Origin of the sequence: Streptomyces sp. NPDC048514 (assembly GCF_043199955.1) — a bacterium.
Taxonomy (GTDB): domain Bacteria; phylum Actinomycetota; class Actinomycetes; order Streptomycetales; family Streptomycetaceae; genus Streptomyces.
This window is the reverse complement of sequence record NZ_JBICWT010000002.1, coordinates 624003-680203: the sequence shown is the minus strand read 5'-3', so window position 1 is coordinate 680203 and position 56201 is coordinate 624003. Positions and strand designations below refer to the sequence as shown.

The 56201-nt window shown below is 73.3% G+C and carries 52 protein-coding genes and 3 pseudogenes (2 of these 55 cut by a window edge); 40 read left to right on the top strand and 15 right to left on the bottom strand.

The genetic code is table 11. The features are described 5' to 3' along the window. Positions 1 to 254, bottom strand: the beginning of a protein-coding gene (locus ACGFT2_RS05875) for an Rv2578c family radical SAM protein (protein WP_393273839.1). The gene continues 799 nt to the left of window position 1, outside the view; the window shows 254 of its 1053 coding nt (coding positions 1-254); it begins with the start codon at positions 252 to 254; its stop codon lies beyond the left edge, outside the window. A gap of 135 nt (positions 255 to 389) precedes the next feature. On the opposite strand from ACGFT2_RS05875, the gene ACGFT2_RS05870 reads away from it, so the two are divergent. The 11 genes from ACGFT2_RS05870 to ACGFT2_RS05820 all read left to right on the top strand — a co-directional run bounded on the left by ACGFT2_RS05870 (position 390) and on the right by ACGFT2_RS05820 (position 16285). Next, entirely contained in the window at positions 390 to 833 is a 444-nt protein-coding gene (locus tag ACGFT2_RS05870) for an SRPBCC family protein (protein WP_393273837.1), read from the top strand. 152 nt (positions 834 to 985) lie between these two features. After that, a complete protein-coding gene (locus tag ACGFT2_RS05865) occupies positions 986 to 3442 on the top strand; it encodes an MFS transporter (RefSeq protein ID WP_393273836.1) in 2457 nt (818 codons plus the stop codon). Positions 3443 to 3608: 166 nt separating this feature from the next. Further along, the gene (locus ACGFT2_RS05860) at positions 3609 to 6059 is read left to right on the top strand and encodes a SpoIIE family protein phosphatase (RefSeq protein WP_393273834.1); all 2451 of its coding nucleotides are present in this window, start codon (positions 3609 to 3611) and stop codon (positions 6057 to 6059) included. A gap of 141 nt (positions 6060 to 6200) precedes the next feature. Next, on the top strand, positions 6201 to 6920 hold the full coding sequence (locus ACGFT2_RS05855) for a class I SAM-dependent methyltransferase (RefSeq protein ID WP_393273832.1): 720 nt from the start codon (positions 6201 to 6203) through the stop codon (positions 6918 to 6920). 248 nt (positions 6921 to 7168) lie between these two features. Then, positions 7169 to 8002: a M55 family metallopeptidase gene (locus tag ACGFT2_RS05850; RefSeq protein WP_393273830.1), complete on the top strand. Its 834-nt coding sequence runs from the start codon at positions 7169 to 7171 to the stop codon at positions 8000 to 8002. Further along, the gene (locus ACGFT2_RS05845; RefSeq protein ID WP_393273828.1) at positions 7995 to 9299 is read left to right on the top strand and encodes a M20/M25/M40 family metallo-hydrolase; all 1305 of its coding nucleotides are present in this window, start codon (positions 7995 to 7997) and stop codon (positions 9297 to 9299) included. Before ACGFT2_RS05850 ends, ACGFT2_RS05845 begins: the two co-directional genes overlap by 8 nt. A gap of 17 nt (positions 9300 to 9316) precedes the next feature. Further along, a complete protein-coding gene (locus tag ACGFT2_RS05840; RefSeq protein ID WP_393273826.1) occupies positions 9317 to 11272 on the top strand; it encodes a prolyl oligopeptidase family serine peptidase in 1956 nt (651 codons plus the stop codon). Continuing rightward, entirely contained in the window at positions 11269 to 12192 is a 924-nt protein-coding gene (locus ACGFT2_RS05835) for an LD-carboxypeptidase (protein ID WP_393273825.1), read from the top strand. The genes ACGFT2_RS05840 and ACGFT2_RS05835 overlap by 4 nt, the downstream gene beginning before the upstream one ends. Before the next feature lie 324 nt (positions 12193 to 12516). After that, positions 12517 to 13341 (top strand): S1 family serine peptidase, encoded by an 825-nt coding sequence (locus ACGFT2_RS05830; protein ID WP_393273823.1) that lies wholly within the window; start codon positions 12517 to 12519, stop codon positions 13339 to 13341. Between the two features lie 160 nt (positions 13342 to 13501). Next, a complete protein-coding gene (locus ACGFT2_RS05825) occupies positions 13502 to 14053 on the top strand; it encodes a GNAT family N-acetyltransferase (RefSeq protein WP_393273821.1) in 552 nt (183 codons plus the stop codon). Positions 14054 to 14215: 162 nt separating this feature from the next. Beyond that, positions 14216 to 16285, top strand: a complete 2070-nt coding sequence (locus tag ACGFT2_RS05820; RefSeq protein WP_393273819.1) for a DUF5107 domain-containing protein — start codon at positions 14216 to 14218, stop codon at positions 16283 to 16285. 188 nt (positions 16286 to 16473) lie between these two features. Here the strand turns inward: ACGFT2_RS05820 and ACGFT2_RS05815 are convergent, their stop codons facing one another. Beyond that, complete coding sequence (locus ACGFT2_RS05815) at positions 16474 to 16821, bottom strand: VOC family protein (protein WP_393273817.1); 348 nt, start codon at positions 16819 to 16821, stop codon at positions 16474 to 16476. A gap of 81 nt (positions 16822 to 16902) precedes the next feature. Between ACGFT2_RS05815 and ACGFT2_RS05810 the strand changes: the two genes are divergently transcribed. After that, the gene (locus ACGFT2_RS05810; protein WP_393273816.1) at positions 16903 to 17349 is read left to right on the top strand and encodes a phage holin family protein; all 447 of its coding nucleotides are present in this window, start codon (positions 16903 to 16905) and stop codon (positions 17347 to 17349) included. A 394-nt stretch (positions 17350 to 17743) separates the two neighbouring features. On the opposite strand, the gene ACGFT2_RS05805 is transcribed toward ACGFT2_RS05810, so the two are convergent. Continuing rightward, a complete protein-coding gene (locus tag ACGFT2_RS05805; protein ID WP_393273814.1) occupies positions 17744 to 18700 on the bottom strand; it encodes an LLM class F420-dependent oxidoreductase in 957 nt (318 codons plus the stop codon). 297 nt (positions 18701 to 18997) lie between these two features. Between ACGFT2_RS05805 and ACGFT2_RS05800 the strand changes: the two genes are divergently transcribed. From ACGFT2_RS05800 to ACGFT2_RS05740, 13 genes are all read left to right on the top strand, one after another. Beyond that, entirely contained in the window at positions 18998 to 20401 is a 1404-nt protein-coding gene (locus ACGFT2_RS05800) for an NAD(P)/FAD-dependent oxidoreductase (RefSeq protein ID WP_393273812.1), read from the top strand. Positions 20402 to 20816: 415 nt separating this feature from the next. Beyond that, complete coding sequence (locus tag ACGFT2_RS05795) at positions 20817 to 22664, top strand: transketolase (protein WP_393273810.1); 1848 nt, start codon at positions 20817 to 20819, stop codon at positions 22662 to 22664. Next, positions 22661 to 23596 carry a non-homologous end-joining DNA ligase gene (gene ligD, locus ACGFT2_RS05790; protein ID WP_393273809.1) on the top strand — a complete coding sequence of 312 codons (936 nt, stop codon included), beginning with the start codon at positions 22661 to 22663 and terminating at the stop codon, positions 23594 to 23596. Before ACGFT2_RS05795 ends, ligD begins: the two co-directional genes overlap by 4 nt. Positions 23597 to 23696: 100 nt before the next feature. Continuing rightward, on the top strand, positions 23697 to 24101 hold the full coding sequence (locus ACGFT2_RS05785; protein ID WP_393273807.1) for a gas vesicle protein: 405 nt from the start codon (positions 23697 to 23699) through the stop codon (positions 24099 to 24101). Between the two features lie 65 nt (positions 24102 to 24166). Next, positions 24167 to 24589: a gas vesicle structural protein GvpA gene (locus tag ACGFT2_RS05780; RefSeq protein WP_393273805.1), complete on the top strand. Its 423-nt coding sequence runs from the start codon at positions 24167 to 24169 to the stop codon at positions 24587 to 24589. Next, positions 24586 to 25356 carry a GvpL/GvpF family gas vesicle protein gene (locus tag ACGFT2_RS05775; protein ID WP_393273803.1) on the top strand — a complete coding sequence of 257 codons (771 nt, stop codon included), beginning with the start codon at positions 24586 to 24588 and terminating at the stop codon, positions 25354 to 25356. The genes ACGFT2_RS05780 and ACGFT2_RS05775 overlap by 4 nt, the downstream gene beginning before the upstream one ends. 30 nt (positions 25357 to 25386) lie before the next feature. Further along, a complete protein-coding gene (locus tag ACGFT2_RS05770; RefSeq protein ID WP_393273801.1) occupies positions 25387 to 25650 on the top strand; it encodes a gas vesicle protein GvpG in 264 nt (87 codons plus the stop codon). Beyond that, positions 25647 to 26324 carry a DNA primase gene (locus ACGFT2_RS05765; protein WP_393273799.1) on the top strand — a complete coding sequence of 226 codons (678 nt, stop codon included), beginning with the start codon at positions 25647 to 25649 and terminating at the stop codon, positions 26322 to 26324. The genes ACGFT2_RS05770 and ACGFT2_RS05765 overlap by 4 nt, the downstream gene beginning before the upstream one ends. Then, positions 26321 to 27520 (top strand): SRPBCC family protein, encoded by a 1200-nt coding sequence (locus ACGFT2_RS05760; RefSeq protein WP_393273798.1) that lies wholly within the window; start codon positions 26321 to 26323, stop codon positions 27518 to 27520. The genes ACGFT2_RS05765 and ACGFT2_RS05760 overlap by 4 nt, the downstream gene beginning before the upstream one ends. Further along, positions 27517 to 27864, top strand: a complete 348-nt coding sequence (locus ACGFT2_RS05755; RefSeq protein WP_393273797.1) for a gas vesicle protein — start codon at positions 27517 to 27519, stop codon at positions 27862 to 27864. Before ACGFT2_RS05760 ends, ACGFT2_RS05755 begins: the two co-directional genes overlap by 4 nt. Continuing rightward, positions 27861 to 28634 carry a GvpL/GvpF family gas vesicle protein gene (locus tag ACGFT2_RS05750; protein WP_393273795.1) on the top strand — a complete coding sequence of 258 codons (774 nt, stop codon included), beginning with the start codon at positions 27861 to 27863 and terminating at the stop codon, positions 28632 to 28634. The genes ACGFT2_RS05755 and ACGFT2_RS05750 overlap by 4 nt, the downstream gene beginning before the upstream one ends. Further along, complete coding sequence (locus ACGFT2_RS05745) at positions 28631 to 28819, top strand: gas vesicle protein (RefSeq protein ID WP_393273794.1); 189 nt, start codon at positions 28631 to 28633, stop codon at positions 28817 to 28819. The genes ACGFT2_RS05750 and ACGFT2_RS05745 overlap by 4 nt, the downstream gene beginning before the upstream one ends. Further along, entirely contained in the window at positions 28816 to 29106 is a 291-nt protein-coding gene (locus tag ACGFT2_RS05740; protein WP_393273792.1) for a gas vesicle protein K, read from the top strand. The genes ACGFT2_RS05745 and ACGFT2_RS05740 overlap by 4 nt, the downstream gene beginning before the upstream one ends. A gap of 16 nt (positions 29107 to 29122) precedes the next feature. Here ACGFT2_RS05740 and ACGFT2_RS05735 read toward each other — a convergent pair whose 3' ends face one another. Continuing rightward, positions 29123 to 29944, bottom strand: coding sequence for a class I SAM-dependent methyltransferase (locus tag ACGFT2_RS05735; protein WP_393273790.1), 822 nt, complete (start codon positions 29942 to 29944; stop codon positions 29123 to 29125). Between the two features lie 164 nt (positions 29945 to 30108). Then, positions 30109 to 31602 carry a bifunctional phosphatase PAP2/diacylglycerol kinase family protein gene (locus ACGFT2_RS05730; protein ID WP_393273789.1) on the bottom strand — a complete coding sequence of 498 codons (1494 nt, stop codon included), beginning with the start codon at positions 31600 to 31602 and terminating at the stop codon, positions 30109 to 30111. Positions 31603 to 31691: 89 nt separating this feature from the next. Between ACGFT2_RS05730 and ACGFT2_RS05725 the strand changes: the two genes are divergently transcribed. The 3 genes from ACGFT2_RS05725 (at position 31692) to ACGFT2_RS05715 (ending at position 34557) form a co-directional block, all read left to right on the top strand. After that, positions 31692 to 32348 (top strand): histidine phosphatase family protein, encoded by a 657-nt coding sequence (locus ACGFT2_RS05725; RefSeq protein ID WP_393273787.1) that lies wholly within the window; start codon positions 31692 to 31694, stop codon positions 32346 to 32348. Positions 32349 to 32487: 139 nt separating this feature from the next. Further along, positions 32488 to 34107 (top strand): ABC-F family ATP-binding cassette domain-containing protein, encoded by a 1620-nt coding sequence (locus ACGFT2_RS05720; RefSeq protein ID WP_393273785.1) that lies wholly within the window; start codon positions 32488 to 32490, stop codon positions 34105 to 34107. 192 nt (positions 34108 to 34299) lie between these two features. Then, on the top strand, positions 34300 to 34557 hold the full coding sequence (locus ACGFT2_RS05715; protein ID WP_393273783.1) for a DUF6158 family protein: 258 nt from the start codon (positions 34300 to 34302) through the stop codon (positions 34555 to 34557). Between the two features lie 276 nt (positions 34558 to 34833). Here the strand turns inward: ACGFT2_RS05715 and ACGFT2_RS05710 are convergent, their stop codons facing one another. From ACGFT2_RS05710 to ACGFT2_RS05700, 3 genes are all read right to left on the bottom strand, one after another. Beyond that, positions 34834 to 35376 carry a type 1 glutamine amidotransferase domain-containing protein gene (locus ACGFT2_RS05710; protein WP_393273781.1) on the bottom strand — a complete coding sequence of 181 codons (543 nt, stop codon included), beginning with the start codon at positions 35374 to 35376 and terminating at the stop codon, positions 34834 to 34836. 397 nt (positions 35377 to 35773) lie between these two features. Further along, on the bottom strand, positions 35774 to 36151 hold the full coding sequence (locus ACGFT2_RS05705) for a DUF2795 domain-containing protein (RefSeq protein WP_393273780.1): 378 nt from the start codon (positions 36149 to 36151) through the stop codon (positions 35774 to 35776). Between the two features lie 86 nt (positions 36152 to 36237). Beyond that, positions 36238 to 38034 carry a thiamine pyrophosphate-requiring protein gene (locus ACGFT2_RS05700; protein ID WP_393273778.1) on the bottom strand — a complete coding sequence of 599 codons (1797 nt, stop codon included), beginning with the start codon at positions 38032 to 38034 and terminating at the stop codon, positions 36238 to 36240. Between the two features lie 463 nt (positions 38035 to 38497). Between ACGFT2_RS05700 and ACGFT2_RS05695 the strand changes: the two genes are divergently transcribed. The 3 genes from ACGFT2_RS05695 to ACGFT2_RS05685 all read left to right on the top strand — a co-directional run bounded on the left by ACGFT2_RS05695 (position 38498) and on the right by ACGFT2_RS05685 (position 42338). After that, a complete protein-coding gene (locus tag ACGFT2_RS05695; protein WP_393273776.1) occupies positions 38498 to 39310 on the top strand; it encodes a hypothetical protein in 813 nt (270 codons plus the stop codon). 473 nt (positions 39311 to 39783) lie between these two features. Next, on the top strand, positions 39784 to 41040 hold the full coding sequence (locus tag ACGFT2_RS05690; RefSeq protein WP_393273907.1) for an aminotransferase class I/II-fold pyridoxal phosphate-dependent enzyme: 1257 nt from the start codon (positions 39784 to 39786) through the stop codon (positions 41038 to 41040). Then, the gene (locus ACGFT2_RS05685; RefSeq protein ID WP_393273774.1) at positions 41037 to 42338 is read left to right on the top strand and encodes an MBL fold metallo-hydrolase; all 1302 of its coding nucleotides are present in this window, start codon (positions 41037 to 41039) and stop codon (positions 42336 to 42338) included. The genes ACGFT2_RS05690 and ACGFT2_RS05685 overlap by 4 nt, the downstream gene beginning before the upstream one ends. 207 nt (positions 42339 to 42545) lie before the next feature. Here the strand turns inward: ACGFT2_RS05685 and ACGFT2_RS05680 are convergent, their stop codons facing one another. Both ACGFT2_RS05680 and ACGFT2_RS05675 read right to left on the bottom strand, forming a co-directional pair. Then, complete coding sequence (locus tag ACGFT2_RS05680; RefSeq protein ID WP_393273772.1) at positions 42546 to 43178, bottom strand: DedA family protein; 633 nt, start codon at positions 43176 to 43178, stop codon at positions 42546 to 42548. Then, positions 43175 to 43948 (bottom strand): MBL fold metallo-hydrolase, encoded by a 774-nt coding sequence (locus ACGFT2_RS05675; RefSeq protein ID WP_393273906.1) that lies wholly within the window; start codon positions 43946 to 43948, stop codon positions 43175 to 43177. Before ACGFT2_RS05675 ends, ACGFT2_RS05680 begins: the two co-directional genes overlap by 4 nt. Before the next feature lie 114 nt (positions 43949 to 44062). Here ACGFT2_RS05675 and ACGFT2_RS05670 point away from each other — a divergent pair, with 114 nt between their 5' ends. From ACGFT2_RS05670 to ACGFT2_RS05655, 4 genes and pseudogenes are all read left to right on the top strand, one after another. Next, positions 44063 to 44464 carry a hypothetical protein gene (locus ACGFT2_RS05670; protein WP_393273904.1) on the top strand — a complete coding sequence of 134 codons (402 nt, stop codon included), beginning with the start codon at positions 44063 to 44065 and terminating at the stop codon, positions 44462 to 44464. Positions 44465 to 44710: 246 nt separating this feature from the next. Beyond that, positions 44711 to 46780, top strand: coding sequence for a phage holin family protein (locus ACGFT2_RS05665; RefSeq protein ID WP_393273770.1), 2070 nt, complete (start codon positions 44711 to 44713; stop codon positions 46778 to 46780). Positions 46781 to 46831: 51 nt separating this feature from the next. Then, positions 46832 to 47092, top strand: a pseudogene (locus ACGFT2_RS05660) (hypothetical protein); the annotation flags it as partial. Positions 47093 to 47156: 64 nt separating this feature from the next. Continuing rightward, positions 47157 to 47582, top strand: a complete 426-nt coding sequence (locus ACGFT2_RS05655; RefSeq protein ID WP_393273768.1) for an OsmC family protein — start codon at positions 47157 to 47159, stop codon at positions 47580 to 47582. A gap of 75 nt (positions 47583 to 47657) precedes the next feature. Here ACGFT2_RS05655 and ACGFT2_RS05650 read toward each other — a convergent pair. From ACGFT2_RS05650 to ACGFT2_RS05630, 5 genes and pseudogenes are all read right to left on the bottom strand, one after another. Beyond that, positions 47658 to 47759: pseudogene (locus ACGFT2_RS05650) on the bottom strand (respiratory nitrate reductase subunit gamma); the annotation flags it as partial. Then, positions 47756 to 48250 carry a nitrate reductase molybdenum cofactor assembly chaperone gene (gene narJ / locus ACGFT2_RS05645; RefSeq protein WP_393273766.1) on the bottom strand — a complete coding sequence of 165 codons (495 nt, stop codon included), beginning with the start codon at positions 48248 to 48250 and terminating at the stop codon, positions 47756 to 47758. The pseudogene ACGFT2_RS05650 and the gene narJ, both read right to left, overlap by 4 nt. After that, positions 48250 to 48504: pseudogene (gene narY, locus ACGFT2_RS05640) on the bottom strand (nitrate reductase subunit beta); the annotation flags it as partial. The gene narJ and the pseudogene narY, both read right to left, overlap by 1 nt. A 393-nt stretch (positions 48505 to 48897) precedes the next feature. After that, a complete protein-coding gene (locus tag ACGFT2_RS05635; protein WP_393273764.1) occupies positions 48898 to 49761 on the bottom strand; it encodes a helix-turn-helix domain-containing protein in 864 nt (287 codons plus the stop codon). Between the two features lie 99 nt (positions 49762 to 49860). Continuing rightward, positions 49861 to 50688, bottom strand: a complete 828-nt coding sequence (locus ACGFT2_RS05630; protein ID WP_393273762.1) for a helix-turn-helix domain-containing protein — start codon at positions 50686 to 50688, stop codon at positions 49861 to 49863. Between the two features lie 180 nt (positions 50689 to 50868). On the opposite strand from ACGFT2_RS05630, the gene ACGFT2_RS05625 reads away from it, so the two are divergent. The 5 genes from ACGFT2_RS05625 to ACGFT2_RS05605 form a co-directional block, all read left to right on the top strand. Then, complete coding sequence (locus ACGFT2_RS05625) at positions 50869 to 51174, top strand: 4a-hydroxytetrahydrobiopterin dehydratase (RefSeq protein WP_393273760.1); 306 nt, start codon at positions 50869 to 50871, stop codon at positions 51172 to 51174. Positions 51175 to 51179: 5 nt separating this feature from the next. Beyond that, positions 51180 to 51929 (top strand): class I SAM-dependent methyltransferase, encoded by a 750-nt coding sequence (locus ACGFT2_RS05620; RefSeq protein ID WP_393273758.1) that lies wholly within the window; start codon positions 51180 to 51182, stop codon positions 51927 to 51929. Positions 51930 to 52309: 380 nt separating this feature from the next. Beyond that, entirely contained in the window at positions 52310 to 53785 is a 1476-nt protein-coding gene (locus tag ACGFT2_RS05615) for a cellulose binding domain-containing protein (protein WP_393273756.1), read from the top strand. Between the two features lie 30 nt (positions 53786 to 53815). Further along, positions 53816 to 55627, top strand: coding sequence for a glycoside hydrolase family 6 protein (locus ACGFT2_RS05610; protein ID WP_393273754.1), 1812 nt, complete (start codon positions 53816 to 53818; stop codon positions 55625 to 55627). Positions 55628 to 55905: 278 nt separating this feature from the next. After that, positions 55906 to 56201 carry the start of a class I SAM-dependent methyltransferase gene (locus tag ACGFT2_RS05605; protein WP_393273752.1) on the top strand. The gene runs 667 nt beyond the window's last position, so only the first 296 of its 963 coding nucleotides appear in the window; it begins with the start codon at positions 55906 to 55908; its stop codon lies beyond the right edge, outside the window.

Genomic DNA, 56201 nt, shown 5'->3' with positions numbered 1-56201 from the left:
CTGGCGAAGCAGTACACGCAGGCGTGCGAGCAGCCCCGGTAGGGGTTGACCGTCCACTCGAACGGCATGCGTGAGGCGCCCGGCACCCGGTTCAGCACCGAGCGCGCCCGGACCTCGTGGAAGGTGATACCGCGGAACTCGGGCGTGTCGAAGGTACGGGTGGTGACGGCGTCCGCGCCGAACAGCGCGGGTTCGGCGGCCCGGCCGTGCTCGGCGGGCTCCCCGGACTCCACGGTGAGGTTCTCCCAGCGCATGACGCCTCCTCGGTAGGACTCCGCCCCACAATAGAACATCTGTTCCCATGATCGTGCGGGTACCGATTTGGGCGGCCGGGCACCGGGGTGATTGGCTTGCCCCTGCCCCGAGCACACAGGTCCTGGAGGAACGCAATGGCGCAGGTCGAGGCCACTACCGAGCGGGTCGTCGCGGCGGACGCGGAGAAGGTGTTCGACGCCCTCGCCGACTACCGCGGGACGCGGCAGAAGCTGCTGCCCGAGCACTTCAGCGAGTACGAGGTGCGGGAGGGCGGCGACGGCGAGGGCACCCTCGTCCACTGGAAGCTCCAGGCCACCAGCAAGCGGGTGCGCGACTGCCTGCTGGACGTCGGCGAGCCCACCGAGGGCGAGCTGGTCGAGAAGGACCGCAACTCCTCCATGGTCACCACCTGGCGCGTCACCCCGGCCGGCGAGGGCGGCTCCCGGGTCGTCGTCACCACCACCTGGACGGGCGCGGGCGGCATCGGAGGCTTCTTCGAGAGGACCTTCGCGCCCAAGGGCCTCGGCCGGATCTACGACGCCCTGCTCGCCAACCTCGCCGCCGAGGTCGAGAAGTAGGCCCAAGCTCCCACCGGTGAAGGGGTGTTGTGCTCCTTCACCGGTTCGAGTGGATCCCCGCCCCATCCCCGGCGATGCCGTAACTCGCCGCAGTTGTCAGCAGTTGTCGCCTTACGCGGGAATTGTGACAGCTGTGACGAGGGGAGCGGAACGTGGGCGGGACGACTCTGGTGAAGCACGACCCGGTCGTGGCACCGGCCGCGGCATCGGCTGCGGCATCCACCGTGGCATCGGCCGTGGCATCGGCTCCGGAGGAGCAATCCACCGGGGCCGCCACCGCCGCACCCCCGTCCGCGGACGCCCTCGAACTCGGGCCGCGCCGCGTGCGGTTGGTCTTCCTCGGGCTGATGCTCGCCCTGCTCCTCGCGGCGCTCGACCAGATGATCGTCGCCACCGCACTGCCGAAGATCGTCGGTGAACTACACGGCCTGGACAGGATGTCCTGGGCGATCACCGCCTATCTGCTCACCTCCACCATCGGCCTGCCCCTGTACGGCAAGCTCGGCGACCTGGTCGGCCGCAAGAGCGTCTTCCTGTTCGCCATCGCCGTCTTCGTCGTCGGCTCCGCGCTCGCCGGCCGGGCCGGGACGATGGACCAGCTGATCGCCTTCCGCGCGATCCAGGGAATCGGCGCGGGCGGCCTCATGATCGGGGTGCAGGCGATCATCGCCGACATCGTGCCGCCCCGCGAACGCGGCCGCTACATGGGCCTGATCGGCGCCGCCTTCGGCCTCGCCTCCGTCGCCGGCCCGCTGCTCGGCGGCTACTTCACCGACCACCTCTCCTGGCGCTGGTGCTTCTACGTCAACGTCCCCTTCGGGCTGGTCACCTTCGCCGTCGTCACCGTCGTGCTGAAACTGCCGAAGCCGCGCACCCGGGGGCGTCTCGACGTGCCCGGAGCGCTGCTGCTCGCCGCCGCCTCCACCTGCCTGGTCCTGCTGACCAGTTGGGGCGGCACCGAGTACGCGTGGGGCTCGAAGCAGATTCTCGGGCTCGGCGCCGGAGCGGTCGCCTCCGTCGTCCTCTTCCTGATCGCCGAGCGCTTCGCCGCCGAACCCCTCATCCCGCTCAGGCTGTTCCGCGACTCCGTCTTCAACGTCAGCGGCCTGGTGGGCCTCGTGATCGGTGTCGCCCTGTTCGGCGCCGCCAGCTATCTGCCGACCTTCCTGCAGATGGTCGACGGGGCCAGCGCCACGGAGTCCGGGCTGCTGATGCTGCCCATGATGGCCGGGATCGTCGGCGCCTCGGTCGTCGGCGGCCAGCTGATCAGCCACACCGGCCGCTACCGGATCTTCCCCGTGCTCGGCGGCGCCGTCTCCACCCTCGGCATGTGGCTGCTGTCCCGGCTCGAGACCGACACGCCCCGGCTGCACTACAGCATCTGGATGGCCGTCCTCGGCGCGGGCATCGGCCTGGTCATGCCCGTGCTCGTCCTCGCCGTGCAGAACTCCGTGCGCCCCGCCGACCTCGGCACCGCCACCAGCGCCAACAACTACTTCCGGCAGATCGGCGGCAGCGTCGGCGCCGCGATCTTCGGCACGCTGTTCGCCGACCGGCTCGCCGACTCGCTGCGCAGGGAGCTGCCCCCGAGCGCGGGCACCCGGCTGCCCGACCCCGACTCCATCACCCCGCAGCTCGTCCACGCGCTGCCGCCGGCCCTGCGCGACGCCTACATCCGCGCCTACGCGGACGCGATGCCCCGGATCTTCCTCTACCTCGTCCCGGTGCTCGCCGCCGGCCTGCTCATCGCCTTCTTCCTCAAGGAGAAACCACTGGTGTCCCACAACACCGCCGAAACCGAGCCCGAGACCGTGCACGCGACCGTCCCGCAGTCCCGTTCGCCGTACGCCGCCGGCATCCCCGTCTGCGGCACCGTGCAGCACCCGGACGGCACGGTGGTGCCCCGGGCGGCGCTCACCCTCATCGACGTCGCCGGCCGGCAGATCGGCCGGGGCGCGAGCGGCGAGGACGGCCGGTACGCGCTCAGCACCCACGGCTCCGGCGCGTACGTGCTCATCGCCGCCGCCGGCGGCCACCAGCCGCAGGCCGTCTCCGTCACCGTCGGCGAACGGCCGGTCGAGCTGGATGTCGTGCTCGGCGGCGCCGGACGCCTCGCCGGCAGCGTGCTCACCGCCGACGGCAGCCCCGTCCGGGATGCCACCGTCACCCTCACCAACGTGCACGGCGAGGTCGTCTCCACCACCCGCAGCGGCCGCGAGGGCGGCTACGTCATCACCGAGCTGGTGGCCGGCGAATACACCCTGGCCGCCAGTGCCCCCGCCTTCCGGCCCGCCGCGCTGCCGGTCACCGTGCAGGCCTCCAGGGAGACCCGGCAGGACGTCGAACTCGCGGGCGGCGCGGTGCTCAGGGGCACCGTCCGGGCGAGCGGCGGGCGCCCGGTGGAGGACGCCCGCGTCACCCTCCTGGACGCCGCGGGCAACGTCGTCGACACCCTCACCACCGGAGCCGACGGAACGTTCCGGTTCGTCGATCTCTCCTCCGGCGAGTACACCGTCATCGCCGCAGGTTACCCGCCGGTCGCCACCGTGCTGCAGGTCGCGGGCGGTGGACGCACCGAGCGCGACCTGCAGTTGGGCCACGAGGACTGAGGAGTGCGCCGGGCGGGGGCGCCCGCACGGCGGTGGGCCGCGCGCCGGTGCGACCGGGCGAAACCAATTCCGGGATTGCCGCACATCGCCACCGGCCACCGCCGTACCGTAGGGCGAGCGGGACAGATCGTTTACGAACAGCCGTGGGGGAGAGAGGGCCTGGGCCATGGACCGTGGCAGCGAGCGGGACACGCCTCCCGGGTGCGACGGCGGCGACACCGCGGCGGGCCGGATTCCGCTGGCGGTGGTCGTCGTAGACCGCGACGGGCTGGTGTCCCACTGGAGCAGCGGCGCACGGCGGCTGTTCGGCGTCGGCAGGGAGGACGCCGTCGGGCATCCCGCGGCGGACCTGCTGCCGGTCTCCGGCGCCCTCCCCGAGGAACCGAACGGCACACCGATGCCGGACGCCTACGAGGAGTACGACGGGTTCGGCCCCGATCTGGAGGTCTCGCTCGACGGCCACACCGGCTACGCCACGGCCGGCCGGGCCCGACTCCAACCGCACCGCCGGGCAGCGGACGGCGACCGGCTCGACGTGCTCTGGTGGGCCTACCCGCTCGTCGGCCCCGGCCCCTTCCGGCTGCTCGTGCTGGCCGCCGACGCCGCCCGGCTGCGCGACGAGCGCGGTTACGACGACGAGACCGCCGAACGCATCTCGCCCGGCTTCGCCCGCCACACCGAGCTGCCCGCCTCCGAGGAACTGGAGCGGCGCCTGCCGGAGATCCTGCCCAACATGGGCCCGGGCCTCAGCGGCCGTATCGTCGCGCAGATCCTCGAACTGGGCTATCCGGTACTGGAGTTCAGCCAGTTCGACCGGGTGCCCGTGACCCCGTACTGGGGCGTGCCCCGCCGTCCGGGACGCCTGCGGACAGGGGCCGTCGTGCCGCAGCAGCGGGCGGTGGCGCCGGTGCTGCCGGCCGGTGCCGAACAGGACCTGGAGTACGCCGCGGTACGCGAGCGGCTGGAGTTCCTCAACGAGGTCAGCTCCCGCATCGGTTCCTCCCTCGACCTCGGCGAGACCATCCGCGAGGTCACCAGCGCCGCCGTCCCCCGGTTCACGGACTTCGCCGGCACCCACCTGCGGGCCGCCGTCCTCGCGGGCGAGGGCTTCCCGGACGGCCCGCCGGACGCCAGCACCGTGATGTTCCGGGTGTGGGTCGAGCACAACGACGAACCGGGCCGCTGGGACGACACCACGCCGGTGGGCGAGGCCTTCGCCTTCCCCGAGCACACCCCGTTCTACCAGTGCATGGTCACCGGCGAGCCGGTCCTCGTCCCGAGGGTCACCGAGGAACTGTCCGAGCGCATCTCCGGCGAGTTCGAGAAGCGCGACCTGCGGCCGCTGATCGCCGGCCGGTCCCTGCTGATCGTGCCGCTCAAGGCGCGCAACGTCGTCCTCGGCTTCATGGTGCTGATGCGCCGCCCCGACCGCCCGGCGTTCGACGACATGGACCGCACCACGGGCGCCGAACTCGCCTCCCGCGCAGGGCTCGTGCTGGACAACGCCCGGATGTACACCTACCAGGAGAACGTCGCCGACACCCTGCAGGACAGCATGCTGCCGCAGGTGAACCCGCGGATGCCGGGGTGTGACGTCGCCACCCGCTATCTGCCGGGCACCCGGCTCGGCCGTATCGGCGGCGACTGGTTCGACACCATCAAACTGCCCGGCTCGCGTACCGCCCTGGTGGTCGGTGACGTCATGGGGCACGGCCTCAACTCGGCCGCGATGATGGGCCAGTTGCGCACCGCCGTGCAGACGATGGCCACCATGGAGACCCCGCCCGCCCAGCTGTTGCGCAATCTCGACGACCTGGCCCGCCGGCTCGGCGACAACTACCTCGCCACCTGCCTGTACGCGGTCTACGACCCGATCCGCGGCGACCTGACCCTCGCCAACGCCGGGCACATCCCGCCCGTCCTGGTCCGGGCCGAGGACGGCAGCAGCGAACTCCTCGAACTGCCCACCGGTGCCCCCATAGGGGTCGGGGGAGTCCCCTTCGAGGCCATCCGGGTCGAGGTCGCACCCGGTGACCGGCTCGTGCTGTGCACCGACGGCCTGGTCGAGGTGCGCGGTTCCGACATCGGCGAGGGCCTCGCCGCGCTCTGCGAGTTCGCCGCGCACCCCGCCGCCTCGATGGACGACGCCTGCGACACCATCATCCGCGCCCTGAACACCCGCGGCGGCCGCAAGGACGACGTCGCCCTGCTCATGGCCCGCCTCAACGGCATTCCCGACGACCACGTCGCCGAGTGGCAGCTCGACAGCGATCCTCGCGAGGCGTCCCGGGCCCGCCGGCTGGTCCGCGAACGGCTGCTGAACTGGGGCCTGCCGCAGGCGGTGGAGACGGCCGAACTGCTGGTCAGCGAGGTCGTCACCAACGCCCTGCGGCATGCGCGGAGCGAACGGATCGGGCTGCGGGTGGTCCGCACCGGCGCGCTGCTGTTCGAGGTCACCGACGACGAGCCCGCCCTGCCCGCGATGGTCGCCGCCGAGCCGTACGACGAGTCGGGCCGCGGACTGCGCGTGGTCAGCCGGCTGGCCCGGGAATGGGGCGCCAGCGCCGCCGGCCACCGCAAGACCGTCTGGATCGAGCAGGCCGTCACCCAGGGTTGAAACAGAGGGGGCGCGCATCCGTCTGCGGGCGCCCCCTGCGCGGCCGTAGCCCGCATTTCTCAGGAACGCGGTCGCCCGCCCCTTGCCCCACTCCAGGCCGACGCGATATCCCGATCAGGCAACCGACCTTGGGGAGATCGCATGAACGTCTCGGACGACTACCGCAAGAATTGGGAAGGTTACTGGAGCGAGACCTCCGACGCCCGGGGCGAGGCGATCTGGGACTCCGACCCCGCCCTCTCCGCCGAACCGCACAGCGAACTGCTCCTGTCGCACGCGGACGCCGCCCGCACCATAGTCGACCTCGGCTGCGGCAACGGCACCCAGACCCGCCACCTCGCCACCCGGTTCGCCCGTGCCGTCGGTGTCGACCTCTCGCACGCCGCCGTCGAGCGCGCCCGCCGCGCCGGCGGCGACGGCGCCGTCGAGTTCCAGCAGCTCGACCTCACCGACACCGACGCCGTGCGCACGCTGCACGACCGGCTCGGCGACAGCAACGTCTACATGCGGGCCGTCATCCACCAGAGCGAACCGGCCGCGCGTCCGGCCGTGGCCGCCGCCGTCGCCGAGATCATCGGTACCGAGGGGCGCGCGTTCCTCGTCGAACTCACCTCCGGCTCCCGGGACGTCCTGGTGCGCGCGGCGGCCGAGCCGGCCGGTCCGCCGCCCAAGCTCCAGCGCGTCTTCCACCACGGGCTCAAGCCGGCCGACGCCGACGACGAGGAGATCCCCAGCCTGCTGGCGGAGGCCGGCCTGGAGATCCTCGCGACCGGCGAGACGGTGGTGCCCCAGACCGAGCACCTGGCCGACGGCACCCGCATCGACCTGCCGGCCCGCTGGTTCGTGGTGGCCGGAAAATGATCGCGGCCTGAAGCTCCGGACCGGACTCGGGGAGCATCGGCACGGCCGCTCCGGACCGGTGCGGAGGTACGGACCCGGCACGGGAGGCTCGGCGCCGGTGCAAGGACGCGGGAGCGGCGGCGGTCCGGCGGAGCGGCGTGGGAGGCCGGCGCGCCCCCGGCCGGTACCGTCCCCACCTCCGGCCGACGGCCGTTTCGCGAGGCCGGGGTCGTAGCCTGTCCGCTTCTCGGCGCGTAACGTGACGCAGCATGAAGATCCTCATCAGTGCCGACATGGAGGGGGCCACGGGCGTCACCTGGCCGGCCGACGTGCTGCCGGGGACGCCGCAGTGGGAGCGGTGCCGTTCGATGTTCACCTCCGACGTGAACGCGGCGGCGGAGGGCTTCTTCGACGGGGGTGCCGACCAGGTGCTCGTCAACGAGGCCCACTGGAGCATGCGCAATCTGCTGCTGGAGCGGCTCGACGACCGGGTCGAGATGCTCACCGGGCGGCACAAGACGCTGTCCATGGTGGAGGGCGTGCAGCACGGCGACGTCGACGGCATCGCGTTCGTCGGCTACCACGGCGGCGCCGGCATGGAGGGCGTCCTCGCCCACACCTACCTGGCCAACCAGATCACCGGGGTGTGGCTGGACGACGTCCGCGCCAGCGAGGGTCTGCTCAACGCACACGTCGTCGCCGAGTACGGCGTCCCCGTCGTGCTCGTCACCGGTGACGACGTGGCCTGTGAGGACGCCCTCGGTTACGCACCCGAGGCGCTGAAGGTCGCCGTCAAGGACCATGTGTCGAGGTACGCGGCGGTGTGCCGCACCCCGGCCCGCACCGCGGCCGACATCCGCTCCGCGGCCAAGGAGGCCGCTCAGCTGGCGGTTCGTCACGAACCGGCGCAGGCCGGGCCGTTCACGGTCGCCGTGGAGTTCGACGCCGAGCATCTGGCGATGGCCGCGACCGTCGTCCCGGGGGTCGCGCGGATCGGGGAGCGGAAGGTGGCGTACACGAGCGCCACCATGTTCGAGGGGATCCGGACGTTCAAGGCGGTCACCACGATCGTCTCTGCCGCCGTGGAGGAGCAGTATGGCTGACCAGCAGGCCCTGGACGAGGTCGTCGAGTTCACCTCCGGCCTGATCCGTATCGACACCACCAACCGGGGCGGCGGGGACTGCCGGGAGCGGCCTGCCGCCGAGTACGCGGCCGAGCGGCTGTCCGGGGCGGGCCTGGACCCCCTGCTGCTGGAGCGCACACCGGGCCGGACCAACGTGGTCGCCCGGATCGAGGGCACCGACCCGTCGGCGGACGCGCTGCTCGTGCACGGGCACCTCGACGTGGTGCCCGCGGAGGCCGCCGACTGGAGCGTGGACCCGTTCTCCGGCGAGATCCGGGACGGCGTCGTGTGGGGCCGGGGCGCCGTCGACATGAAGAACATGGACGCGATGATCCTGGCGGTCGCCCGGTCCTGGGCCCGGCAGGGCGTGCGTCCCCGCCGGGACCTCGTCATCGCGTTCACCGCGGACGAGGAGGCCAGCGCCGAGGACGGCTCCGGCTTCCTCGCCGACCGGCACCCCGAACTCTTCGAGGGCTGCACCGAGGGCGTCAGCGAGTCCGGCGCCTTCACCTTCCAAGACGGCGCCGGCCGGCAGCTCTATCCGATCGCCGCGGGGGAGCGGGGCACCGGCTGGCTCAAGCTCACCGCGCGCGGCCGGGCCGGGCACGGCTCCAAGGTGAACAAGGAGAACGCGGTGACCCGGCTCGCCGCCGCCGTCACCCGGATCGGCGAGCACGAGTGGCCGCTGCGGCTCACCCCGACCGTGCGGGCCGCGCTCACCGAACTCGCCACGCTGTACGGCATCGAGCCCGACTTCGCGGACGTGGACCAGCTCCTGGAGAAGCTCGGTCCGGCCGCCAAGCTGGTCGAGTCGACCGTCCGCAACAGCGCCAACCCGACCATGCTGTCGGCCGGTTACAAGCTGAACGTCATCCCCGGGGAGGCGGTGGCCTTCGTCGACGGACGCTGTCTGGTGGGCACCGAGGAGGAGTTCGGCGCCACTCTCGACCGGCTGACCGGACCGGACGTGACCTGGGAGTTCGAGCATCGCGAGGTGGCGCTCCAGGCCCCGCTCGACTCGCCCACGTACGCGAGGATGCGGGCCGCCGTCGAGGAGTTCGCACCCGACGGGCACGTGGTGCCGTACTGCATGTCGGGCGGCACGGACGCCAAGCAGTTCTCCCGGCTCGGCATCACCGGCTACGGTTTCACCCCGCTGAAGCTGCCCGAGGGATACGACTACCAGGCGCTGTTCCACGGCGTGGACGAGCGCGTGCCGGTGGAGGCGCTCCACTTCGGTGTGCGGGTCCTCGACCGCTTCCTGCGGACGGCCTAGAGACAAGGGGGGACGAGGTGCGGAAGACGGCGTACGGCTGCTGGCCCTCGCCCATCGGCGCGGCGCTGGCCGCCGCGCACGACGGGCATCCGGAGTGGGTGGGCTTCGTCGGGGACGAGGTGTGGTGGACCGAGCCGCGGCCGGCCGAGGGCGGCCGGCGGGCGCTGGTACGGCGGACCGCGGACGGCACCGAGGAGTCGGTGCTGCCGCCGCCGTGGAACGTGCGCAACCGGGTCATCGAGTACGGCGGCCGGCCGTGGACCGGCGTGGTGGCGGACGGCAGCCCCCTGGTGGTGTTCACGCACTTCGCCGACCAGCGGCTGTACCGGTACGAGCCCGGCGGCGAGCCGCGACCGCTGACCCCTGTGTCACCGGTGGGCGGTGGACTGCGCTGGGCGGAGCCGCGGGTGGACCTCACCCGTGGTGAGGTGTGGTGCGTGCTGGAGGAGTTCACCGGGGACGGCCCGGGGGACGTGCGGCGCGTCCTGGCCGCCGTACCGCTGGACGGCTCGGCCGCCGAGGACCGGGCCGCGATACGCGAACTCGACCAGGAACGGCACCGGTTCGTCACCGGCCCCCGGCTCTCGCCCGACGGCCGCCGGGCCGCCTGGCTCGGCTGGGACCATCCCCGGATGCCGTGGGACGGCACCGAGCTGCTCGTCGGCGAGGTCGGTGCCGACGGCGCCCTGCACTCGGTCCGCACCGTGGCGGGCGGCCCGGAGGAGGCCGTCGCCCAGGCGGAATGGTCCCCGGACGGCCGGCTGCTGTACGCGAGCGACCGCGACGGCTGGTGGAACCTGTACCGGGACGGCGTCCCGCTGTGCACGCGCGAGGAGGAGTTCGCCGGCCCGCTGTGGAAGCTGGGCCTGCGCTGGTTCGCGCCGCTGGACAACGGCCTGATCGCGGTCGTGCACGGCCGGGGATCGACCCTGCTCGGCATACTGGACCCGGAATCCGGCGAGGTCGTCGACGCCGCCGGACCGTGGACCGAGTTCGCCTCCACGCTCGCGGCACACGGGGAACGGATCGTCGCGGTCGGCGCCAGCCCGCGCACCGCCCACGAGGTCGTCGAGCTGGACACCCGCACCGGCCGCGCCCGGGCGATCGGCGCCCGGCACCGGGACCCCGTCGACCCGGCCTACTACCCCGAGCCGCAGATCCGCGTCTTCGCCGGCCCCGACGGCCGCGAGGTGCACGCCCACGTCTACCCTCCGCACCACCCGGAGCGGACGCCCGACGACGGTGAGTTGCCGCCGTACGTCATCTGGGCGCACGGCGGCCCCACCAGCCGCGTGCCGCTCGTGCTGGACCTGGAGATCGCCTACTTCACCTCCCGGGGCATCGGCGTCGCCGAGGTGAACTACGGCGGCTCCACCGGCTACGGCCGGGCCTACCGGGAGCGGCTGCGCGAGCAGTGGGGCGTGGTCGACGTCGAGGACTGCGCGGCCGTCGCCCGCGCGCTCGCCGACGAGGGCACCGCGGACCCCGACCGGCTCGCGATCCGGGGCGGCAGCGCCGGCGGCTGGACCACCGCCGCCTCCCTGACCACGACCGACCTCTACGCCTGCGGCACCATCATCTACCCGGTCCTGGACCTGACCACCTGGGGTCCGGGGGAGACCCACGACTTCGAGTCCCGCTACCTGGAGTCGCTGATCGGCCCGCTCGCCGAGGTGCCCGCCCGGTACGCCGAACGATCGCCGACCGCGCGCGCCGACCGGCTCACCGTGCCCTTCCTGCTGCTCCAGGGCCTGGACGACGTCATCTGCCCGCCCGCCCAGTGCGAACGCTTCCTCGCCCGGATCGCGGGCCGGGGCGTGCCGCACGCCTACCTCACCTTCGCGGGGGAGGGGCACGGGTTCCGGCGGGCCGACACGATGATCCGCGCCCTTGAGGCGGAACTGTCGCTGTACGCCCAGGTGTTCGGGCTGACCCCGGTGCCGGAGATCCCGAAGGTGGAGCTGCGCCCGTGAAGGAACTGCTGCGGCCGGCCAGGCTGGCCCCGGGGGCGCGGGTGGCCGTCGTCGCCACCAGCGGACCGGTGCCCGAGGAGCGGCTGCAGGCGGGCCTCGACGTGCTGCGCGGCTGGGACCTCGACCCGGTGGTCGGCCCCCATGTCCTGGACCGGCACGGCGAGTTCGGCTACCTGGCCGGCACGGACGCCGACCGCGCGGCCGACCTCCAGAACGCCTGGTGCGACCCCCGCGTGGACGCGGTGCTGTGTGCCCGCGGCGGGTACGGGGCGCAGCGCGTGGTCGACCTGCTCGACTGGGAGGCGATGCGGGCGGCCGGCCCCAAGGTCCTCGTCGGATTCAGCGACATCACCGTCCTGCACGAGGCCATCGCCACCCGGCTGGGCCTCGCCACGCTGCACGGACCGATGGCGGCCGGCATCGACTTCGTCAAACACGCGGGGGCGCAGGAGCATCTGCGGGCCACGCTCTTCGCCCCGGAGACGGTCCGCACCATCGCCTCCGGCGGCACACCCCTGGTACCCGGACGGGCCCGCGGTGTCACCCTCGGCGGCTGTCTGTGCCTGCTCGCGGCGGAACGCGGCGCCCCGCACGCCCGTCCCTCGGCGAGCGGCGGACTGCTGTGCCTGGAGGACGTGGGCGAGGAGACGTACCGGCTGGACCGGTATCTCACCCAGCTCCTGCGCGCGGGCTGGCTGGAGGGGGTTCGCGGGGTGCTGCTGGGCTCCTGGGAGAACTGCGCGGACTACGCCGAGGTGCGGCAGCTGCTGGCCGACCGGCTGGGCTCGCTCGGCGTTCCGGTGGTCGAGGACTTCGGATTCGGCCACTGCGCCGGAGCGCTCACCATCCCCTTCGGAGTGGCGGCCGAACTCGACGCCGACTCCGGGACGTTGACCCTGGACCGGCCGGCCCTGCGCTGAGCTCCCGCGCGGGACGACCGCGGGGCACCCACCGCCTGGCACGACCGTCTCGGTCGCCTCGCTCTACCGGGCGCTCGCACAGGCGGAAGCCGCCGCACTGGACGACGGCCTGCCACTGCGGCCCACGCCGATCGGCCCGTGATCGTTCTCAGCGCCAACGCGCGGGAGAACACGGGTTTCGATGCGTTCGACTGCTTCAAGTCGTCCCCGGCGGCGGTCGCCGGGCTCACCGGTCTCCTCGCACCGGGGGCCGGCGGCTGTGGTGACTTACCGGTGCCGTGTTCGTTGAACGCATCGTCGTGACAGGTGGCTCCGGAGGCCACGATGTCCATCATCGAAGAGGAGGCACGCGTGAGGCGTTCACCGGCAAGGCGTGTGACACGGGGTTGGGCTCGGCGAGCACGGTGGGCGGGCGTTGCGCTGACGGCGACATGCCTGGCCCTGCCAGTGACGTCCGCGCAGGCGATCTCCGGTGGCACCGACGTGAGGAGCGCCTCCCAGTTCCCCTACATGGTGTCCGTGTGGGCGCCGGTTGTGATGTGCGAAGGGGCGCTGGTCGACCTCAAGCACGTCGTCACCACCGCCACCTGCGTCAACGATCTCGCATCCTCCGATGTTCAGGTCCACGTCGGCTCCAACAAGTACTACGTCGACGGACTCGTAAAGGATGTCACGAAGATCGCCATCCACCCGGCGTTCGACAAGAGCACCTATGACGGCAACATCGCCGTGCTCACGCTGGCCGGCAGCCTGCCCGCCGGCCCGTCGATCAAGCCGATCCCCCTTGCCGAGAGCGACCCCCCGGCCGGGAGTCCCGCCGTCGTCACCAGCTTCGGCGCGACGAACGCCCACAACGACCTGCCCGATCTCTTGCAGCAAGCCCAACTCACCACGTATTCCGCCACCCAGTGCCAGGACTTCAAGGGCAAGAGGGTCACCAGCCGCATGATGTGCGCCGGTGACCCGACGGGTGCCAAGGACACTTGTCCGGCTGACCAGGGCGCCCCACTCGCCTACCAGGGCCGGTTGGCCGGGATCTACTCCTGGGGCGCCGGCTGCGGTCTAGCCGCCCCCAACGCCAGCAGTCCCGTATTCAACCGCATCAGCAGCTTCACCTCCTGGATCAACACCGCGATGCGCACCGGCTGACTCAGCGCGCTCGTGCCGATCGGCCCGTGATCGTTCTCATGTTCCCCGAGGCCGGGACCGGCCCGTGCGGGGTGTGACCTCGTGTGGTGTGAGTGCGGGGCCGTGATCCGTGCGGGGAAACCCGGCGGACGCCGGCCCGGGCACGTCGTAGGCTGGCCGGATGCCGCACCCCCCGTCCCGTTTCCTCGCCGAGGGCCCCCGCGCCGCCATCCGTCACTTCACCCTCCAGGACGGTGCCGAGTTCACCGGCCGGACCCGGGAGAGCAGGGACCTGCACCGGCCGTGGCTGTTCCCGCCGGACACCGACGAGGCGTACGCCGAGTACGCCGGCCGGCTGATCGAGGACCCGGCGAAGGCCGGCTTCCTGGTGTGCGAGAAGGACAGCGGGGACATCGCCGGGTACATCAACGTCAACAACATCGTCCGGGGCGGCTTCCAGTGCGGCGCCCTCGGTTACGGTGCCTTCGCGCACGCCGCCGGACGCGGGCTGATGCGCGAGGGCCTGGGACTGGTGATCGGGTACGCGTTCGGACCGCTGGGCCTGCACCGGCTGGAGATCAACGCGCAGCCCGAGAACACCGCCTCCATCGCCCTCGCCCGGGGCGCCGGGTTCCGGCGGGAGGGCTTCTCGCCCGCCATGATCTACGTCGACGGAGCCTGGCGCGATCACGAACGCTGGGCCCTGACCGCCGAGATGCGCCCCACCGGCTGACCGTCTCCCGGCACCGCGCGGTCGCTCCCCCTGCCCCGGCCCCTGCCCCGGCCCCGGCCCCGGCGGCCCCGCCGGGCGCGCTTCCGGACGGCGCGGTCGTGGACGCCTTTGCGCAATCCTGACCGGCAGCTCCCCTGGCCGAGTCCCGCGTCGCCGGGTTCCATGGTCATCGTGACGAGGATCCGACGTGAGGTACTGGCCCTGTCCGCCGCGCGGTTGGGGCCCGACAACCCCCTGCCGCCCCTGCGCCCACTCGACGAGGTGCACCGCATCGACGACCGGGAGCGCGAGGAGATGCCCCGGGACATGGCCCGGCAGCTCGGCCACGGGCCGCTGCACAGCCTGCTGCCGGTGCGGATCCGGGACGGGTACGGCAGAACCCGCCGGCCCCGCAACCTCGACGCGCTCGTGATCGAGAACGACCGGCTGCGCGCCACCGTCCTGCCCGGCCTCGGTGGCCGGATCGCCTCCCTGGTCCACCTGCCCACCGGACGTGAACTCCTCTACCGCAACCCGGTGTTCCAGCCCGCCAACTTCGCGCTCAACGGCGCCTGGTACTCCGGCGGCATCGAATGGAACATCGGCGCCACCGGCCACACCACCCTCTCCTGCGCGCCCCTGCACGCCGCCCGCGTCCCGGCCCCCGACGGCGGCGAGATGCTGCGCCTGTGGGAGTGGGAGCGACTGCGCGACCTGCCCTTCCAGGTCGACCTGTGGCTGCCCGACGGCTCGGATTTCCTCTACGCCGGCGTCCGCATCCGCAACCCGCACGAGCGGCCCGTGCCCACGTACTGGTGGTCCAACATCGCCGTGCCCGAGGACCGCCGGGTGCTGGCCCCCGCCGAAGAGGCCTGGCACTTCGGCTACGAACGCCGGCTGCGCCGGGTGCCGGTTCCGTCGTACGAGGGTCTCGACCGCACCTACCCACTGAACAGCCCCCACGCCGCCGACTACTTCTACGAGGTCCCGGACGGGCGCCGCCGCTGGATCGCCGCGGCGGACGCGGACGGGCACGGGCTGGTGCAGACGTCCACGGATGTGCTGCGCGGCCGCAAGTTGTTCGTCTGGGGCAGCGGTGCCGGCGGCCGGCGCTGGCAGGAGTGGCTGACCGAGCCGGGCACCGGCGGCTACTGCGAGATCCAGGCCGGCCTCGCCCGCACCCAGCTCGAGCACGTCCGGCTGGAGGCGGAGAGCGAGGTGTCGTGGCTGGAGGCCTACGGGCCGCTCGACGCGCCGCCCGGCGGACCATGGGCCCGAGCCGTGCAGGAGGCGGAGGAACGGCTGGAGGCCGCCCTGCCGCGTGCCCGCGTCGAGGAGGCCTACGCGGCCTGGCGGCCGGGCGCCGACACCGGACCCGGTGAGATCCTGGCCGTCGGCTCCGGCTGGGGTGCGCTCGAAGTCCTGTGTAACGGGTGGAAGTTGCCGGGCACGCCGTTCGCCGAGTCCACCCTCGGCGAGGCACAGGAGCCCTGGCGGGACCTGCTGCGCACCGGCTCGCTGCCCGAACCGCGCCGGGCGGGGCCGCCCGGCGACACCCTGGTCGCGCCCCACTGGCGGGACATGCTGGAGACCGCGAGGGCCACCCCGCACACCGAGTACCACCTGGGGGTCGCCCAGTGGCACGGCGGCGACCGGGCACAGGCGGTCCGCAGCTGGGAACGCGGCCTTGCACGCACGTCGTCCCCGTGGCCACTGCTGCGCTGCCTGGCCGTCGCCGAACAGGAGACCGGCCACCACGAGCGGGCCGCCGAACGCTACGCGGACGCCTTCGACGACCTGTGCCGCGCACTGCCCCGCCGCCCGGACGACGTGGGAGACACTCCCGTGACGGCCGGCGGCGACGGCCACGACATCCCTCTGACCGACGCCGGCGACGTGGGAGACACTCCCGTGACCGACGACGGCGAGGGAGAGGCCTGGACCGCCGCCGTGGCCGCGCTCGGCCGGGAGGCCCTGGACGCGTTGCTCCGCGTCCGGCACACGGCGCGGGCCCGGGCGGTGTGGGACCGGCTGCCGGGCACCGTCCGGCAGCGCGGCCGGTTCCGGCTGTTCGAGGCCGAGCTGCTGCTCGCCGAGGGCCGGGCCGCGCGGGCCCGCGCCGTTTTCGACGAGGGTTTCGAGGTCGCCGACCTCAGGGAGGGCGCGGACGTGATCGACCGGCTGTGGGCCCGCCTCGGCGACGGGCCCCTGCCCGCCCGCTACGACTTCCGTATGCACCCGGCCCCGGCCTGACCGTACGGGGCCGGGCCGGCTGACCTGGGACGGCACCCGGGCCGGACCGGCTCACGGGGGCGGCACCCGGGCCGGACCGGCTCACGGGGGCGGCACCCGGGCCGGACCGGCTGACCGGGGACGGCACTCGGGCCGGACCGGCTCGGCCCGGCTGACCCGGCACGGCACCCGGGGCGGCCGGCTCGGACTCAGCCCCGCTGGTCCACGTACTCGAAGACCGAGCCGTCCGGATGCACCGCGAGCAGATTGCGGCCCCCCGGTGTCGCCACCGGCCCTGCGACGATCCGGGCGCCCAGCTCCGTCAGCAGCCGGTGGGCCTCGTCCACGTCCTGCACGGCGATCGTCGCCGTCACCTTGCGCAGGATCTCCAGTTCCGCCTCGGGGCCGCTCATCAGGAGGAAGGAGCCGACCGCGGCGACCTGGACCCCGCCGCGGTCGAAACGCAGCGCTCTGCCGCCCGCCAGGCTTTCGTAGAAAGGGATCACGGCTTCGAGGTCGTCGACGCAGATGCGCAGCGAGGCGCCCATAATCTCCATGCGGCCGAGCCTAGTTGGGGTGGCCCGCGCGGCGCAGCGGCCTCGGCGTTACCGACGGTGTTCGCAGGGTACCCGCAAGGTATGGACCGTTTGGATCACCTGGAACATCTGGACAAGCACCTCGTCGAAGAGCTGGCACAGGTGGCACGCGAGACGGTACGCGACGAACTGCGCGAGCAGTCACGCAAGCAGCGCCGCACCGCCACGCTCTACGCCGCCTCCGGCGCGGCCGCCCTCTACGCGGGCGCCGCGGTGGCGCTCGCAGTGGGCCTGGCCCTGGCCATCGGCCTGCCCGGCTGGGCGGCCGCACTGATCACCGCGGCGATCCTGGCCGTGGCGGCCTACCTGCTGCGCGGCGCCGCGCGCCCGGGGCACGGGCACCACACCCCGCACCCCCCGCAGCACGTGATCGGCGGCACCGCGCCGGCCGCCCCGCCCGGCGGCCTCGGCATGCCGTACCCGCCGATGCCGCCCGACGCCCCGGCCAGGCCGAGCCTCCACCCGGAGGACCCCCACCACCGAGCCTGACCACGCCCCCACGTGCCCCCGGCCCCGCGGGGCCGGGGGCACCCCTCGCCCGCGGACCGCACGAATTCCACACGGCGGCGGCCGACGCAAGGATGCACCGCCGCAAGAGGGGCGCGGGGAACTGCGCGCCCGGCCCCGCCCGCCCAGCCCCCGACGTCCCACCGCTTCAACGGCTGCTCCGGTCGCCGGTGCGAGAGCCGCCGCAAGAGGGGCGCGGGGACTGCGCGCCCGGTCCCACCCGGCCCGCACTCGACGTCCCACCGCTTCAACGGCTGCTCCGGTCGCCGGTGCGAGAGCCGACGCAAAAGGGGCGCGGGGAACTGCGCGCCGGGCCCCGCCCGGCCCGCACTCGACGTCCCATCCGCACCCCCCGACGCCCGACGCCCCGAAGGCGTCACCCGCCAAGCCGCGGCAGCACCTTCGTGCGGTAGAAGTCGAAGAAGCCCCGCTGGTCCGGCCCGATCTGATTCACGTACACGCGGTCGAACCCGGCGTCGGCGAACGCTCGCAACGCGGACACGTGCTGGTCGACGTCGTCGCCGCACACCACGTTCTCCCGGACCATGTCCTCGGTGACCAGTTCCTGCAACTGCTCGAAGTGCCGCGGCGACGGCAGGACCTGGCCCATCTCGCCGGGAAGCAGCTGGTTGTACCAGAGCCCGTGCACCGTACGGACGCACTCTTCCCGGTCGGTGCCGTAACAGACCTTCGTGCCGCCGCTCACCGGATTCGTGCCACCGCCGCCCTTGCGGAACTGCGTGACCATCTCCTCCTCCGGCATCATCGTGATGTAGCCGTCGCCGACCCGGGCCGCGAGCGACGTGGCCTTCGGGCCGAACCCGGAGATGTCGATCGGCACCGGTTCGTCGGGGACGGTGTAGAGGCGGGCGTTCTCCACGGTGTAGTGCGTGCCGTGGTGGTTGACCTCCTCACCGGTGAACAGCCGGCGCATCACCTGGATCGATTCCTCCAGCATCTCCAGCCGTACGTGCAGCGGCGGCCACCGGTCGCCGAGGATGTGCTCGTTCAGCGCCTCGCCCGTGCCGACCCCGAGCCGGAAGCGGCCCTCGGTCATCACCGCGCTCGTCGCCGCGGCCTGCGCCACCACCGCCGGGTGCATCCGTACGGTCGGGCAGGTCACCGCGGTCTCGATGGGCAGCGACACGGCCTCCGACAGTGCGCCGATCACCGACCACACGAACGAACTCTGCCCCTGCGCGTCGTTCCACGGGTGGAAGTGGTCGGAGATCCACAGCGCCTGGAAGCCGGCCTGCTCGGCCATCCGGGCCTGTTCGACGAGGCCGGCCGGGTCGTGTTCCTCGCTTGCCAGGAAATAGCCGTACTCGGGCATGAGCGCACCTCCGCGCGGGGCTGCTGGGCTGCGGGTCAACAGGTCCCGGGCCGGGTAACCGGCGGCTTCCCGGCGAAACGCCGTCTCCACCGATGCGCCGACCCGGACGGCGAGCCGGGCCGGACGGCGAGCCGGGCCGGACGTGCCGCCCCGGCCGGTGGGCATCCGGAACGGCGTGGCGGGCCGGGCGGCGTTCGGGTGCTCACTCCGGCGTACGGGTGACCCGCCCGGCGTTTGGGTGCCCCTGCCCCGGTTACGCGGAAGGCCTCGGACGAGCCAGACCGCCGGAGGCGCCCCGTGAGCCGACCTCACGTCGTGGTCGTCGGCGCCGGTTTCGCCGGGTACCGGGCCGCTCGCACCCTGGCCCGTCTGACCCGCGACCGGGCCGACGTCACGCTGCTGAACCCGACCGACTACTTCCTGTACCTGCCCCTGTTGCCCCAGGTGGCCGCGGGCATCCTGGAGGCCCGCAGGGTCACCGTCTCGCTGCCCGGCACTCTGCGCGGGGTGCGGCTCGTGCTCGGCGAGGCGGACCGGGTAGACCTGGACGGCAACGTCGTCCACTACACCGGGCCCGAGGGCGGTACGGGCACCCTCGAGTACGACCGGCTGGTGCTCGCCGTCGGCAGTGTCAACAAGCTGCTGCCGATCCCGGGGGTCGCCGAGCACGCGCACGGGTTCCGCGGGCTGCCCGAGGCGCTGTATCTGCGCGACCACGTCACCCGGCAGGTGGAGCTGGCCGCGGCGGACGACGACGCCGCGACCAGCGCCGCCCGGTGCACCTTCGTCGTCGTCGGCGCCGGCTACACCGGCACCGAGGTGGCCGCGCACCTGCAGATGTTCACCGACCGGCTGGCCCGCCGCAGCCCGCTGCCCGCCGGAGTGCGCCCCCGCTGGATCCTGCTGGACGTGGCGCCGCGCGTGCTGCCGGAGCTGGACCGGCGGCTGTCGCGCACGGCCGGCCGGGTGCTGCGGGCGCGAGGTGTGGACGTCCGGATGGGAACCTCGGTGAAGGAGGCCACCCAGGACGGGGTACTGCTCACGGACGGTGAGTTCGTCGCGTCCAGGACCCTGGTGTGGTGCGTGGGCGTACGGCCTGATCCGCTGGTGGAGGCCGTCGGTCAGCCGCTGGAGCGCGGCCGGCTGATCGTCGACCCGTTTCTGCGGATGCCGGGCCGCCCGGACGTCTTCGCCTGCGGCGACGCGGCCGCGGTACCGGACCTGCGGCGTCCCGGCGAGTTCACGCCCATGACGGCCCAGCACGCGTGGCGGCAGGGCCGGGTGGCCGGGGAGAACGTGGCCGCCTCGCTCGGGCTCGGCCGGCGCCGGCGCCCGTACCGGCACCGGGATCTCGGCTTCGCCGTGGACCTGGGCGGGGTCCGGGCCGCCGCCAATCCGCTCGGCATCCCGCTGTCCGGCCCGGCGGCCGGCGCGGTCACCCGCGGCTACCACCTGGCCGCACTGCCGGGCAACCGCGTCCGAGTCGCCGCCGACTGGCTGCTGGACAGCGTACTCCCGCGCCAGGGCGTCCAGTTGGGCCTCCTGCGGGCGTGGTCGGTGCCCCTGGACACGGCCTCACCGGAAGTGGCGCGGGTACCCGGTGGTCCGGCCCTGCGGGGGAAGCAGTCAGGGAAGGGCGTGGCTTCCGGGCCACCTGCGGGGTCCGACGCCGGGCCCGACGGCGAGGAGAAGAGCCCATGACGAAACAGCCGAACGAGAAGAGCGCGCCCACCGAGCACAACGCGAGGAACCGGCAGGACCCAAAGTCCGCGAGGAACCGGCCGGGCTCGCAGTCCGCGAGAAGCCGGCAGGCCCCGGAGCCCCCCAGGAACAAGCCGGGCCCGGCTCCCGCCAGGAATCAGCCCGGCCGGGAGCCCGCCCGGAATCAGCCGGGCGGGGAGGCCGCCAGGCGGCAGCCCGGTCGGGAACCGGCGCCCGATCAGCCCGGCGGAGCTGCGGCCGAGGGCGGCCGGGGGCGCCCTTCCCCCGGGCGTTCCGGATTCCCCCACCCCGCCCCCGGGCACCCCGCACCCGGCCCCGTCAGGCGCTCCGACCCCCCTGACCCCGCGGACCGCCCCCACCAGACCGACTCTGTGCAAGGAGACCGAGGAGACTCATGAACAACGCCGAACTCGCCGACCTGGGACAGCAGTTGCGCGTGGACAGCGTGCGGGCGTCCGCCGCCGCTGGGTCCGGGCATCCCACGTCCTCGATGTCCGCGGCCGATCTGATGGCCGTCCTGCTGGCGAACCATCTGCGCTACGACTTCGAACGCCCCGAACACCCCGCCAACGACCGCCTCGTGCTGTCCAAGGGACACGCCTCGCCGTTGCTGTACTCCGCCTACAAGGCGGCCGGCGCCGTCGAGGACGGCGAGCTGCTCACCTTCCGCAAGCTCGGCAGCCGGCTCGAAGGGCATCCGACGCCCCGGCGCCTGCCCTGGGTGGAGACGGCCACCGGCTCTCTCGGTCAGGGCCTGCCGGTCGGAGTCGGTATCGCGCTCGCCGGGAAGCGGCTGGACCGCACCGGGTACCGGGTGTGGGTGCTGTGCGGGGACAGCGAACTGGCCGAGGGCTCCGTGTGGGAGGCCGCCGAACACGCCGGCCACGAGAACCTGGACAACCTGACCGCGATCGTCGACGTCAATCGTCTCGGACAGCGCGGACCCACCCGGCACGGTCACGACCTGGACGCCTACGCCCGGCGTTTCCAGGCCTTCGGCTGGCACACCGTCGAGATCGACGGTCACGACGTCGACAAGATCGACCGGGCGTACGGGGAGGCGCTGTCCACCACCGGGCAGCCCACCGTGATCCTCGCCCGCACCCTCAAGGGCAAGGGCGTCGCCTCCGTCGAGGACCGGGAGGGAATGCACGGCAAGCCGCTGCCCGAGGCCGAGGACGCCATCGCCGAGCTCGGCGGACCGCGCGAGCTGCGCGTCCGGGTAAGCGAGCCCCCCGCCGCCGCCGCGCTGCGCTCGGTCACCACCGAGGTCCTGCAGCTGCCGCGCTACGACCTGGGGGACGAGGTCGCCACCCGGGACGCCTTCGGCAAGGCCCTCGCCGCGCTGGGCAGCGCCCGCGGCGACATCGTCGCCCTGGACGGTGAGGTCGGTGACTCCACCCGGACCGAGGAGTTCGCCAAGGCCCACCCGGACCGGTACTTCGAGTGCTACATCGCCGAGCAGCAGCTCGTCGCCGCCGCCGTCGGCATGGCCACCCGCGACTGGGTACCGTACGCGTGCACGTTCGCCGCGTTCTTCAGCCGGGCCTACGACTTCGTGCGCATGGCCTCCATCAGCGGCTCCGGGCTCAACCTGGTCGGCTCGCACGCCGGTGTGGCCATCGGCCAGGACGGACCCTCGCAGATGGGCCTGGAGGACCTGGCGATGTTCCGTGCCGTGTACGGCTCGACCGTGCTCTACCCGTGCGACGCCAACCAGACGGCCAAGCTGGTGGCGACCATGGCCGGCCTCGACGGCATCCGCTATCTGCGCACCTCCCGCGGCAAGTCACCGGTGATCTACGGCCCCGAGGAGGAGTTCCCGGTGGGCGGCAGCAAGACGCTGCGCTCCACGGAGGACGACCGGCTGACCGTCGTCGCCGCCGGGGTGACCGTGCCCGAGGCGCTGGCCGCGGCCGACCGGCTCGCCGAGGACGGCATCCGGGTACGGGTCATCGACCTGTACTCCGTGAAGCCCGTGGACACCGAGACGCTGCGCCGGGCCGCCGAGGAGACCGGCTGCCTGCTCACCGTCGAGGACCACCACGCCGAGGGCGGCCTCGGGGACGCCGTCGCGGAGGCGTTCGGCGACGGCCGGCCCGTGCCCCGCCTGGTCCGGCTCGCGGTGCGCACCATGCCGGGCTCGGCGGCGCCCGACGAGCAGCTGCACGCGGCCGGCATCGACGCGGTGGGCATCGCCGCGGCGGCGAAGCTGCTGGTGGAGGAGGCGGTCGTGCGATGAGCCACGGCGACGTGCGGACGGTACGGGTGGGCCGCCGCACGGTGCCGATCCAGCGGCCGGGGAAGGTCCTCTTCCCCGGCGGTGGGAAGGCCGCGGAGTACACCAAGGGCGACCTCGCCGACTACTACCGGTCCGTCGCGTCCCACCTCCTGCCGCATCTGCGCGGCCGTCCGCTGATGCTGGAGAGGTATCCGGACGGCCTGGACGGGCCGCGGTTCATGCAGAAGAACACCCCGGAGCACTATCCGGAGTGGATCACGCGCGCCGAGGTCACCAAGGAGGGCGGCACGGTCACGCACGTCGTGTGCGACGACACCGCCACCCTGCTCTACCTCGCCGACCAGGCCTGTCTCACGCTGCACCGCTGGCTCTCCCGCACCGACCGCGCCGCCGGCCCGGACCACCCCGACCGGCTGGTCTTCGACCTGGACCCGTCCGGCGACGACTTCGGCGCGGTGCGGCAGGCCGCCGGATGGCTGCGGGAGCTGCTGGAGGAGCTGGGCCTGCCCGTGGCACCGATGACGACCGGCTCGCGCGGGCTGCACCTCGTCGTGCCGCTCGACGGACGCGACGACTTCGGCACCGTACGCCGATTCGCCCACGACGTCGCCGAGCGGGCCGCGTCCCGGCACCCGGAACGGCTCACCACCGCCGCCCGCAAGAGCGACCGCGGCGACCGGCTCTACCTGGACGTGCAGCGCAACGCCTACGCGCAGACCGCCGTCGCCCCGTACACCGTCCGCCCTCTGCCGGGCGCGCCCGTCGCTGTGCCCCTAGCCTGGGAACAGGTGGACGATCCCGGGGTCGATGCCCGTCACTGGACCATCGCCGACGCGGTGGACCAGGCACGGACGGACCCCTGGGCCGGTGTCCCGAGCCGTGGCCGGTCCCTGAAGCCCGCCCGAAGGCGCCTCGCGGCACAGGCCGGCTGACCCATCCCCTCCGACCAGGCACGACAGCCGGCTCGTGGCATGCGTTGACTCCCGAAGGTTTGGCCAAGGGCATGGCGGCCACACGCAGGGAGAGGTGGCCATGTCGAACACGAAGAACACATCCCAGACACAAAACTCCCGTGAGTCACACGATTCCCATGAATCACAGGAATCGCAGGAATCACAGGAGACCGAGAAGTCGCAGGGCAGGACGGGCAGGCGCTCGGCGGAGGACCGCCGTCCGGCCCCCATGGAGGTGCTGCGTCAGGCTCGCGCCCAGCTCGCCGAACTCACCGGCCTCGCACCGGACTCGGTGTCCTCGTTCGAGCAGACCGAGGACGGGTGGGCGCTGGAGGTCGAGGTCCTCGAACTGGCGAGGGTGCCAGACACGATGAGCCTGATGGCGACCTACCAGGTCGAACTCGACCACGAGGGGCAACTGACCGGTTACCGCCGCGTCCGACGCTACGAACGCGGAAGGGCCGACCCGCGCGGAGGCCGTTAGGCCACCGCCCGCGGGGCCGCCCGCGACGACCGTGAACCGACCAAGTAGAAGGAGGAATCGCCGGCATGACTGTAGTTCCGGCACAGCAGACCGGAGGCGGAGGCGGCAGCAGCGGCCTCTACGACGTACTTGAGCTGGTCCTCGACAGGGGGCTCGTCATCGACGCGTTCGTACGTGTCTCTCTGGTCGGCATCGAGATCCTGAAGATCGACGTCCGGGTCGTCGTGGCCAGCGTCGACACCTATCTGCGCTTCGCCGAGGCCTGCAACCGCCTCGACCTGGAGTCCGGCCCGAACAAGAGCCCGGGCCTGCCCGAGATCGTCGGCGAGGTCACCGAGTCCGGTGCCCGCGGCAAGTCCAAGGGCGCTCTGTCCGGCGCCGCCGAGACCATATCCGACGCCTTCAGCCAGGCCCGCGGCGAAGGCCAGGGCGAGTCGCGGCAGCGTCCCCGCAAGGCCCCCGCACGCCGTAAGGAGGAGCAGGAGTGAGCACGTACGTCTACGGCATCACGGCCCGGTCGCACCCGGCGCTCCCCGAGGGCATGACCGGCGTGGGCGAGCCGCCCCTCCCGGTGCGCCTCCTCACCGCCGGCGAACTGACCGCCGTGGTCAGCGACGCCCCCGAGGGCCTGCGCCCCAAGCGCCGTGACCTGCTCGCCCACCAGAACGTGCTCGCCGAGACCGGCGCGGCCGGCTGTGTCCTGCCCATGCGCTTCGGCAGCGTCGCCCCCGACGACGACTCCGTCACCCAGGTGCTCACCGACCGGGCGGAGCACTACCGGGAACGGCTGCGGGAGTTGGACGGCAAGGTCGAGTACAACGTCAAGGCCTCCCATGTGGAGGAGGCCGTGCTGCACCTCGTGATGGCCGAGAACGCCGAGGTGCGCGAGCTTGCGGAGGCCAACCGCCGCTCCGGCGGGGGTAGTTACGACGACAAGATCCGCCTGGGCGAGATGGTCGCGGCCGGTGTCAAGGCCCGGGAGACCGCGGACGCGAACGAGGTGCAGGGCCTGCTGGAGCCGGCCGCCGCGGCGCTCAGCGTGGGCCCCGAGTCCACCGGCTGGCTGCTCAACGTCTCGTTCCTGGTGGCCCGGGACTCGGCCGAGGCCTTCCTGGCCGCCGTCGAGCAGGTCCGCAAGGGCCATGCCCATCTGGACCTGCGCGTGAACGGGCCGCTGCCGCCCTACAGCTTCGTGGAGCCCGGGCCCGCCGAGCCGGCGGGCAGCGCGGCCGGCGCGGACGCAGGCGTGCAGTAGCGCTCCGGGCCCGAACGGAAGGAGAACACCGTGGGACTGATCGGCGAAGTGCTGATGCTGCCGTTCGCGCCCGTGCGCGGCAGCGCGTGGGCCATCAGACAGGTACTCCACGAGGCGGAACGGATCTACTACGACCCCGCCACCGTCCGGGCCGAACTCGCCCGTCTCGAAGAGCAGTTGGAGGCGGGTGAGATCACCGAGGAGGAGTTCGACCGGCGCGAGGACGAACTGCTCGACCGGCTGGAGACAGCCATGGGCTCCGGCGACACCACAGGCAACGGGACGGGACTATGAACCGAACGACACTGGGCCTCGCGGTAGGGGCCGGATACCTGCTGGGACGTACCAAGAAACTGAAAATGGCGCTGGCGGTCGGCTCCCTGGTGGCCGGCAAGAAGCTCAACCTCAGTCCCAAGATGATCGCGGACGTGGTGAGCCAGCAGCTGAAGAACAACCCCCAGTTCAAGGAGATCGGGGACCAGCTGCGCCAGGACCTGCGGGGGGTCGGCAAGGCCGCCTCCGGGGCCATGGTCGAGCGGCAGATGAACACGCTCGCCGACCGGCTGCACGGCCGTACCGCCCAGGTGCGTGACGAGCTGAACGGCGTGGTGCCGGAATCCGGCTCCGACGACGAGGAAGAGCCGCGCGACGAGGAGGAGCCGCGCGACGAGGCCGGGGACGACGAGGACACCGGCGAGGAGCGGTCCGGGCGCGAGGGCCGGTCCAGGGACGACGACGGGGACCGCGGTGACGGCCCGCCCAGGAAGCGGGCGGCCAAGAAGGCCCCCGCCAAGAAGGCCGCCGCGAAGGCGCCGGCCAAGAAGGCGGCCGACAAGGCTCCGGCCAAGAAGACGGCCGCCAAGAAGACGAGCGCGGGCCGCAAGACGGCCGCGAAGAAGACGGCCGCGGCCGGTGGCGCCGCACGCGGCGCCGCGTCCAGGGGCCCGAAGGGCGGCGATGACCGATGACCGAGACCGTCGGATCGGCCACCTCCACGGCCGGCAAGGCCGCGGGCAAGGCCAGCGACAATCCCCTGACCGACCTCGCGCACAGCGAGGCCGCCGACCGGCTGAAGGCGGAGGCGCAGGAGTTCCTCTCCGCGCAGGCCACGAAGATGCTCACCGGACTCGGCCGCAAACTCGGCGAGACCACCAACAAGCTCAACGACATAGCCGAAGGCAACAGCCCCGGCTTCGCCAAGCTCGCGCTCGACGGCGGCCGCAAGATCGCCGAGGGCAAGGGTCCGCTGCGCTCCGCCCTGGAGCTGGGCGCCTCCCGCGCCAAGGAGAACGTGATGGACGCGGTCAGAAACCTCGGGGGTGGCAAGGGCAAGAAGGGCGGGGCGGGCAAGAAGCCGACCGTCATCATGGAGTCCATCGACGTCGGCGTGCCGTTGCGCACCGCCTACGACCAGTGGACCCAGTACCAGAGCTTCAGCAGCTTCGCCAAGGGCGTCAAGAGCGCCAGCCGCTCCGACGACACCCACTCCGACTGGCAGGCGAAGATCTTCTGGTCCAGCCGCAGCTGGAAGGCGCAGACCACCGAGCAGATACCCGACTACCGCATCCAGTGGACGTCCGAGGGCGCCAAGGGCACCACCAAGGGCGTGGTCTCCTTCCACCGGCTGGAGGAGAACCTCACCCGGGTCCTGCTGGTCATCGAGTACTACCCGACGGGCCTGTTCGAGAAGACCGGAAACATCTGGCGCGCCCAGGGCCGCAGGGCCCGGCTGGACCTGAAGAACTTCGCCCGGTTCATCACCATCAAGGGCGAGGCGGAGGACGCCTGGCGCGGCGAGATCCGCGACGGCGAGGTGGTCAAGAGCCACGAGGACGCCGTCGCCGAGGAGGAGCAGGAAGCCGAGACGACCGGCGACGAGGACTCCGAGGACTCCGAAGACTCCGAGGACTCCGAGGAGTACGAGGACGAGGAAGAGGGCGAGGAGGAGGGCGAGCCCGAGCGATACCGGGACGAGGACGAGACCGAGGAGTCCGAGGAGTCCGAGGAGCCCGAAGAGGACGAGTACGAGGAGGGCGAGGAGCCCGAGGGCGAGTACGAGGAGGATGAGGAGCCCGAGGGCGAGTACGAGGAGGGCGAGGAGCCGGAAGGCGAGTACGAGGAAGAAGAGGAGCCGGAGTACGCCGAGGGCGGGAGCCGTCGATGACGACTCCCAGCCGATTCCCCGAACCGTACGGCCAGAGCAGCGGCGCCAACCTCGCCGACATCCTCGAGCGGGTGCTCGACAAGGGGATCGTCATCGCGGGTGACATCCGCATCAACCTGCTCGACATCGAGCTGCTGACGATCAAGCTCAGGCTCATCGTCGCCTCGGTGGACAAGGCCAAGGAGATGGGGATCGACTGGTGGGAGACCGACCCCGCCCTCTCCTCCCGGGCCCGCCGCGACGAGCTGGCCCGGGAGAACGCCGAGCTGCGCGAACGCCTGGCCCGGCTGGAGGAGCTGGAACTTGAGCCGGGCCGCAAGCAGAAGAAGGAGGAGGCACCATGACCGGACTGCGATATGTGTACGCCGTCTGCCGCCCCTTCGACCTCCCGCTGCAGTCCCAGCTCACCGGCATCGGGGGCGCCCCACCCGCGCTGCTGCACCACCACGGCCTGGTCGCGGTCGTCAGCAGCGTCTCCGAGGCCGACTTCTCCGAGGAGGCCCTCAAGGCCCACCTGGAGGACCTGGACTGGCTGGCCGCGACCGCCCGCGCCCACCAGGGCGTGATCGACGCGCTCGCGACGGTCACCACTCCGCTGCCGCTGCGGCTCGCCACCGTGTTCCGGGACTGCAGCGGGGTCCGCGCGATGATCGAGGCCGGCGAGGACGGCTTCCGGCGCGCTCTCGACCGGCTGGCGGGCCGGGTGGAGTGGGGGGTGAAGGTCTACGTCGAGCCGGAGCCCGAACAGACCGAGCCCGCACCCGCCGCGGCCAAGCCGGCCAGCGGCCGCGACTATCTGCGCCGGCGGCGCGAGCGCAGCCACGCACACGAGGAGAAGTGGCAGCGGGCGGAGGCGTTCGCGCGGTCCCTGCACGAGCGGCTCGCCCGGCAGGCCGAGGACTCCCGGCTGCACGCACCGCAGAACGCGGCGCTGTCCACCGCGCCGGGGCAGAACGTGCTCAACGGGGCCTACCTGGTGACCCGGGCGAACTCCGAGGAGTTCGTGGAGCTGGTCGACCGCACCAAGGACGAGGTGCCGGGAATCCGGGTGGAACTCACCGGGCCCTGGGCCGCCTATTCGTTCACTGAAGAGGAATCGGGGGCCGAGCGGTGACCGTCGTGGAACGGCGTGAGATCGCGCTCGTCGATCTGCTCGACCGGCTGCTGGCCGGCGGAGTCGTCATCACGGGCGATCTGACGCTGCGCATCGCGGACGTCGACCTGGTGCGTATCGACCTGAACGCCCTGATCAGCTCGGTGAACGAGCAGGTCCGCTCGCCCTTCGAGGAGTCGCCATGACCGCGAGCGGCCCGCGCAAGCGACTCGATCTCGAACCCGACACGGTCGAGCGGGACCTGGTGAAACTCGTGCTCACCGTGGTGGAGCTGCTGCGCCAGCTGATGGAACGGCAGGCGGTGCGCCGTTTCGACACCGGCGAGCTGTCCGAGGAGCAGGAGGAGCGCATCGGGCTCACCCTGATGCTCCTGGAGGACCGCATGGCCGAGCTCCGGGACCGCTACGGGCTGCGGCCCGAGGACCTGAATCTGGACCTCGGGCCGCTCGGCCCGCTGCTGCCCCGCGAGTGAACCGGGCGCGGCGGCGTCAGGCCGCCTTGCGGCACAGGATCTCGCCGTGCAGGACGGCGAACCAGCCGTCCTCCCGCGCGCCCCAGTCCCGCCAGGCCCGCGCCACCGCACGCAGTTCACCGGCGGTGGCGTGGCCGCCTCGCGTGGCCCGCTCGGCGTAGGCGGAGGCGACGGTGCGGTCCGCCCACAGGCCGCTCCACCAGGCCCGTTCCTCGGCAGTGGCGAACGTCCAGGTGCCTGTGGTGGCCGTGATGTCGCCGATGCCGGCGGCCAGTGCCCATGCCTTCAGCCGGCGCCCGGCGTCGGGCTCGCCGCCGTTGGCACGGGCCACCCGCTCGTACAGCGCGAGCCAGTCGTCCAGGCCGTCGGACGCCGGGTACCAGGTCATCGCCGCGTAGTCCGCGTCGCGCACGGCGATGAACCCGCCCGGCTTCGTCACCCGGTGCATCTCGCGCAGCGCCTGCACCGGGTCGCCGACGTGCTGGAGCACCTGATGGGCGTGGACCACGCAGAAGGCGTCGTCCGGGAAGTCCAGGGCGTGGACGTCCGCGACCGCGAAGTCGGCGTTGCCGAGGCCGCGTGCGGCGACGGTGGCGCGCGCCTGCCCCAGGATCGCGGGTGCTTGGTCGACGCCGGTGACGTGGCCGTCGGGGACCAGTTCCGCCAGATCCGCGGTGATGGTCCCCGGGCCGCATCCGATGTCCAGGATCCTCATGTGGGGCTTGAGCGAGCCGAGCAGGTAGGCCGCGGAGTTGGCGGCGGTGCGCCACGTGTGCGAGCGCAGCACCGACTCGTGGTGCCCGTGCGTGTAGACGGCGGTCTCCCGTGCTTCCGGCATGGCTCAGCCCCTTCTCGTCGTACCGGCCCCCCGCTGCTGTGTGCGGCGCCGCCGGCGGTACGGCTCACGGTACGGGCGCATGCCGAATGATGAGACTCGTGTTCTGCCATATGGACTGACGGTTTGTCAGATCGAGGCCCTCAGGGCTTCGGGGCCCGAGGGCGTCAGGGCGTGGTGCGCAGCGGGCGGTAGACCGTCAGGGCCTCGGGCAGCTTCTCCAGCGACACCTCGCCCGATACCGCGGTGACCTCGCCGTCGTAGGCCAGCGGGGTGCCGGGCGCGAGGCCCGTCAGCCGCAGCCGGTTCACCTGGACCGCCGCGTGCGCGGGGGAGCGGGTCAGCGGGCCCGCCACGGCCGCGGCGAGCAGCCGGAGCGCCGGCCGGCGGCTGCCGTGCACCACCCGCACGTCCAGCAGCCCGTCCGCCAGATCCGTACGGCGGCCGGGGGCGAGCCCCATGCGGTGGTAGACACCGCTGCCGACGAACAGCAGCCACAGGGGCCGTCGCTCCCCGCTCACCTCCACCTCCAGCGGATGCCGGTCGGCGCGCAGCACCCGCAGCGCGCCGAGCACCCCGGCCGGCCAGCCGCCGATCCGGTGCGACCAGCGCTCCCGCTCGCGCACCAGCTCCGGGTAGACGCCCAGGCTCAGCGTGTTCAGGAACAGCCCCTCGCCGTCGGCGGTGGCGAACCGGCCGGCGTCCACCCGCACCGCCTCGCCGTGCCGGATCGCCTGGGCCAGATCGCGCTCGTCCTCCACCCCGAGGTCGTAGGCGAAGTGGTTGAGGGTGCCGCCGGGCAGCACCGCGAGCGGCAGACCGTGGCTCAGGGCGATCCGCGCGGCCGCGTTGACCGTGCCGTCGCCACCGCACACCCCGAGCACCCGCGCCCGGGCCGCCGCCTTCTCCAGCGCGTCCCCGACCTCCTCCGGCGCGCACTCGACGACCTCGGCCTTCGGCAGCGCGTCGTGCAGGGCGCGCACCCGCTCCGCCGTGCCCGACGCCTGGTTGGCGACCATCACCAGGCCCTCGCCCTCGACCAGGGCCGGCGCGTCGGCCCGCGGCCGGGCCTGCTGCCACAGCTGTGCCCGGGTCGGCACCAGGCGCCGTACCAGGAAGGCGGCACCCACCCCGAGCGCCGCGCCGGCCAGCACGTCGCTCGGGAAGTGCACCCCGGTGTACACGCGGGACGCCGCCACCGAGAGCGCCACCGGCGCCACCGCGGCGCCCCACGCCGGCGACTCCAGCGCGACCCCGGTGGCGAACGCGGCCGCCGACGCCGCGTGGCCGGACGGGAACGAGGTCGTGATCGGCTGCCGCTTCAGCCGCCGCACCAGCGGCACCGGGTCCAGCCCGGGCCGGGCCCGGCGCACCGAACGCTTGCCGATGGTGTTGATCGTCAGCGAGGCCAGGCCCAGAGAAGCCAGTCCCCGCACGGCGGCCCGGCGCGCCCGGGGGGTGCGGCTCGCGGCCATCGCCGCTGCCGTGGCGGACCACAGCACCCCGTGGTTCGCGCTGCGGCTGAGCCGGGGCAGCACCCGCTCGGCGCCGGGCCAGTGCCAGGCGGCCGCCGCCTCGAACACCCGGGAGTCGAGACGGAGCAGCCCGCGCAGGGCGTTGCGGCCGGTCTGCAGGGCGGTCAGGTCAAGGTCTGCGTTCATGGGGTGCGGTTACCCTGAAGTGCTCGTTTCTTGTGTCCCCGTGCGCCGGGCGCGACCGGTGCGGAAGTCCTGTGACGGAGGTTGCCCGGATGCGCCTGCTCCTGGTCCGCCACGGCCAGACCCCCTCCAACGTGGATCACCTGCTGGACACGGCCGTGCCGGGCCCGGGGCTGACCCCGCTCGGCGAGGCGCAGGCCGCGGCCCTGCCCGAGGCGCTCGGCGACGAGGACATCGAGGCCCTGTACGCCTCCCCCCTGACCCGCACCCGGCTCACCGCCGCCCCGCTGGCCGCCGCCCGCGGCCTCGGCGTGATCGTCCGGGGCGGCATCCGCGAGGTGTCCGCCGGCGACCTGGAGATGCGGCCGGGGCACTCGCCCGAGGGCGAGCGGTACCTCCGCACGGTGTTCGCGTGGGCGGCCGGTGAGACCACCCTGCGCATTCCCGGCGGGGAGAGCGGCGGGGAGTTCCTCGCCCGGTACGACGCCGTGATCGCCGAGGCCGCCGCCGGCGGCGCCCGGACCGTCGCCATGATCAGCCACGGTGCCGCGATCCGGGTGTGGACCGCAGCCCGCGCCGGCAACGTGGACGTCGCCTTCGCCGCCGCCCGTCCGCTGGCGAACACCGGCGTGGTCGTCCTCGAAGGCTCCCCCTCGGACGGATGGAAAGCCCTGACCTGGCAGGGCGCCGCCGTGGTGCCGGCCGATGAGGCCGGCCCGGCGGGGGAGCCGCTGGACACGGCGGGGTGACGGGACGCCGGTGCGTCCGGCGGGGAGCCCCTGGACACGGCGGGGTGGGCGGGGGCGCCGGTGCGCCGGGCGCCGGTGACGGGGGGAGCGCCGGATATGGGTTTGCCCCGGGTCCGGACCGGCCCGCAGAATGCGCCCCATGGGACATCTGGAAGCCGCGCACCTCGAGTACTACCTGCCCGATGGGAGGGCCCTGCTCGGGGACGTGTCCTTCCGGGTCGGCGAAGGCGCCGCCGTCGCCCTGGTCGGCCCCAACGGCGCCGGCAAGACCACCCTGCTCCGGCTGATCTCCGGCGAGCTGAAACCGCACGGCGGCACCGTCACCGTCAGTGGTGGCCTCGGCGTGATGCGCCAGTTCGTGGGCTCCGTACGCGACGAGACGACCGTACGGGACCTCCTCGTGTCCGTCGCCCCGCCCCGCATCCGCGAGGCGGCGGCTGCGGTGGACGAGGCCGAGCACGCCATCATGACCGTCGACGACGAGGCCGCGCAGCTGAAGTACGCGCAGGCGCTCTCCGACTGGGCCGAGGTCCGCGGCTACGAAGCCGAGACCCTGTGGGACATGTGCACCACCGCCGCACTCGGCACGCCGTACGAGCGCGCCCAGTTCCGGCAGGTGCGCACCCTCTCGGGCGGTGAGCAGAAACGCCTCGTGCTGGAGGCGCTGCTGCGCGGCACCGACGAGGTGCTGCTGCTGGACGAGCCGGACAACTACCTCGACGTCCCCGGCAAACGCTGGCTGGAGGAACAGCTCAAGGAGACCCGCAAGACGGTGCTCTTCGTCTCCCACGACCGGGAACTCCTCGCCCGCGCCGCCGAGAAGATCGTCTCCGTCGAGCCGGGGCCGGCCGGTGCGGACGCCTGGGTGCACGGGGGCGGCTTCGCCACCTACCACGAGGCCCGGCGTGAACGCTTCGCCCGGTTCGAGGAGTTGCGCCGCCGCTGGGACGAGAAGCACGCCCAGCTCAAGAAGCTGGTGCTGAACCTCCGTCAGGCGGCCGCGGTCAGCCATGAGATGGCCTCCCGCTACCAGGCCGCGCAGACCCGCCTGCGCAAGTTCGAGGAGGCGGGCCCGCCCCCCGAGCCGCCCCGTGAGCAGGACATCACGATGCGCCTCAAGGGCGGCCGCACCGGCGTGCGGGCCGTCACCTGCGAGCGACTCGGGCTGACCGGCCTGATGCAGCCGTTCGACCTGGAGGTCTTCTACGGCGAACGGGTCGCCGTCCTCGGCTCCAACGGCTCGGGCAAGTCGCACTTCCTGCGGCTCCTCGCCGGCGAGGACGTGGCGCACACGGGCGGGTTCAGACTGGGCGCGCGGGTCGTGCCCGGTCACTTCGCGCAGACCCACGCCCACCCGGAACTGCGGGGCCGCACCCTGCTGGACATCCTGTGGAAGGAACACGCCCAGGACCGGGGCGCCGCCATGTCCCGGCTGCGCCGCTACGAGCTGACGCAGCAGGCCGAGCAGTCCTTCGACCGGCTCTCCGGCGGCCAGCAGGCCCGCTTCCAGATCCTGCTGCTGGAGCTCGCCGGCGTCACCGCGCTGCTGCTGGACGAGCCCACCGACAACCTCGACCTGGAGTCCGCTGAGGCCCTCCAGGAGGGTCTGGACGCCTTCGACGGCACGGTTCTCGCGGTCACCCACGACCGCTGGTTCGCCCGCTCCTTCGACCGCTTCCTGGTCTTCGGCAGCGACGGACGCGTCCGCGAGACGCCCGATCCGGTCTGGGACGAACGCCGGGTGGAACGGGCCCGGTAGCCGGCCGGGCCCGTCCCCCTCGCCACGTCCGGTGCGGCAGCGCGCCCCACGCGGAGGCCCGGGACGCCGGATCTTCGTACAGTGGATCCAGAGACGCGAGCTCCATGGACTCCTCCCGGAACCGCCCGGGGGCGATGCAATCCGGGCGGGTACCCGGACCGCGGACACGAACCACGACGAGCGGGGACCACCATGACCGGAGTCGACCCCAGCCGACTGGACGACCAGCAGCTCATGAAGGAGCTGGAGACGATCCACCGCACGCGCCACGACACCCTCCTGTACGGCTCCAACGACGCGCTGCGGGCCCACAACGAGCGCATGGCGCAGCTGGAGGGCGAATACCTGCGCCGCAACCCGCGCCGCCTGGTGAGCGCGGCCCGCACCCGTGAGGGCGCCCGGGAGCGCGGCTGCGGCGAGGCGGCGACCCCGGGCACCCCCGGCACCTGACCGGCTCCCGGCTGCCCGCGACGCCGCGCAAGGGGGAAGGCGGCGGACGGGAAGGCGGCGCACGGGATAGGGCGGCGGACGGGACAGGGCGGCGCACAGGAGGCGGCGCACGGGATAAGGCGGCGCACAGGAGGCGGCGCACGGGATAAGGCGGCGCACAGGAGGCGGCGCACGGGACAAGGCGGCGCGCAGGAAGCGGCGCACGGGACAAGGCGGCGCACGGGAAAAGGGCCGGCGGGGAGCCGGCCCTTCACCTCACCCGTCGACCGCCGCGGATCAGCCGGCCTCTCCGGCGAACACGTGCAGGAACGCCTCGCAGAACGCCTTCAGGTCGTCCGGCTTGCGGCTGGTCACCAGCTTGTTGGAGCCGTGGTCGCAGATCTTCACCTGCTCGTCCACCCAGGTGCCGCCCGCGTTGCGGATGTCCGTCCGCAGACTCGGCCAGGACGTCAGCACCCGGCCGCGCACGACGTCCGCCTCCACCAGCGTCCAGGGCGCGTGGCAGATCGCGGCGACCGGACGGCCCTGGTCGAAGAAGTCCTTCACGAAGGCGACGGCCCCGGCGTCCATCCGCAGGAAGTCCGGGTTGGCCACCCCGCCCGGCAGCACCAGACCGCCGTACGAGCCGGCCGACGCCTCGCCCACCACCTCGTCCACCGGGAAGGTGTCCGCCTTGTCGAGATGGTTGAACGCCTGGATCTTCCCGGAGTCCGTCGACACCAGCACCGGCTCGTGCCCGGCGTCCGACACCGCCTTCCACGGCTCGGTCAGCTCGACCTGCTCGACGCCCTCGGGCGCCACCAGAAACGCGATACGCATGATCCTCAGCTTCCTTTCCCGGCACGCGCGACGGCCGATGCCGCCCGGGCGCGCCGCTTCCTGTCCTTGGCCGCCCGCCGGCGGCGCAGCAGCTCCCCGCCGTACGGCGGGAGCACAACGCGTCGATCGCGAGCCCGATGCCCGCCGGGTGACCGGGCGACAGCGGGCGCCGGCGCGGGACCGGACGCCACGCGTCCGGGTCCCCGCGCCCGCTTCGCGCCGGCGATCCGACCTCGTGGGCGTGCGGACACATCGGCGAGGCCGGGCCGCCGAAGGGCAGCGCCTCCGGAAAGCCGTGGATGCGCCGCTCCACCGGCTCGACCTCGCGGTCGCCGTCCAGCCCGGTGTGCAGGGGCCTGCCCGCCGGGCGGGCCCTGAGCCGGGCCGCGCGCTCGGCTCATTCGCCGCCCGCCAGCGCCTTCGCCAGCTGCTGCACGTTCTCGTAGCGTTCCCCGTGCGGCAGGCCCGCCACCGCGTCGATCAGCGTGCCCGGCGCGTTGCCCCGACGCAGGGTCCGGGCCAGCTCGCCCGCCTTCGCGGGGAAGGCGTGCCGGCCCAGCTTCCGGGCCAGCTCCAGCCGCATCCGCTCCAGTGACGCCGGCGAGCCCAGGCCGCCCACCGGGCCGCTCCAGACCTGCGGGTCGTCGTCCGCGGCCGGCTCCGGATCGTGCCACTCCTCCACCCGTGTCGGATGGCCGGACCTCAGCAGACCCTTCAGCTCGTGCTTCATCTCGTCGTCCCGGTGGACGTTCAACCGGTCGCTGCCTCGCTGCATGTCTCCCTCCTCGGGATCGAAGGTCCGCGTCGCGTACCCGGCTGCCGGGAGCCGACACGGGATTACGTCGAACCGTCGCTGACGCGCTACTGCTTCTGGCGGCCCGGCAGGAACTCCTGGACCTTCGCCTTCAGTCCCTGCCTGACCATCGAGCCGCGGTCCGCGTCGCCCTTGAGGATCGACTTGGCCGTCGCCTCCATCTGCTCCCAGCTCGCGTGCGGCGGGACGGGAGGTACGGCGGGGTCGGTGAGGAACTCGATGACGGACGGGCCGTCGGCCTCCAGGGCCGCCCGCCAGCCGGCCTCGACCTCCTCCGGCTTCTCCACCCGGATGCCGGTCAGTCCCAGGGAGCGCGCGAACTGCGCGTACTGCACGTCCGGGATCTGCTGCGAGGGCAGGAACGACGGAGCCCCCTCCATCGCCCGCATCTCCCAGGTCACCTGGTTCAGATCGCGGTTGTTCCACACGGCCACCACCAGGCGCGGATCCGACCAGCGGTCCCGGTACTTCGCCGCGGTGATCATCTCGGCCAGCCCGTTCATCTGCATGGCCCCGTCCCCGACCAGCGCGAACACCGGCCGGTCCGGGTGGGCGAACTTGGCGCCGATCGCGTACGGCACCCCCGGCCCCATCGTCGCCAGCGTCCCGGACAGCGAGCCGCGCATGCCCGGCCGCATGGTGATGTGCCGCGCGTACCAGTTGGCGACCGAACCGGAGTCGGAGGTCAGGATCGCGTTGTCCGGCAGCAGCGGGTCGAGCGCGCGGGCCACGTACTCGGGGTTGATCGGGTCGGCCGACTGCCCGGCCCGGCGGTCCATCGTCTCGTGCCAGCGGCGCACGTTCGCGCACACCGTGTCGTACCACTCGCGGCCGCCCCGGCCGGTCTCCAGCAGCGGGATCAGCCGCCGCAGCGTCGCCCGGGCGTCGCCGACGAGGTTCACCTCGTACGGGTAGCGCATGCCGATCATGTGCGGATCGATGTCGATCTGCACGCCCCGCGCCTTGCCGAAGTCCGGCATGAACTGCGTGTACGGGAACGAGGACCCGATGGTCAGCAGCGTGTCGCAGTCGCGCATCAGCTCGTACGACGGCCGGCTGCCCAGCAGGCCGATGGGCCCGGTGACGTAGGGCAGCTCGTCGCTCAGCACGTCCTTGCCCAGCAGTGCCTTCGCGACGCCCGCGCCGAGCAGCTCGGCGATCTCCTGGACCTCGGCGACCGCGCCCGATGCACCCTGCCCCACCAGGATCGCGACCTTGTCGCCCGTGTTCAGCACGTCCGCCGCCCGGCGCAGCGCCTCGTCCGTCGGCGTCGCGGTGTAGTCGCTCATGCCCAGGCTGGAGGGGACCATCTTGAAGTCGTGCGTCGGCGCCGAGTAGTCCAGTTCCTGCACGTCGCCCGGGATGATCAGGGCGGTCGGGCAGCGGCGCGCGTAGGCGGTGCGGATCGCGCGGTCCAGCACGTTCGGCAGCTGCTCGGGGACCGTCACCGTCTCCACGAACTCCGAGGCGACGTCCTTGTACAGCGTGTGCAGGTCCACTTCCTGCTGGTAGGAGCCGCCCATCGCGCTCCGGTTCGTCTGGCCGACGATCGCCAGTACCGGCACATGGTCGAGCTTGGCGTCGTACAGACCGTTGAGCAGGTGGATCGCACCCGGTCCCGAGGTCGCCGCACACACACCGAGCCGGCCGCTGAACTTGGCGTACCCGACGGCCTCGAACGCGGACATCTCCTCGTGCCGGGACTGGATGAACCGGGGCCGGTCGTCGGCACGGCCCCAGGCGGCGAGCAGCCCGTTGATGCCGTCGCCCGGATAGCCGAAGACCTGTTCGACGCCCCAGGCACGCAGCCGCTCGAGGATGTGGTCGGAGACCTTGGTGCTCATGGAGGGACCTCCCCGGTCCAGTGCGAAGCGGACGATCCGGTCGACGGATACCGGTCGACGGATACCGAGTCACCTGCGCCGGAGCCGGAAAACCTCCGGGGCCGCGGGATCCCGGCCCACCACCGAAAGCCGCCGCGGGCGTGGTGCGGGGGCTCGCACGGTCACCCGACCGCCGGCCTGTCCGCCCGTCACCCGGGTGGCCGCGGGTGTCCCGCGAATGGGGTCCGGCCGCGCGCGGTACGGCTCGGCGCGGGCTGTGATGGGCAGCGAGGGCACGGCCCGTGCCCCGTACCCGGGACGCCGTACGGCCGTACCGCCGCCGTACCGATGCCTCGGCGTACCGCCCGCCCGACCAGCCGTCAGCCCGCCGTAGTCGAACCGCCCCACCAGCCGTCAGCCCGCCGCAGTCGAACCGCCCGCCCGACCGCCACCGGTCCGCCGCAGTCGTCGAGGAGCCCGCCCTATGCGCCGCACCGCACGCGCCCTGTCCGTCGCCCTCGTCGCCGGTGCCGCGCTCGCGCTGGCCGGGCCTGCCGCCTCGGCGGATCCGGCCGCCGACACCGGTCCCGCCTCCGCCCCGCCCGGCCGCTCCGCCTCCGCCCCGCCCGGCCGCTCCGCCCCCGTGTCCGCGGCCTGCGATGCCGGCACCGCCCCGGACGCGGAGCGGACCGCGGGTGGCGCCTGCCCGGCGGCCACCGGCGGACCGGGCACACCGTGGAGCACCACCTACGACGTCACCGGCGGCGGGGACGGCGGGGACGTCTGGGGTGACGGAGCCGGGGACCAGTGCCGGGGGGCGGAGACCTGCCAGGACGGCCGGGACGGCCAGGGCGGCAAGGGCGGAGTCGAGGGCCAGGACGGCCAGGGCGGCAAGGGCGGAGTCGAGGGCCAGGACGGCCAGGGTGGGGACGACGGACCGGGTTGTCGCGGGGAGGCGTGCCCGGACGGGTCCCCGTGCAAGGAGAAGGGACCCTGCGCGGACACCGGCCGGGAGTGCACGGGCGCCACCGGAACCGGCGCAGAAGCCGGCTCCTGCGCAGCGGACGGCGGCTGGTGCGAGGAGTCCCGCGGCGCGCCCTGCCCGGACGGGCAGGCCTGCCGCGGATCCCATGCTTCCGACGGATGTGCCCAGGCGTCCGGGCAGGGCGGCGTGGACGCCGGAACGGGAGGCTCGTTCAACGACTCGGTGCCGGCCCTCGTGGCCGGTGGTCTGTTCATCGCCGCCGCGTGCGGCGGAGCCGCCTACCGGATCCACGGGCGCCGGCGGTCCGCCTGAGACCGGCCCACGGGTATGTGACCGGGCCGACTTCGGTACCGGCCGCGGGCCATGGAGGGCCGTCCGGCGGGTACTCACCTTTCCGAGGGCACACCGACAACAAGGACCCCACGCACCCCGCCCCTTGGACGGCACGACGGTACGGAGGCAGACGGCGAGGAGGGCAGAGCACCGGGCGCGAGGGCGGCCACGGCGGACGGCGCGGCGACACGCACCGGACGGACCACCCGGGACACGGCCGAGAGCCGGTGGGCACGGTGCCCGCCGAGCCCACCGGGACGACGAAGGAGCCGGCCGGGACGACGACCGAGCCGGCCGGCACGACCGAATCGCCCCGTACGACGACCGAACCGACCGGCACGATCGGGACGGCCGGCGGTGCCGGTGGGCACACGCATCACACGGCGGCCTCCCGGCGACGGCAGGACCCGGACCGGGCGGCACACGGCACCACGGAAGGCGCGGAGGCGGACATGCGGCGGACGGACCACGAGGGCCACGGCCCCGTCCGTTACGGGCCGCCCCTGCCCGACGACGGCCTGCCGGTACTCCCCGAACTGTCCGCGGTGCTCGCCGCCGCCGCGCACCGTGCCGACGCCCAGCCCGTCGGCGGTGCCCCCGCACTGCTGGAAGCGGCCTGCGGCTACTGGACCCGCCGTGGACTGTCCTGTGTACCCGACCAGGTGGTCGCCGGCCCCGGCGCCCCCGCGCTGCTGCTCGCCGTCACCGCCGCCCTCGCCGGGGACGGCGCGGACGTCCTCGCGCCCCGCCCCTGCGCCGCCTGGTGGGCGCCCTACGCCCGGCTGCTCGGCCGGCCCGTCTTCCACGTGCCCACGCCCGCGGAGAGCGGCGGCGTCCCCGACCCGTACGCCCTGCTGGAGACCGTCCGCCGGGTCCGCGCCGAAGGCGGCGATCCGCGGCTGCTGGTGCTGTCCGTCGCCGACGACCCCACCGCCACCGTGGCCCCGCCCGAACTGCTGCACGAGACCATCGAGGCCGCCACCGCCGAGGGACTGCACCTGGTCAGCGACGAGACGTGGCGGGACACGCTGCACGCCCCGCACGCGACCGTGCTGCTCAGCCCCGCCGAGATGCGACCCGACCGGGTCACCGTCGTCACCGATCTGGCCGGCGCCCTGCTGCCCCCCGGCTGGCCCGCCGCCATCGCCCGCTTCCCGGCCACCGGGACCGGACAGCACCTCCACGCGCGCGTGCTCGACATCCTCACCGCGCTCGGCGCCTGGATCCCCGTCCCCGTCGCCGCGGCCGCCGGATACGCCCTGGACGAACCCGCGCCCGTCACCGAGCGCCGCGAGGCCACCGTACGGCTGCACGCGCGTGTGGCCGCCGCCGCGTACGCCGCGGTCGTCGGGGCCGGCGCGCTCGCCCGTCCGCCCCAGGCCGGTCGTCACCTGTACGTCGACCTCGGCCCGCTGCGCGAACCGCTCGCCGCTCAGGGGGTCGGCGACGCACAGGAACTGGAGGATCTCCTCACCGCGCGGCTCGGCATGCCCGCGCCCGGCGGCCACCGCTTCGGAGACGACCTCGGGGCCCTGCGCGTCCGGCTCGCCACCGGGCCCCTGCTCGGGGGCACGGACGAGGAGCGCACGGAGTGCCTCACGTCCCCCGAACCGCTGGAACTGCCGCACCTGCAACGCGCGTTGGTCTCCTTGGGGTCGGTCTTCGACGATCTCCGCGACGACGCTCAGCGATGGGAGCCTCCTCGATGACGCAGCAGACGCATGAGCCCGGATCGGCCACGACCACCACCACCACCGCGACGACCGACCCTGCGACCGCCACGTCGACGAGCGCCCCCACGTCCACCACCACCTCGGTGACCGCCGCGTCGGCGAGCGCTCCCACGGTCGCCACCACTCCGTTGACCGCCGCGTCGGCGAGCGCTCCCACGGCCATCGCTCCCACCACGGTCGCCACTTCGACGGCGGCGGCGGTGACGACGGCGACGACGGTGGCGACTGCTGCCGCCGGTTCGACTGCTGCCGCCGGTGCGGCCGAGGCTCCGGCCCCTCATACGCCCCCTTTCCCACCGCTGGCCGAGCCCCGCCCCCTCGGTGAGGAGCGGATCTGGCCGCGTACCTTCCACGACCGGCTCACCGCACCCCTGCCCGGCCTGAAGGCCCTGGCCCGGTTCGCCCGCGAAGGCGCCGTGCGCCCCGGCCCGGAGGGTCTCGCCGACGTGCCCCGGCTCCCGTACGAACCGGCGCCGCTGCCCCGCGTCGACACCCGCACCCTCGCCGTCACCTGGGCGGGACACGCCAGTTGGGTCGTGCGGATCGGCGGTCTGACCGTCCTCACCGACCCCGTCTGGTCCCGCCGCATCCTCGGCACCCCGGCCCGCATCACCCCCGTCGGCGTCGCCTGGGACGCGCTGCCCCACGTCGACGCCGTCGTCATCAGCCACAACCACTACGACCACCTCGACGCCCCCACCCTGCGCCGGCTCCCGCGCGACACCCCGGTGTTCGTGCCGGCGGGGCTCGGCCGCTGGTTCCGCCGCCGCCGGTTCACCCGTGTCACGGAGCTGGACTGGTGGGAGGGCGCGGAACTCTCCTCCGTCCGCTTCGACTTCGTGCCCGCCCACCACTGGTCCAAGCGCAGCCTCACCGACACCTGTCACAGCCTCTGGGGCGGCTGGGTCCTCACCGACCCGGACGGACAGCGCCTGTACTTCGCGGGCGACACCGGCTACGGCCACTGGTTCTCCCGCATCGGCCGCCGCCACCCCGGCATCGACCTCGCCCTCATGCCCATCGGCGCCTACGACCCCCGCTGGTGGCTCAGCGACGTCCACTGCGATCCCGAAGAGGCGGTCCAGGCCACCCTCGATCTGGGCGCCCGCCGCATGGCCCCCATGCACTGGGGCACCTTCATCCTCTCCGCCGAGCCCGTCCTGGAACCGCTCACCCGGGTCCGCACGGCTTGGGAGAAGGCGGGACTGCGGCGCGAGGACCTGTGGGACCTCCCGGTGGGAGCTTCCAAGGCGCTCGGGGAAGACGCCTCTTGAGCGTGCCGGGGCCCGTGACGCGAGCATGCCGGGGCCCGACGCGAGAGCGCGCCGGGAGGCGAGCGGGCGAGAGCCCTTGACGAGAGCGCGCCCGGGCGTGAGCGTGCGAGAGCCCGTGACGCGAGCGTGCGAAGAGCCCGCGGCGAGACGTCCACCCGGCCGGCCTTCCGGTCCGCCTCCGAACGCGGCCCAGCCACTCCGGCGGCGTCACCGGACCCGTCGTACCAGCCCCGGCACCACGCTGATCACCACGGTCAGCGCGACCGCCAGCGCGACGCCCTCCCAAGGCTCCTCGAAGAGCGACCCGCCGAGAATCCCGATCACCTGGTACGTCACCGCCCACGCCAGACACGCCGGCAGATTTCCCCGGGCGAACCGTCTGAGCGGCCACTCGGCCATCAGACAGGCCAGCATCACCGGTATGCGGCCGGCGGGCACCAGCCGGGACAGGACCAGAACCGCGATCCCGTGGTCGGCCAACTTCCCCCGCGCCTGCTCCAGCCGCTCCTCCGGCGCCCGCGACCGGATCGCCTTCAGCCAGCGTGAGCCGTTCTTCGAGCGCATCCCGCGCCGGCCCAGCCAGTACAGCGCCACGTCCCCGAGGAACGCGGCGAGCGAGGCCGTGACGAACAGCAGGGCCAGGGAGAACGGCGCCGTCCGATGGAACGCCACCACCGCCGCCGAGCTCACCAGCGCCCCGGTCGGCACCACCGGCACCAGCGCGCCGATCAGCACCAGCAGGAACAACGACGGGTAGCCGAGCGCCTGTCCCGTGGTCCCGGGCGCCACGGTCGAGGTGGACGCGGCGGCGAGCACCGCGGCCGAGGCCAGCCGGCTCACCGAGCCACCTCGAGCCGGACGCTCTCCCCGTGTCCCAGCTTGTGCACCGCCACCCGCGGGGCGGCCACGGCCGCCAGCCGTACGAACTCGTCGCCCGGAGCGTGGAACTCGTGCGGGCGCACCGCGTCCATCCCGATCGGCCAGTACGTGCCGTAGTGCACGGGCACCGCGACGCGCGGCGCCAGCCGGGCCAGTGCCCGCGCCGCCCGCCCCGCGTCCAGATGCCCCTCCCCGAGGTACGGTCCCCAGCCGCCCACCGGCAGCAGCGCCACGTCCACCGAACCGACCAGCTCGGCCATCTCGTCGAACAGCCCCGTGTCACCGGCGAAGTAGGTGCGCGCCTCGCCGGTCACGACGTAGCCGAGCGCGGGTGAGCGGTGCGGGCCCACGGGCAGCCGCCGTCCGTCGTGCAGGGCGGGCACCACCCGCACGTGCAGGTCGCCTATCCGCACCTCGTCACCGGGGGCCACCTCGGTGACGCGCAGCCGTCGCAGCCGGCGCAGACCGGGTACCGACCGTTGTGCGCCCCGGGGCACGAGCAGGCGCGTGCCCGGGGCGAGACCGGCCAGCGACGGCAGGTGCAGATGGTCGGCGTGCAGATGGCTGACGAGCACCAGGTCGGCGCGGCGGGCCTCGGCGGGCGGTACGGCGCCCTGGCGGCGCCGCAGATGCGCCAGCCGGCGGGCGAACAGAGGATCGGTCAGCACCCGCGTGTTCGCGTCCTCCACCGTGCAGGTGGCGTGACCCCACCAGGTGATCTCCACCGGCACCCTCTTCGCCTCCTTCACGCGACTCCCCGAAGCCTACGGGCAGGAGTAGGGTCGGCGGCGAAACCCGGAGGTGAGGGGGACGCCATGGGACAGCTGCGGGGTGCCTTCGGAGCGATCATGCCGGTGCGGGTGACCGCCATCGCGAGCCTGACACCTCTGGAGGAGCTGGAGGCCGACCCCTTTCTGGTGGACTCCCGCAGTCAGCACGCGATGTGCGCGCGCTGGGCGGCGGAGCACGGGTACGTGGTCGCCCGGGAACTTCTCGTCGGCGGTCTGCGTTTCGACCATTGCGCCCTGTGGGACGGGGTGCGGCCCGGGGTGGACGTGTTCGTCGCGCCCAGTGTGCGCGTGCTCGAGCGGGCCCTGTCCTCGGTGGAGGAGTTCACCGCCGAATGCCGGCGCCGGGGGGTGGGCGTAGAGACGGTGGGGCGGGCCGAGCCGTCGTACGACGCCCAGATGAAGGCACGCGTGCACCGGCGCCTGTCCATGCCGACGGCCGGGTACGACGGACGCTGAGCCCGACGGCCCGGGTACGACGGACCTCGACGGCCGGGTACGGCGGACGCTATCTCCGACGACCGGCGCGAGCGGGCCCCGTCCGATACGGCGAGCTGGCCCCGTCCGGTACGGCGGCGAGCGGGCCCCGTCCGGTACGGCGGTGAGCGGGCCCCGTCCGGTACGGCGGCGAGCTGGCCCCGTCCGGTATGACAAGGTGGACCCCGGCCCGGTCGGAGCGGGGCCGGGACGTGAGGTGTGCGGGGCGTGCGAGGCGTGCGGTGGCGGCGGATCGCCAGTCAGATCGGTCGGAGCATCGCGGTTTGGGCGGTCTCCACGGTCACCATGCTGGCCCTCGCCGCGCTCCTGCCCGACTTCCAGCTCCAGTCCGCCGACGGAGACAGCGCCACCCGGATCGCCGTCACCGCCGCCTTCGGCGCCGGCGCCTTCGGCCTGCTCTCGGCCGTCGTCTGGCCCCTCCTGGTCCGGCTGCTGCTGCTCGTACCCGCCCTGGTACTCGGCCTGCTGGTCTTCTTCCTCAACGGCTCCCTGCTCCTGCTCGCCCTGCGCATCAACCCCTCCGGCCACGGTGAGGCCGCCCCGGAGACCGCCGTCATCGTGGCCGCGGTGATGTCCGCCGTCGCCTCGGCCACCGGTGCGGCCCTCGCCGTACGCGACGACGAGACCTACCGGCGCCGCCTGCACCGGCTGGCCACCCGTGGCAGCCGGGGCCGGCCGCCCTGCCCGACCGCCCCCGGCCTGGTCTGCGTCCAGCTCGACGGCGTGGGCCACGACGTCCTCGTGGACGCGGTCCGCAAGGGCCTGATGCCGACGGTGGCCGGCTGGCTGGCCCCGTCACAGCCGACCCACCGGCTCACGTCCTGGCGTACCGACTGGTCCAGCCAGACCGGCGCCAGCCAGCTCGGCATCCTGCACGGCAGCAACTTCGACGTGCCGGCCTTCCGGTGGTACGAGAAGGAACGCGGGGAGGTGATGGTCTGCAACCGGCCGACGAGCGCCGCCGAGCTGCAGCACCGCGCCATACTGCGCACCGGCGACGGCGGGCTGCTCGCCGTCGACGGCGCCAGCCGGGGCAACCTCTTCAGCGGCGGCGCCGGTGAACAGGCTCTCGTCCTGTCCATAGCCGCCCGCCGCCGGGGCCGGGAGAACCGTTCCCGCGCCGGGTACTTCGCCTACTTCTGCGATCCCGCGGGCGCCGTCCGCACCGCCCTGTCCTTCGTCGCCGAGGTGGGCCGCGAGATCGGTCAGTCCACCCGTGCCCGAATCCGCCGGCAGCGCCCCCGCGTCGGCCGGGGCGGCCTCTACCCGCTCGTCCGCGCCTTCGCCACCGTCGTCGAGCGGGACGTCGTCGTCGCCGCGGTGATGGGCGACATGCTCGCCGGCCGCGCCGCCGTCTACGCCGACCTCGTCGCCTACGACGAGGTCGCCCACCACTCCGGGCCGCGCAGCCGGGACGCCGAGAAGGTGCTGGAGCGCCTCGACCGGTCCCTGGCCCTGATCCACCGGGTCGCCGAACACGCCCCGCGCCCCTACCGGATCGTCGTCCTCTCCGACCACGGCCAGAGCCCCGGCGAGACCTTCCGCTCCCGCTACGGCCTCCCCCTCGGCGACCTCGTCCGGGCCGGCTGCGGACTGCACGTCCCGCGCCGCGCCGAGCGCACACGCAGCGGCACCGAGGCCCGCGCCGCCGTCCGTGCGGCCCTGCGCCGGCCCGTGGAGGAGAGGGGCGGGCACCACCGCCCCGCGCGCGGCTCGGAGCCGGTCGTGCTGGCCTCCGGCAACCTCGGCCTGGTCTCCTTCCCGGACGTGCCGCACCGCATGACCAAGGAGGAGATCGACGCCCGCCACCCGGCCCTGCTCAGCACCCTCGCCAACCATCCCGGTATCGGGTTCCTGCTGGTGCGCAGCGAGGAGCACGGCGGCCTGGTACTGGGCGCGCACGGCGCCGAGATACCGCTGGCCGACCTCGACGAGCGGCCCGGCCCGCTGGCCGGCTTCGGCCCCGGCGCCGCCGACGCCGTCCGCCGCACGCACTCCTTCCCGCACACCGCGGACATCATGGTGAACTCCGCCCACGACCCCGCAGACGGCGAAGTCCTCGCCTTCGAGGAGCAGATCGGCTCCCACGGCGGCCTCGGCGGCGACCAGTCCCGCCCGTTCCTGCTCTCCCCGCTGGAGCTGTCCGCACCCGTCGAGGAGGGCGAGCACCTGGCCGGCGCCGAGCGGGTCCACCACGTACTGCGCCGCTGGCTGGGCGAGCTGGACGGGCCACAAGTACCGCTCACCACGGACGTGCCGGAGGAACGGGCCGCTTGAGAAGGCGGGTTGCCCTGCGACACCGCCCCGCACGACACCGCCCCGCACGGCGCCGCCCCGCACGACGCCGGCTGTCTGCCGGTGACCGGGACCGGCGGCCGGGTACGGGTGCACGGGCGCGGCGGTACGGTCCTGCAGCCCGGCATCGACCTGCTGCACCGGGCCAAGGACTTCCCGCCCACCGCCCCCGTGCTGGTCATCGCCGACGGCTGGTGCGAGGCGCCGCGGGTACGGCGGGGGCACGCCTGCCCCATCCCGCGGGGAGGCCGTCTCCCGTTCACCCCGCGTGGCCCGGTCTTCAGAGTGCGATGAGCCCGGATGTGATCGGATGGCGGAAGAGATCCCGGTAACGGGACCCCACGCGAAAGGAACCACCGTGGCCACCACGCGCACCGCGCACACCGTCTGGCAAGGCAACCTGATCGAGGGCAGCGGCGTCGTCACCTTCGACTCCTCCGGCATCGGCGAGCAGCCGGTGTCGTGGCCGTCGCGCGCCGAGCAGGCGAACGGCAAGACCAGCCCCGAGGAGCTGATCGCGGCCGCCCACTCCAGCTGCTTCTCCATGGCCCTCTCGCACGGCCTGGCCGGTGCCGGCACCCCGCCCACCCGGCTGGAGACCAAGGCCGACGTCACCTTCCAGCCGGGCGAGGGCATCACCGGCATCCACCTCACCGTGCGCGGCGAGGTGCCCGGCCTGGACGCGGCGGCCTTCGCCTCCGCCGCCGAGGACGCCAAGAAGAACTGCCCGGTCAGCCAGGCCCTGACCGGGACGACCATCACCCTGACGGCCGAGCTGGCCTGACGCCCGCCCGTGCCGGCTGCCGCGTCCCCGCCGGGGGGCGCGGCAGCGCCGTGGCCAACCGCGCTGCGACGAGCGCGTGGTCCAGCCGTACTCGTCGTAGCGGTAGCGACAGACGAGGCCGGCCACCGGCAGGGCGAAGGCGACGCAGGGCAGCGCACCCCACAGCAGTGTGGTCATGGACGCACCTCGGTGCCGGCGGCCGGCAGTGTCACACACACCGCCTCCAGCACGCCGGCGTACGGTGTGCCGTTGTCGGCCAACCGGGCACGCAGCTGCTCCAGCCCGGCGCGGTGGTCGGTCAGCAGCGTGGTGTCGCCGGTCCGCGCGGTGAACTCCAGTACGGCCGGGAGGAAGTCCGGAAGTTCCTCGCCGCTGAACTCCAGGCCGTGCTTGCGGTAGACCTCCTTGAACCGGACCAGGGACACCCCGCGCCGCCGGGTGTCGCCGTCGTGCCACCAGCTCAGGTACAGGCTGTGCCGGTTCTTGAAGTCGAAGACCTGCACATAGTGCGCGGCCAGCTCCTGCAGCGGGATCAGTGCCGCGTGGTCGGTGAACGCCCGCAGCTGCGGGGCGGCTTGGCGCAGCAGCGGCAGCCGGGCGACGAAGTCGTCGTCCGGGTAGGTCAGGCACAGGGCCGCCGCCTGGTACAGCACCGCGTCCGAGGGCATCACGCCTCCTTCGCGTCGTCGGACGTCTGCCGCCGGCGCAGCAGGTGGAAGTTCTCGACGGACACCAGCGGCAGGTTCCTGCGGCCGCCGGAGTCCTGGCCGAACGGACCGTCGCCGCCCATGCCGGGCCGGCCGTCGTGTTCGAGGCTGCACCCCTCGGGCGGTGCCGACTCCTCCAGCCGGCGGGCGTCCCCGACAACGGCCCTCGGGATGACGTACCGGTCCTCGTACTTGGCGATCGCCGGCAGCCGGTACGCGGTTCACCCCGGGCGTGGAGTGCACGACCTTGTCGTGGCTCCACCGGTCCCGGTAGGAGGCGCCCGCCTCCCGTCCGCCCGCCGGCGACACGCTGTGCAGGTCGGGCGCGGGCGTGCCGGGCCGGAAGCACCGTCCTGCGGCCGGCAGTGCCGCGCCGGGCTCCCCGGGCGGTATATGCGTGTCGGTCACGTGCGCTCCCTCGGCTCACCCCCTGCTCCGAACCTAGGGGCGAGGGCGGGAGCGCACCCGTTCACAGACCCGTACGGGTCACCGGGAGGGTGCGTCGGGGGTGCCGGCGGACCGGGCCGCAGCCGTTCGCGCCACTCCCGGGGAAGCCCGGCCCGGTTCGTCACCGTCGACCGTGCTCCCCCCCGAATCCCGAACCGGGCTCAGAGCTGTTCGCGGTACTCCCGCAGCAGCTTCTTCGTGCGGGTGGCGGAGGCCGCCCGGGCCGTCATGTGGTCCAGCACCTCCAGATGAGCGGAGACCTCCCGGCGCGAGTCCAGGTAGAGCGCGCCCGTCAGGTATTCGGTGAACACCATGTCCGGCAACTCCGGCTCGGCGAACCGGAACAGCGTGAACGGAGCGTACGTCCCCGGGTGCGGGCCGGCCGCGAACTCGGCGATCTGCAGCGTGACCCGGTCCCGTTCCGCGTACTCCAGCAGCCGGTCCAGCTGGTCGCGCAGCACCTCGGACCGTACGCTCACCGGACGCCTGAGCACCGTCTCGTCCATGATCACCCACAGGTGCGGCGGATCGTGGCGCTCCAGCAGCCGCTGCCGCTCCATCCGCAGCGACACATGCCGCTCGACGGATCTCGGCTCGGTCTGCCCGATGGTGCCGGCCTCCAGCACCGCCCGCGCGTAATCCTCCGTCTGCAGCAGCCCCGGCACGAAGTGCGGCTCATAGGACCGGATGACCCGGGCGGCCCCCTCCAGGCTGACGTACAGGCTGAACCAGTCGGGCAGTACGTCGTGGTACCGCTGCCACCAGCCCGGCTGGTTCGCCTCCTCGGCCAGCCGCACGAACGCGGCCGCCTCCTCCGCGGCCACGCCGTAGGTGGACAGCAGCACCTGCACGTACGGGATCTTGAGCGAGACCTCGGCCATCTCCATGCGCCGCACGGTCGCCGACGCCACCCGCAGCACCCGGGCGGCCGACTCGCGGCTCAGCCCGGCCGCCTCGCGCAGCTCCTGCAGCCGCTTGCCGAGCACCACCTGGCCCACGGTGGGCGCAGTCCGCCGCTCACTCACGCCACGCCCTCCCCTACGCGCCGAAGCATGCGGGCAGTCTGTCATGCGACGCCGAATCGCACACCCGGCCGAGGCGGCCGGGCCACGCGCACCGGGGGATCAACCCACCAAGGTGTGCAGGTACTTGGCCGTCGCCCGGTCCGCCGGCAGGAACGTCTCGATGGCGATCTCGGCCACCGTGACGTCCATCGGCGTGTTGAAGGTGGAGATCGACGACACGAAGGACAGGATGTGGCCCTCGTGCTCGATCCGCATCGGCAGCGCGAAGTACGGGACGGGCTCGTCCGGTTCCGCGCCCGGCGGGTCCTCGGGCACCGGATAGGCAGAGACCTCCTCGTACAGCGCACGGAGCCGGTCGGAGCGGTGCAGGGCGATCTCCCGCTCCATCTGCGCCAGCAGATGCCCCCGCCACTCCCGCAGATTCCGGATGCGCGGCGCCAGCCCCCGCGGATGCAGGGTCAGCCGCATCGCGTTCGGCGCGGGTGCCAACAGCTCCTCCGGCACGCCCTCCAGGAGCATCGCGATGCCCCGATTGGCCGCGAGGACCGTGTAGCAGGCGTCGACCACGAGCGCGGGGTACGGCTCGTAGCCCTGGATGAGGCGCTCCATGCCGTCGCGCAGCGCGTCCAGCGCCGGGTCGTCCAGCGGGGTCTCCGGGAAGTGCGGGGCGTGACCGGCCGCCAGCAGCAGGGCGTTGCGCTCACGGACCGGCACCTGCAGATGCTCGGCGAGCCGCAGCACCATCTCCTCGCTCGGCCGCGACCGGCCGGTCTCGATGAAGCTGATGTGCCGGGCGGAGGAGTCGGCCCGCAGCGCCAACTCCAGCTGCGAGATCCGGCGCCGCTCCCGCCAGGCGCGCAGCAGCGGGCCGGCACCCTTGCCGGTGCCGGCGGCGGGCCCGGAGACACCGGAGGTGGCCATGGTCATGCCGACGACCCTAGTCGAGGAGCACACGCGGCAACGAGCCCTTTCCGGGCGGATGCCGCCGCGAGCCGTTTCCGGGCGGATGCCGCCGCGGCGCGGGGGGCGTGCACAACGCCCGTGCCGTGGCAGGCTGGTCACGTACCCGCAGACCCGGGCCGCACCGCCGTGAAGGGAGACAGGGCCATGGCCGTCGAACCGCTGTCCCAGAAGGAGATCGAGGACCGGCTGGCGGAGCTGCCTGGCTGGTCGGCGGACGGGGACCGGCTCACCCGCTCCTACCGGCTCGGCTCGCACTTCGCGGCGGCGGCGCTGGTCGTGCACATCGCCGGCATCCAGGACGAGCTGGACCACCACTCGGACCTCACCCTCGGCTACAACACCGTCTCCCTCGGCGTGCACACCCACAGCGCGGGCGGCGTCCTCACCGCGAAGGATTTCGCTCTGGCCCGCAGGATCGAGGACATCGCCCCAGGCCACGGCGCACACTGAGCGGTGTGCTCGACTACGACAAGGAAGCCGCCCGCTACGACGCCTCCCGGGGCGGTGAAGCCCGCGCCGGCACGGCCGCGCAGGCCGTCCTCACCCTGTTGCCCGAAACGCTGGGCCGCCTTCTCGACATCGCCTGCGGCACCGGCATCGTCACCCTGCGGCTCGCCGGCGCGCGCCCCGGGCTACGGGTGACGGGCGCCGACCTCACCCCGGCCATGGCCCGCATGGCCGCGGCCCGGCTGCCCGGCGGTGTCGTGCGCGCCGACGGCCGCCGGCTGCCGTTCCACACCGGCATCGCCGACGCGGTCACCACCGTCTGGCTGCTGCACCTGATGGACGACCCCGGAGACGTCGCCGCCGTGGTCGCCGAGTGTGCCAGGGTGCTGCGGCCCGGCGGGGTCTACGTCACCACCGTCGACAAGGCGGCGTCACACGACGTCGGCAGCGACATCGACGCCGTCCTCGCCTCCCGTCCGCGCCGCCCCGCCGCGGACACCGCGGCCACGGTCACCGCGCACGCCACCCGGCACGGGCTGCTGCCCGCGGGCCACACCTCCTTCCGCGGCGTGGGACAGGGCCGCAGCCCCCGAGCCACCATCGACGACCTGCGCCGCGGCTGGTTCACCGCGCTGCCGCCCGGCGATCCGCGCACGGAGGAGTTCGCCACACGGCTGGCCCGGCTCCCGGACCAGGACCGCCCGCGCGCCGACCCGTCCTTCAGCCTGCGCGCCTACCGCAAGCCCCCGACCGGATAGCCGGTGCCCGCTCCCGCGCCGCCGCGCCGGAGCGACGGCGTCCGAGACCGCGACGGAACGAGGGCGTCCGAGACCGCGACGGAACGACGGCGGTGGTGCCGGGCCGCCGAGGGCCGGCGCCGGGTACCGCGGATCCCTCCTCTCCTCTTGTGCGGGGTGTCAGGTCCTGAACCAGTGGGAGCGCTCCCATAGTGCGGACGAGGGGGAGAGCGGTCAAGGCGCTTGAGGAGTCGAAATGATTCGACCGGCCCGGGCGCCGAAAAGTCGCGCAACTCCCTGGGCATCCGGGCGACTTGGCGCTACCTTCCATCGCACCAGTGGGAGCGGTTCCATTCAGTCGGCGCGCCGGTCGCGGCGCGCCCAGCTGTAAGGAGTCGCTCATGCGACACCCCCCGCGTTCAGTACTTTCAGCCGCCGCCGGTGCGGTCGCGCTCGTCGCGAGCGTTCTCGTCCCGGTGGTCTCGGCCCAGGGCGTCACGCCCGCCTGCACGGTGGAGTACTCCGTCACCGGCCAGTGGGACGGCGGCTTCCAGGGATCGGTGCGGATCACCAACAACCGGGCCTCCCTGAACGGTTGGCAGCTCACCTTCGACTTCGCCGACGGACAGCGGATCACCCAGGGCTGGAACGGCCGTTGGTCCCAGTCCGGCACCACCGTGACGGCCGACGGCGAGAGCTGGAACGGATCGCTCGGCACCGGCGCGAGCGTCAGCGTCGGTTTCCTCGCCTCCCGGCCGGGCGGCGGCACCGCTCCGACCGTGTTCAGGCTCAACGGCACCACCTGCAACGAAGATTCCGGCCCGACGACGCCCCCGCCCACCGATCCGCCGCCGTCCGGCGGTACCGCTCCCGCCCTGCACGTCCTCGGCAGCACTCTGGTGGACGGCGCCGGCACACCCCGCCGCCTCCTCGGCGTCAACCGCTCCGGCGGCGAGTTCATGTGTGTTCAGGGGCACGGCATCTTCGACGGGCCGGTCGACGACGCCGCCGTCGAGGCGATCGCGGGCTGGCGGGCCGACGCGGTCCGCGTCCCGCTCAACGAGGAGTGCTGGCTGGGCCTTTCCCACATCAGGCCCGAGTACGCCGGTGCCCACTACATCACCGCGGTCAGGGAACTGGTGGCCCGGATCGAGGCCCACGGCATGACCCCGATCATCGAACTGCACTGGACCCACGGCCAGTACACCGGAAACTCGGCCGGCTGCTCCGACGTGTACGCCACCTGCCAGAAGCCGATGCCCGACATGGCTTACGCGCCCTCGTTCTGGGCGTCGGTGGCGAGCACCTTCAAGGACGACCCGGCGGCCGTGTTCGACCTGTTCAACGAGCCGTACCCGGACCGGGCGATGGCCGGCGCCGCGGACGCCTGGAAGTGCTGGCGCGACGGGGGCCCCTGCCCCGGGATCTCCTACGAGGTCGCCGGCATGCAGGACCTCGTCGACGCCGTGCGCGGGGCCGGCGCCCGGAACGTCGTCATGGCCGGCGGGCTCGCGTACGCGAACGACCTCAGCCGGTGGAATGCGTACAGGCCGTCCGATCCGGCCGGCAATCTCGCCGCCGCCTTCCACGTCTACAACTTCAACGCCTGCGCCGGCGAGAGCTGCTGGGACACCACCCTCGCCCCGGTGGCCGCCCAGGTGCCGCTGGTCGCCGGGGAGATCGGTGAGAACACCTGCTCGCACGGTTTCGCCGACCGGGTCATGAAGTGGTTCGACGACCGGCGCCTGTCCTACCTGGGCTGGACCTGGAACACCTGGGACTGCTCCTCCGGGCCGGCCCTCATCTCCTCGTACGACGGCACACCCACCGCGTACGGCATCGGACTGCGCGACCACCTGCGCGCCCTCAACCCGTAGACCCACACGACACCGAAGGAACCCGCACTCATGAGTCGCACCCGAACATCACTGCTCGCCGCCCTGGCACTGCTCGCCGGCACGACGGGCGCCACCCTGCTCATCGCGCCGGCCGGCGTCGCGGCCGCGGCGGCCCCGTGCAGCGTCGACTACAAGATCCAGAACCAGTGGGACACCGGCTTCACCATCGCCGTGACGGTCGGCAACAACGGTCCGGCCAAGTCGAGTTGGTCGCTGAAGTGGTCGTACGGCGGCAATCAGAAGGTCACCGGTGGCTGGAACGCGAGGATCAGTCAGAGCGGTACCGCGGTCACCGCGGCCAACGAGACCTACAACGGCACGCTCCCGACCGGCGGCACCGTCGGCTTCGGCTTCAACGGCACCTACAGCGGCAGCAATCCACTCCCGGCCACGTTCACGCTCGACGGCGTCACCTGCGACGTCGGCGACGGCAGCGGTGGCACCGGCGGTGGCACGGGCGGCGGCGACACCGGTGGCGGTACGGGTGGTGGGGACACCGGTGGCGGTACGGGTGGTGGGGACACCGGTGGCGGTACCGGTGGCGGAGACGGCGGGGGCGGTGCCGGAGGCCGGGTCGGCAACCCCTACGCCGGTGCCAAGGTCTACGTGAACCCGGAGTGGTCGGCCAGGGCGGCCGCCGAGCCGGGCGGCAGCCGTATCGCCGGCCAGCCCACCGCGGTCTGGCTCGACCGGATCGCCGCCGTCGACGGGGTGGCCGGCGGCATGGGCCTGCGGGCGCACCTGGACGAGGCCCTGAGGCAGAAGGGCTCCGGCGAGCTGGTCGTCCAGCTGGTCGTCTACGACCTTCCCGGCCGTGACTGCGCCGCCCTCGCCTCCAACGGCGAACTGGGGCCGAACGACCTCGACACCTACAAGACGCGGTACATCGACCCGATCGCAGCCGTCCTGTCCGACGCCAAGTACGCGGGCCTGCGCATCGCCACCGTCATCGAGCCGGACTCGCTGCCCAACCTGGTCACCAACGCCGGCGGCACCAGCACCACCACCGACGCCTGCGTGACCATGAAGGCCAACGGCAACTACGAGAAGGGCGTGAGCTACGCCCTCGGCAAGCTGGGCGCCCTCGCCAACGTCTACAACTACATCGACGCCGCCCACCACGGCTGGCTCGGCTGGGACACCAACCTCGGCCCCGCCGTCCAGGAGTTCCACAAGGTCGCCACCACCAACGGCGCCGGCGTGGACGACGTGGCCGGCTTCATCGTCAACACGGCCAACTACAGCCCGACCACGGAGCCCTACCTCAAGGTCACCGACAGCGTGAACGGGCAGACGGTGCGCCAGTCGAAGTGGGTGGACTGGAACCAGTACGTGGACGAGCAGTCCTACGCCCAGACGCTGCGGGACAAGCTCGTGGCGGCCGGGTTCGACTCCGGTACCGGCATGCTGATCGACACCTCCCGCAACGGCTGGGGCGGCTCCGCCCGGCCCACCGAGGCCGGCCCGCCGACCTCCGTCGACGCCTACGTCGACGGAGGCCGCGTCGACCGGCGTATCCACGCGGGCAACTGGTGCAACCAGAGCGGCGCCGGCCTCGGCGAACGGCCGGCCGCGGCCCCGGCGGCCGGGATCGACGCCTATGTGTGGGTGAAGCCGCCGGGGGAGTCGGACGGAGCCGGCTCCGCCATCGACAACGGCGAGGGCAAGGGCTTCGACCGCATGTGCGACCCCACCTACGGCGGCAACGCCCGCAACGGCAACAACCCCACCGGCGCGCTGCCCGGCTCGCCGCTGGCCGGGCACTGGTTCTCCGCTCAGTTCCAGCAGCTGACGCGGAACGCCTACCCGCCGCTGTCGTGAGCGGGTGAACGTCCGCCGGGGCCAGGCCGCACCGGCCCGGCCCCGGCGGATCGCGCGCTCCACCGGTGAGTGCACCCCGTCCGGACGGTCCCGCTCGTACGGCGCCGTGGGCGGCGGCTGTGCCGGGAAGCGGGGCCGCGCGCACATCGCCGGCGTTCGAGGGAGCGCCCCGCATCCGGGGTTTCCGGCAGCCGGGTTTTGCCGTACCGGCAACGCGATTTGCCCCGTGACGGTGTGGCGTCGCAGGCTGACCGCATCCGGACGAGAGGCTGACCACCATGGCGCACGACAGCGAGCACCACGACACCGGACACCTGCACACCGGGCACCGGAACGGGCACGGCCAGGGGCAGGGGCAGGGGCAGGGGCAGGGGCTCGGGCACGGGCATGGTCAGGGCGCCGACATCGACTGGAACGAGATGGGCCCGCGGCTGGAGGCCCAGGCGGAGCTGTTCACCCCCGTCTACCAGCGGGCCATGGCGTGGCTCGCGCAGGAGGTCACCGAGCCGGGGCTGATCGTGGACGCGGGGAGCGGCCCCGGCGTGGTCTCGTGCCTGTTCGCCGAGGTCTTCCC

What these genes read in the sequence shown, in the direction of transcription:
- ACGFT2_RS05700 (WP_393273778.1), bottom strand. Translation starts at nt 38,034, where the DNA reads ATGAGCACCAAGGTCTCCGACCACATCCTCGAGCGGCTGCGTGCCTGG.
- ACGFT2_RS05805 (WP_393273814.1), bottom strand. Translation starts at nt 18,700, where the DNA reads ATGCCCGAGTACGGCTATTTCCTGGCAAGCGAGGAACACGACCCGGCC.
- ACGFT2_RS05630 (WP_393273762.1), bottom strand. Translation starts at nt 50,688, where the DNA reads ATGACCATGGCCACCTCCGGTGTCTCCGGGCCCGCCGCCGGCACCGGC.
- ACGFT2_RS05760 (WP_393273798.1), top strand. Translation starts at nt 26,321, where the DNA reads ATGACCGAGACCGTCGGATCGGCCACCTCCACGGCCGGCAAGGCCGCG.
- ACGFT2_RS05735 (WP_393273790.1), bottom strand. Translation starts at nt 29,944, where the DNA reads ATGCCGGAAGCACGGGAGACCGCCGTCTACACGCACGGGCACCACGAG.
- ACGFT2_RS05860 (WP_393273834.1), top strand. Translation starts at nt 3,609, where the DNA reads ATGGACCGTGGCAGCGAGCGGGACACGCCTCCCGGGTGCGACGGCGGC.
- ACGFT2_RS05625 (WP_393273760.1), top strand. Translation starts at nt 50,869, where the DNA reads ATGGCCGTCGAACCGCTGTCCCAGAAGGAGATCGAGGACCGGCTGGCG.
- ACGFT2_RS05780 (WP_393273805.1), top strand. Translation starts at nt 24,167, where the DNA reads ATGACTGTAGTTCCGGCACAGCAGACCGGAGGCGGAGGCGGCAGCAGC.
- ACGFT2_RS05815 (WP_393273817.1), bottom strand. Translation starts at nt 16,821, where the DNA reads ATGGAGATTATGGGCGCCTCGCTGCGCATCTGCGTCGACGACCTCGAA.
- ACGFT2_RS05830 (WP_393273823.1), top strand. Translation starts at nt 12,517, where the DNA reads ATGTCCATCATCGAAGAGGAGGCACGCGTGAGGCGTTCACCGGCAAGG.
- ACGFT2_RS05725 (WP_393273787.1), top strand. Translation starts at nt 31,692, where the DNA reads ATGCGCCTGCTCCTGGTCCGCCACGGCCAGACCCCCTCCAACGTGGAT.
- ACGFT2_RS05845 (WP_393273828.1), top strand. Translation starts at nt 7,995, where the DNA reads ATGGCTGACCAGCAGGCCCTGGACGAGGTCGTCGAGTTCACCTCCGGC.
- ACGFT2_RS05705 (WP_393273780.1), bottom strand. Translation starts at nt 36,151, where the DNA reads ATGCAGCGAGGCAGCGACCGGTTGAACGTCCACCGGGACGACGAGATG.
- ACGFT2_RS05695 (WP_393273776.1), top strand. Translation starts at nt 38,498, where the DNA reads ATGCGCCGCACCGCACGCGCCCTGTCCGTCGCCCTCGTCGCCGGTGCC.
- ligD (WP_393273809.1), top strand. Translation starts at nt 22,661, where the DNA reads ATGAGCCACGGCGACGTGCGGACGGTACGGGTGGGCCGCCGCACGGTG.
- ACGFT2_RS05750 (WP_393273795.1), top strand. Translation starts at nt 27,861, where the DNA reads ATGACCGGACTGCGATATGTGTACGCCGTCTGCCGCCCCTTCGACCTC.
- ACGFT2_RS05755 (WP_393273797.1), top strand. Translation starts at nt 27,517, where the DNA reads ATGACGACTCCCAGCCGATTCCCCGAACCGTACGGCCAGAGCAGCGGC.
- ACGFT2_RS05740 (WP_393273792.1), top strand. Translation starts at nt 28,816, where the DNA reads ATGACCGCGAGCGGCCCGCGCAAGCGACTCGATCTCGAACCCGACACG.
- ACGFT2_RS05720 (WP_393273785.1), top strand. Translation starts at nt 32,488, where the DNA reads ATGGGACATCTGGAAGCCGCGCACCTCGAGTACTACCTGCCCGATGGG.
- ACGFT2_RS05795 (WP_393273810.1), top strand. Translation starts at nt 20,817, where the DNA reads ATGAACAACGCCGAACTCGCCGACCTGGGACAGCAGTTGCGCGTGGAC.
- ACGFT2_RS05710 (WP_393273781.1), bottom strand. Translation starts at nt 35,376, where the DNA reads ATGCGTATCGCGTTTCTGGTGGCGCCCGAGGGCGTCGAGCAGGTCGAG.
- ACGFT2_RS05870 (WP_393273837.1), top strand. Translation starts at nt 390, where the DNA reads ATGGCGCAGGTCGAGGCCACTACCGAGCGGGTCGTCGCGGCGGACGCG.
- ACGFT2_RS05690 (WP_393273907.1), top strand. Translation starts at nt 39,784, where the DNA reads ATGCGGCGGACGGACCACGAGGGCCACGGCCCCGTCCGTTACGGGCCG.
- ACGFT2_RS05615 (WP_393273756.1), top strand. Translation starts at nt 52,310, where the DNA reads ATGCGACACCCCCCGCGTTCAGTACTTTCAGCCGCCGCCGGTGCGGTC.
- narJ (WP_393273766.1), bottom strand. Translation starts at nt 48,250, where the DNA reads ATGCCCTCGGACGCGGTGCTGTACCAGGCGGCGGCCCTGTGCCTGACC.
- ACGFT2_RS05765 (WP_393273799.1), top strand. Translation starts at nt 25,647, where the DNA reads ATGAACCGAACGACACTGGGCCTCGCGGTAGGGGCCGGATACCTGCTG.
- ACGFT2_RS05820 (WP_393273819.1), top strand. Translation starts at nt 14,216, where the DNA reads ATGGTCATCGTGACGAGGATCCGACGTGAGGTACTGGCCCTGTCCGCC.
- ACGFT2_RS05825 (WP_393273821.1), top strand. Translation starts at nt 13,502, where the DNA reads ATGCCGCACCCCCCGTCCCGTTTCCTCGCCGAGGGCCCCCGCGCCGCC.
- ACGFT2_RS05855 (WP_393273832.1), top strand. Translation starts at nt 6,201, where the DNA reads ATGAACGTCTCGGACGACTACCGCAAGAATTGGGAAGGTTACTGGAGC.
- ACGFT2_RS05810 (WP_393273816.1), top strand. Translation starts at nt 16,903, where the DNA reads ATGGACCGTTTGGATCACCTGGAACATCTGGACAAGCACCTCGTCGAA.
- ACGFT2_RS05610 (WP_393273754.1), top strand. Translation starts at nt 53,816, where the DNA reads ATGAGTCGCACCCGAACATCACTGCTCGCCGCCCTGGCACTGCTCGCC.
- ACGFT2_RS05785 (WP_393273807.1), top strand. Translation starts at nt 23,697, where the DNA reads ATGTCGAACACGAAGAACACATCCCAGACACAAAACTCCCGTGAGTCA.
- ACGFT2_RS05730 (WP_393273789.1), bottom strand. Translation starts at nt 31,602, where the DNA reads ATGAACGCAGACCTTGACCTGACCGCCCTGCAGACCGGCCGCAACGCC.
- ACGFT2_RS05685 (WP_393273774.1), top strand. Translation starts at nt 41,037, where the DNA reads ATGACGCAGCAGACGCATGAGCCCGGATCGGCCACGACCACCACCACC.
- ACGFT2_RS05715 (WP_393273783.1), top strand. Translation starts at nt 34,300, where the DNA reads ATGACCGGAGTCGACCCCAGCCGACTGGACGACCAGCAGCTCATGAAG.
- ACGFT2_RS05850 (WP_393273830.1), top strand. Translation starts at nt 7,169, where the DNA reads ATGAAGATCCTCATCAGTGCCGACATGGAGGGGGCCACGGGCGTCACC.